This is a genomic window from Escherichia sp. WS547 (assembly GCF_046486065.1).
GTDB classification, from domain to species: Bacteria; Pseudomonadota; Gammaproteobacteria; order Enterobacterales; family Enterobacteriaceae; genus Escherichia; species Escherichia coli.
Genome location: NZ_JBJQMA010000018.1, coordinates 57,672 through 108,905 on the forward strand (window position 1 = coordinate 57,672; position 51,234 = coordinate 108,905).

Sequence of the window (51,234 nt, forward strand, 5' to 3'; positions counted from 1 at the left end):
TACCCAAGGGCAGGCAGGAAAAGCGGAGCACATTTTAATGCCGGGTGATATTCCGGTGATTCAGAGCGATCGCGGTGGGCAGGTGACTTATCACGGGCCGGGGCAACAGGTGATGTATGTGTTGCTTAACCTGAAACGCCGTAAACTCGGTGTGCGTGAACTGGTGACCTTGCTTGAGCAAACAGTGGTGAATACCCTGGCTGAACTGGGTATAGAAGCGCATCCTCGGGCTGACGCGCCTGGTGTCTATGTCGGGGAAAAGAAAATTTGCTCACTGGGTTTACGTATTCGACGCGGTTGTTCATTCCACGGTCTGGCATTAAACGTCAATATGGATCTTTCACCATTTTTACGTATTAATCCTTGTGGGTATGCCGGAATGGAAATGGCTAAAATATCACAATGGAAACCCGAAGCGACGACTAATAATATTGCACCGCGTTTACTGGAAAATATTTTAGCGCTACTAAACAATCCTGACTTCGAATATATTACCGCTTAATTGCATACATCAATGGCCCAATTTACACTGGGTCATTACTCATAATACCTGCTAATGCTTTACATCTCCTTCGCGTTTGTATATTTTCTTTATCACTTGCAGAAATGCGATGCTACGCCTTGCTCCGTAACTCACCCCATTGATTAACTTATTGAAATAGTTGATTATGGTGAGCAAAAGCGTTCCGTTCCAATTAGACATAAGATTATTGTAATTTTTTTTAATATTATTTTTCCATGAATAAAATTGGAGTAAGTGCGTGGATAGTAATAATCAAATTGAAACCTGTTTAAGCAGAAAGTCGTCAGAAGATAAACCACAAATATTTACAACCTTACGAAATATTGATCTTAACCTTCTGACTATTTTTGAAGCTGTATATGTACATAAAGGGATCGTTAATGCAGCGAAAGTGCTTAATCTGACACCCTCGGCAATCAGTCAGTCTATTCAGAAACTGCGCGTTATATTCCCTGACCCATTGTTTATTCGCAAAGGCCAGGGTGTCACTCCTACCGCATTTGCGATGCATCTACATGAGTATATCAGTCAGGGCCTTGAGTCCATTCTTGGCGCGCTGGATATCGAAGGAAGCTATGATAAGCAACGAACGATAACCATTGCGACCACCCCCTCGGTCGGAGCCCTGGTCCTTCCTGTCATCTATCGGGCGATTAAATCTCACTATCCGCAGCTTTTACTGCGCAACCCCCCCATCAGCGACGCGGAAAACCAACTCAGTCAGTTTCAAACCGATCTCATCATCGATAACATGTTTTGCACCAATCGTACGGTGCAACATCATGTTCTGTTCACCGACAATATGGTGTTAATTTGCCGCGAGGGAAATCCACTACTCTCTTTAGAAGATGACAGGGAGACTATCGACAACGCTGCGCATATACTCCTGTTACCGGAAGGGCAAAATTTCAGCGGTCTGCGGCAGAGAGTTCAAGAGATGTTTCCGGACCGGCAAATCAGTTTCACCAGCTACAACATTTTGACAATCGCTGCACTGGTTGCCAACAGTGACATGTTAGCGATTATTCCCAGCCGTTTTTATAACCTGTTTAGCCGTTGCTGGCCGCTGGAAAAACTGCCTTTTCCGTCCTTAAATGAGGAGCAAATAGATTTCTCTATCCACTACAACAAATTCAGCCTGCGTGATCCCATCCTGCACGGGGTAATAGATGTTATCCGTAATGCATTTTGAAAAAGTATTGTTACAGCCAGATCACAGCGAAGAACGAAAAAATGGCACAATCCAACAACAATTTTACATTTTCGCGACCGCTTTGGCTGCTTTCAGGTCCGTTTCAATGATATACTGCCAGTCGTTAATTCAAAAATAGTTGATAATTACAACAATCTATTGAATTGAAACGCTTTCCTTCGTAATTCGCAACTGGAACACGCACGCTATGAGTAAACCCATTGTGATGGAACGCGGTGTTAAATACCGCGATGCCGATAAGATGGCCCTTATCCCGGTTAAAAACGTGGCAACAGAGCGCGAAGCCCTGCTGCGCAAGCCGGAATGGATGAAAATCAAGCTTCCAGCGGACTCTACACGTATCCAGGGCATCAAAGCCGCAATGCGCAAAAATGGCCTGCATTCTGTCTGCGAGGAAGCCTCCTGCCCTAACCTGGCGGAATGCTTCAACCACGGCACAGCAACGTTTATGATCCTCGGCGCTATTTGTACCCGCCGTTGTCCGTTCTGTGACGTTGCCCACGGTCGCCCGGTAGCTCCGGATGCCAATGAACCAGTGAAACTGGCGCAGACCATTGCCGATATGGCGCTGCGTTATGTGGTTATCACCTCCGTTGACCGTGATGACCTGCGCGATGGCGGTGCCCAGCACTTTGCGGATTGCATTACTGCCATTCGGGAAAAAAGCCCGCAAATCAAAATTGAAACTCTGGTGCCGGATTTCCGCGGTCGTATGGATCGTGCTCTGGATATTCTGACCGCCACACCACCAGATGTGTTCAACCATAACCTGGAAAACGTACCGCGTATTTACCGTCAGGTACGGCCTGGTGCAGATTACAACTGGTCGCTGAAGCTGCTGGAACGCTTTAAAGAAGCGCATCCGGAAATCCCGACCAAGTCTGGTCTGATGGTGGGTCTGGGTGAAACCAATGAAGAAATTATTGAGGTAATGCGCGACCTGCGCCGTCATGGTGTGACGATGTTAACGCTGGGGCAATATTTGCAGCCAAGCCGCCATCACCTGCCGGTTCAACGTTACGTTAGCCCGGATGAGTTCGACGAAATGAAAGCCGAAGCGCTGGCGATGGGCTTTACCCATGCTGCATGCGGTCCGTTTGTCCGCTCGTCTTACCACGCCGATTTGCAGGCGAAAGGGATGGAAGTTAAGTAATCCTGTAATAATTACTTACATCTGTCTGATAAAAAACCCGCTTTTTGAAGCGGGTTTTTTGTATCGAACAAGATATTGAGGGAGCGTCCTGCTCGCCACGTCACTCTTTATGAGAGAGCTTTTCAGCCTGAAGATCAACGTCTGCGCCTTTTTTCGCCGCAGCATCGTCATCATTCATCGCCTTCTTGAACCCTTTAATGGCCGCTCCAAGGTCTCCGCCCAGCGTACGTAACTTCTTAGTCCCAAACAGCAGAACGACCAGCGCCGCAACTACCAGCAGTTTGGTAATACTAATCTCACCCATAGATACCTTCTTGACATATAACCGGCAACAGAACGCGCCTTAAAAACCAGAGAATATTAACGGTCATTCGACGCGCGCACACAATAGCAATCTGTAACAAGGTGAATCAAGCGCCGAGTAAAAAAACATCATAATAATTGCGGCGGCGCAAAGCGACGGTTGTTTAAAACGGGAAGTTGCGCGCGCACCTGACGCACACGTTCGGGCGTCACTTCCGCCATAATGAGTGCAGGCATTTCTGACGCTGCCGCAATGGTGACGCCAAAGGGATCTATAATCCGGCTTTGCCCGATATTTTTGTTCCCGCACTCCCCCGCCGCCACCATATAACAGGTGGTATCCAGCGCACGAGCGGCAAGCAACGTTGACCAGTGATGCTCTTTGAGCGGCCCACGAACCCAGGCGGCAGGAAGTACCAGGATTTCAGCTCCCTGTAATGCCTGTGCCAGCGCCAGCTCTGGAAAGCGTAAGTCATAACAGGTCATCAGACCGACCTTCATCCCTTCCACCTCCAGTAACGGAGCTATTTCATTACCAGCATCAACATGGCGTGATTCCTGAATGGCAAATGCATCATAGAGATGCAGTTTGGCATAACGGGCGACGATGTTTCCTGCCTGTAGCGCCACCAGCATATTCCATGCGCGCCCCGGCGTTGAAGGAACATGAATCGTCAGAATTGTCGTCATCATGTTACGTTTACTTTCTCGCCGTAAACGTCCGAGGAATTCGCCTTCCAGCAGCTGTGCTGATTTAACCGATAGATCTGCATCATGATCATCGCGCGCCAGCAATGCTTCCGGCAGGACAAACAGCGATACGTCGTTTTCCGCCGCCTGCGCCATCAACGAGGCACAAATCTCAGCGTTCTTTTCCCACACAGATGTAACAGCAAACTGTCCTGCGGCAACCAGCATTGCCACCTCCTCCTGTCAGAGTCGTAAAATTCGCCAACGGCGATTATTCGGCGTTACACTTATCACTCATACAAATCAAATAGCAGGATTTTGCAGTGTTACAACTTCTTTTAGCAGTTTTTATTGGCGGTGGTACGGGAAGCGTGGCGAGATGGCTGTTAAGTATGCGATTTAACCCGCTGCATCAAGCGATTCCGTTGGGGACGCTGGCTGCAAACCTGATTGGGGCATTCATCATAGGAATGGGATTCGCCTGGTTTAGCAGGATGACGAACATTGATCCAGTGTGGAAAGTATTAATCACCACCGGATTTTGTGGCGGTCTAACAACCTTCTCAACATTTTCGGCAGAAGTGGTGTTTTTGTTACAAGAGGGCCGCTTTGGCTGGGCGTTACTGAACGTTTTCGTCAACCTTTTGGGGTCTTTTGCCATGACCGCACTGGCTTTCTGGCTGTTTTCCGCCTCAACCGCACACTAAAGACCAAAAAAAACCCGCTGATTAAGCGGGTTTTGAATTCTTGCTGACGTATCTTACAGAGCGATTACGTTTGCAGCAGAAGGGCCTTTGGCACCGTTAGTGATTTCGAACTCTACGCGCTGACCTTCAGCAAGAGTTTTAAAACCATTAGTCTGGATTGCAGAGAAGTGTACGAACACGTCTTTGCTGCCGTCTTCCGGAGTAATGAAACCGAATCCTTTGGACTCATTAAACCACTTAACGTTACCTTTAATCTTAGACATCAAAATTACCTTTACATGAAAAATAGACACAAATGCTGTGTCGGTTACCAGTACACCAATTGTGGTACGCTTTGTCCAGTGCAACTTTACTAAAAAGTGATAAAAGTCGCGTTATTTTTGATGTTAATTATTTTACCCATTGATTTTAAAGAGTTTACTAAAATTTCATTTGTCTCAAAACTGAAAGCGCATCCAGGCAAAGTACACATTGCCATTGTTATAGGTACCCGGAATGTAGGTCATCTGAAAAGTCACTGGACCATAACCCACAGAGGCCAATGGCAGTAGAACCGGGAGAGGGATGTAATTCCAGTTATCGCGTGCCGTTACGCCAGCGGTGAATCCCAGACCTAAATGAAAATTTTCATCCGCCAGCGGTCGCCAGGTACTTTCCCATCCGTATCCGGCAATCGGTTCCCATTTGTTCCACGAGTCCTTAAATGCCATGGCATACAGGCCATGCCAGTTTCCTTTTTCATCCCAACGCGACAGGCCAAAACCGCCACCCCACGGTCGCTCGTTATAGCGATCGGTTTTTTCTTTGTCGTAAGCGAAACGAGCATGCCAGGTGATGGCAGGAATATATAAATCATAATGTTCTGGCTGTTGCCAGGTTTGTGTAATATTTTCTCCAAACGTTGTCATCCACTCATCTGCGTTAGCAAAAACTTTACCAACGCTGATTAACTGAATAAAAACAAAGGAAAAGATAGCGACATATTTACTCACGATCATTTGTGACCATAAAACATTTATCAAAAATCTACTACTAGCATAGCAAAGCTACAATTAACATAACCTTAATAGCCCCAACATAAAGAACAATCTGAATAGCTGCTCTATTTATTTCCGCTTGTTTAAGTTAAATATTTCCGCGCATCGATTAAAGATGATGTATCGTTTTCTGCGATGGGAATAGTCATAAAAAAACCAAGTCTTTTTTGATGACAAAATACAACCAAGAAAAAATTACTTTATTTTTTAATAGGATACAAAAAAAACCTCTTAACGAAGAATATATTATATATCGTCAACCTATGCTCATGTTAGATTATTTTTTGAGCGCACAGCCGCAGCTAACACCATTGCAATTAACAAATTTGCATCAATCCACCATCAATTTACACACATTATTATGTGATAATTGCCAACCGCTAAATATGCGTTTTGTTATCTATGTATAAAAACAGCAAATTCAATGTCTTAATGGCAGTTTTTCTTGATTTTAATCAGCATTCATCGCCAATTTATTGGGCATATTTTTTCCTTAAGCTTTAGGAATTTTTTATTATTTACTTTGGGGCCTGGAGACAGGAAAAATTATGCTGACATTCATTGAACTCCTTATTGGGGTTGTGGTTATTGTGGGTGTAGCTCGCTACATCATTAAAGGGTATTCCGCCACTGGCGTGTTATTTGTCGGTGGCCTGTTATTGCTGATTATCAGTGCCATTATGGGGCACAAAGTGTTACCGTCCAGCCAGGCTTCAACAGGCTACAGCGCCACGGATATCGTTGAATACGTTAAAATATTGCTAATGAGCCGCGGCGGCGACCTCGGCATGATGATTATGATGCTGTGTGGCTTTGCCGCTTACATGACCCATATCGGCGCGAATGATATGGTGGTCAAGCTGGCGTCAAAACCATTGCAGTATATTAACTCCCCTTACCTGCTGATGATTGCCGCCTATTTTGTCGCCTGTCTGATGTCTCTGGCCGTCTCTTCCGCGACCGGTCTGGGTGTTTTGCTGATGGCAACCCTGTTTCCGGTGATGGTAAACGTTGGTATCAGCCGTGGTGCAGCTGCTGCTATTTGTGCCTCCCCGGCGGCGATTATTCTCGCACCGACTTCAGGGGATGTGGTGCTGGCGGCGCAGGCTTCCGAAATGTCGCTGATTGACTTCGCCTTCAAAACGACGCTGCCTATCTCAATTGCTGCAATTATCGGCATGGCGATCGCCCACTTCTTCTGGCAACGTTATCTGGATAAAAAAGAGCACATCTCTCATGAAATGTTAGATGTCAGTGAAATCACCACCACTGCTCCTGCGTTTTATGCCATTTTGCCGTTCACGCCGATCATCGGAGTGCTGATTTTTGACGGCAAATGGGGTCCGCAATTACACATCATCACTATTCTGGTGATTTGTATGCTGATTGCCTCCATTCTGGAGTTCATCCGCAGCTTTAATACCCAGAAAGTTTTCTCTGGTCTGGAAGTGGCTTATCGCGGGATGGCCGATGCGTTTGCTAACGTGGTGATGCTGCTGGTTGCCGCTGGGGTATTCGCTCAGGGGCTTAGCACCATCGGCTTTATTCAAAGTCTGATTTCTATCGCCACCTCGTTTGGTTCGGCGAGTATCATCCTGATGCTGGTATTAGTGATCCTGACAATGCTGGCGGCAGTCACGACCGGTTCAGGCAATGCGCCGTTTTATGCGTTTGTTGAGATGATCCCGAAACTGGCGCACTCTTCCGGCATTAACCCGGCGTATTTGACTATCCCAATGCTGCAGGCGTCAAACCTCGGTCGTACCCTGTCACCCGTTTCTGGCGTAGTCGTTGCGGTTGCCGGGATGGCGAAAATCTCACCATTTGAAGTCGTAAAACGCACCTCGGTGCCGGTGCTTGTTGGGCTGGTGATTGTTATCGTTGCTACAGAGCTGATGGTGCCAGGAACGGCAGCCGCGGTCACAGGCAAGTAAATAGTCATGCCGGAGGCAAGTTTCCTCCGGCTTTATCATGTCACCCACTGTGGTATATGCGTTGCGGTCTGCCAACTTTGCCGTGAACAATTTCAGCAATAATCAGATGGCGGCTGGCGCAATATTCAAGATAACGTCTGGCAGTGGTGCGGCTGATAGTCAGTGCCTGCGCCACCGTTTCTGCCGTATGTTGCACACCAGGCTCTTTAAACAGTTTTCGCACCGCGTTTAGCGTCAAGGGGTCAATGCCGGTCGGCAGTTCGTCTTTGGGTTCACCGCGAGCATAGGCATTAAACATCTCATCAATTTGCTTCTGGCTGGCGCTATCAATACTTTCCAGCATATGTTTACGCTGGCGGAAACGGGTTAGCGTTTGCCCCAGCCGTTCATAGGCAATTGGCTTAATGAGATAATCAAATACACCACAACGTACGGCTTCAGACACCGTTTCCATATCGCTGGCTGCAGTGGTAAACACCACGTCGCCGGGATAATGCGCCTGCACCAGTTCATGCAGTAAATTAATCCCTCTACCGTCAGGAAGATAGTTATCGAGCAAGATTAGCCCCGGCTTAAAACGCTCGATCATCATTCGGGCCTGCGCCAGGTTTCCCGCCAGTAATATCTGACTGAATCCGGGAATGTGACGAATATATTCCGCATGCATCTCTGCCAGCGGCGTTTCGTCCTCAACGATCAATAGGGTTAATGGAGCTGTCATTAGGTTTCACTTTCGGAATATAGATTGAAAATAAGGTACCGCAGGGATCATTATCTTCGAGAGTGATAACACCACCGCAGCGCGTTACGTAGCTGGCAATCAAGTACAACCCAATGCCATGTTCACCGGGCTCGTCAGCACGCGTACTGACACCCTGCTCAAATATTTTGTCTCGTAGAGACTCTGGAACGCCGCAGCCCTGATCGGCGACTTCAATCACCACATCATCGCCTTCATCGCTGAGGAATAATTCAACGATCTTGTTTCCTTCATCGCTACGTAGGCTGGCTTCGAAGGCGTTATCAAGTAAATTGCCAACAATGGCTGCAAACTCGGTGCTGTCCAGTCCTGGCGGCAGTTGCGAAAGCTGACTTCCGGGGACGATGACCATTTTTAGCCCCAGTTCGCGGGCGCGCTGCACTTTACCAAAAAGCAGCCCCGCCACCTGGCGATCGGCAAACGCCTCGCGCAGGCTATCAATAAGCTGTTGCTGGGCCTGAGACTCCCCCTGCACCATCGCCAACACGCGATCATACTCTTTCATCTGCAACAGACCATTGAGCGTCGACATCCAATTGAGATGCTCGTGTCGCAATGTGCGCAGGCTCTCGACGTATTGTTTAATTTGCGTCAGTTGCGCATTGAGGGTGGATATTTCGTCTTTACTACGAAAGCTGATAATGGCCCCCAGCAAATCATCACCAGAACGAATAGCTTCCCGGTTGGCAATAACGCTCAGACCGTTAAAGTTCGCCACCACATCCTGACGTTTTTCATCAATCTGTTCGGTAAAGAAATCGGCGGGCCTGACCACTTCAGCAATGGGTTTACCCAACCATTGCCGTCCGGGGGAACTCAGCCCCAGCATCTTTCTTGCGTTACGATTGATGGCGGTAATGTAACCGTGCGGATCCACCGCAATGAGCCCTTCATAAACCGAACTAAACAGAGCCTCTTGCTGACGGACCACGCGTGCGATTTGCTTTGGCTCCATGCCCATCATCTGCCGACGGATATGCGCGGCCAGGAACCACGACAGCAACATCAGAATCCCTAACAGCACGACAAACACGCCAGCCATCGGTAATAAAAACTCAGCCCGCCAGCTATCAATTTTACTCACCAGGTAGCCAATCGACACCACGCCGATGACTTTTCCATCGTCATCAAAGATTGGCGTTTTGGCACGCATCGCCATGCCAATTGACCCTTTCCCGGTGATGAAGTAGCTCTCCCCTTTCTCCAGCGCGCCCGGTTTGGTGAACTGCATAGGATAACCAATTTTCTCCGGATTAGGATGGTAAAGACGAATCGAGTGCCGATCGCCAATCACCACATAATCGAAATCAGTATCTCTTTGTAATTTGTCAGCGATGGTCGCCAGCCTCTTGTAGTCACGCGTTTTCACTGCGCTGATGATACTGTCATTAGAAGCAATAATTTTTGCCTGATTCATTGCCATGTCGCGCACATGAAGCGTTAAATAGTCCTCAAAACTGGCCGTAAAATATTGCGCCAGGGCTGCAATGACAAATATTGAGAACACCAGAATCAGCAAAAAGATACGCAGCGGAAATGCCAGTCTTTGGAAAAATGCAAACTGTTTATTCTCGTTAAGCTGCAACATTGTTTTCCTTGCGGGTTGTCCCGAGCCTCTTTGACGGATGTAATTAAAATGTTGAATCAAAATACATAGATATTAAATATAATCGTGGCAAATTTTATTCATTAAATCAATTAAATCACTTAAACCTGCGGGTCATTTCGTAATTACATTAATTAAAAAACTTAAAACCATTAAATAAATAAAAAACCACTAACTCTATGTGAAATAAATCAAAATTTCACGCTGCAATACTCCTTAGGATGTATAGCGAAAGGAGAAAAAGATATACCTCGATCGCCCCCCTTTCTCCCAAGTGAAAATAAAAGGTTATCAGTTTGCAACATCGAACAACATTCGTTGCAAATCGATAACAACATGCACCTTCAGGATACTATTTATTATGTTCGGCAATGATATTTTCACCCGTGTAAAACGTTCAGAAAATAAAAAAATGGCGGAAATCGCCCAATTCCTGCATGAAAATGATTTGAGCGTTGACACCACAGTCGAAGTATTTATTACCGTAACCCGCGATGAAAAGCTTATCGCGTGCGGTGGAATTGCCGGAAATATTATTAAATGCGTTGCTATCAGTGAATCCGTTCGCGGTGAAGGACTGGCGCTGACATTAGCCACTGAATTGATAAACCTCGCCTATGAGCGGCACAGCACGCATCTGTTTATTTATACCAAAACCGAATACGAGGCGCTGTTCCGCCAGTGCGGTTTTTCCACGCTGACCAGTGTACCCGGCGTGATGGTGCTGATGGAAAACAGCGCCACGCGACTGAAACGCTATGCCGAATCGCTGAAAAAATTTCGTCATCCAGGGAACAAGATTGGCTGCATTGTGATGAACGCCAATCCCTTTACGAATGGTCACCGTTATCTGATTCAACAGGCTGCAGCACAGTGCGACTGGTTGCATCTGTTTTTAGTTAAAGAAGATTCTTCACGCTTTCCCTATGAAGACCGGCTGGATCTGGTGTTAAAAGGCACCGCCGATATTCCACGCCTGACTGTGCATCGCGGCTCCGAATACATCATCTCCCGCGCTACGTTCCCTTGCTACTTCATTAAAGAACAGAGCGTCATTAACCATTGTTACACCGAAATTGATCTGAAGATTTTCCGTCAGTACCTCGCTCCCGCGCTGGGTGTAACTCACCGCTTTGTCGGTACTGAACCCTTTTGTCGCGTTACCGCCCAGTACAACCAGGATATGCGCTACTGGCTGGAAACGCCGACTATCTCCGCACCGCCCATCGAACTGGTTGAAATTGAGCGGCTGCGTTACCAGGAGATGCCGATATCCGCTTCCCGGGTACGTCAACTGCTGGCGAAAAACGATCTCACGGCTATCGCGCCGCTGGTCCCTGCAGTCACGCTGCATTATTTGCAGAACCTGCTTGAGCACTCCCGCCAGGACGCGGCAGCTCGTCAAAAGACCCCCGCATGAGAAACAGGTGAAAAATGAAAATAAACCAGCCCGCCGTTGCAGGCACCCTTGAGTCTGGGGATGTGATGATACGCATCGCCCCACTCGATACGCAGGATATCGATCTGCAAATCAACAGCAGCGTTGAGAAACAGTTTGGCGATGCAATTCGCACCACCATTCTGGACGTTCTCGCCCGCTACAACGTGCGCGGCGTACAGCTGAATGTCGATGACAAAGGCGCACTGGACTGCATTTTACGTGCACGACTGGAAGCCCTGCTGGCACGCGCCAGCGGTATCCCGGCTCTGCCATGGGAGGATTGCCAATGATTTCCGCTTCGCTGCAACAACGTAAAACTCGCACCCGCCGCAGCATGTTGTTTGTGCCTGGTGCCAATGCCGCGATGGTCAGCAACTCCTTCATCTACCCGGCTGATGCCCTGATGTTTGACCTCGAAGACTCCGTGGCATTACGTGAAAAAGACACCGCCCGCCGCATGGTTTACCACGCGCTGCAACATCCGCTGTATCGCGATATTGAAACCATTGTGCGTGTAAACGCGCTGGATTCCGAATGGGGTGTTAACGACCTGGAAGCCGTCGTTCGCGGTGGTGCGGACGTTGTGCGTCTGCCGAAAACCGATACCGCTCAGGATGTTCTGGATATCGAAAAAGAGATCCTGCGTATCGAAAAAGCCTGTGGTCGTGAACCCGGCAGTACCGGCTTGCTGGCGGCGATTGAATCTCCGCTGGGCATTACCCGCGCAGTGGAAATCGCTCACGCTTCCGAGCGTTTGATCGGTATCGCCCTCGGTGCAGAAGACTATGTGCGCAACCTGCGTACAGAACGCTCCCCGGAAGGAATTGAACTGCTGTTCGCTCGCTGCTCCATTTTGCAGGCCGCGCGCTCTGCGGGTATTCAGGCGTTCGATACCGTCTATTCCGACGCTAACAACGAAGCCGGATTCCTGCAAGAAGCCGCCCACATCAAACAGCTGGGCTTTGACGGCAAATCGCTGATCAACCCGCGTCAGATTGATCTGCTGCATAACCTCTACGCACCGACCCAGAAAGAAGTGGATCACGCCCGCCGCGTCGTAGAAGCCGCTGAAGCCGCCGCTCGCGAAGGCCTCGGCGTGGTTTCCCTGAATGGCAAGATGGTGGACGGTCCGGTTATCGATCGCGCCCGTCTGGTGCTCTCCCGCGCAGAACTTTCCGGCATCCGCGAAGAATAAGGCAATCAAAATGACGCAGAAAATTGAACAATCTCAACGACAAGAACGGGTAGCGGCCTGGAATCGTCGCGCTGAATGCGATCTTGCCGCTTTCCAGAACTCGCCAAAGCAAACCTACCAGGCTGAAAAAGCGCGCGATCGCAAACTGTGCGCCAACCTGGAAGAAGCGATTCGTCGCTCGGGTTTACAGGACGGTATGACGGTTTCCTTCCATCACGCTTTCCGTGGCGGTGACCTGACCGTCAATATGGTGATGGACGTCATCGCGAAGATGGGCTTTAAAAACCTGACTCTGGCCTCCAGCTCCCTGAGTGATTGCCATGCGCCGCTGGTAGAACACATTCGCCAGGGCGTGGTTACCCGCATTTATACCTCTGGCCTGCGCGGTCCACTGGCGGAAGAAATCTCCCGTGGTCTGCTGGCGGAACCGGTGCAAATCCACTCTCACGGCGGACGTGTGCATCTGGTACAGAGCGGCGAACTGAATATAGACGTGGCTTTCCTCGGCGTCCCGTCCTGTGATGAATTCGGTAATGCCAACGGCTACACCGGTAAAGCCTGCTGCGGCTCCCTCGGCTATGCAATGGTTGATGCCGACAACGCGAAACAGGTTGTGATGCTCACTGAAGAACTGCTGCCTTATCCGCATAATCCGGCAAGCATTGAGCAAGATCAGGTTGATCTGATCGTCAAAGTTGATCGCGTTGGCGATGCCGCGAAAATCGGCGCTGGCGCGACCCGTATGACCACTAACCCGCGCGAACTGCTTATTGCCCGTAGCGCTGCGGATGTGATTGTCAACTCTGGCTACTTCAAAGAAGGTTTCTCCATGCAGACCGGCACCGGCGGCGCATCGCTGGCGGTAACCCGTTTCCTGGAAGACAAAATGCGTAGCCGCGATATTCGCGCCGACTTCGCCCTTGGCGGTATTACCGCAACGATGGTTGATCTGCACGAAAAAGGTCTGATCCGCAAACTGCTGGATGTACAGAGCTTTGACAGCCACGCTGCACAATCGCTGGCCCGTAACCCCAATCACATCGAAATCAGCGCCAACCAGTACGCTAACTGGGGTTCAAAAGGCGCATCGGTTGATCGTCTCGACGTGGTGGTACTGAGCGCGCTGGAAATTGACACCCAGTTCAACGTTAACGTGCTGACCGGCTCTGACGGCGTACTGCGTGGTGCTTCCGGTGGTCACTGCGATACCGCGATTGCCTCTGCGCTTTCCATCATCGTCGCGCCGCTGGTACGCGGCCGTATTCCGACTCTGGTGGATAACGTGCTGACCTGCATCACCCCGGGCTCCAGTGTCGATATTCTGGTCACAGACCACGGTATCGCAGTTAACCCGGCACGTCCGGAGCTGGCAGAACGTCTGCAGGAAGCGGGCATTAAAGTGGTTTCCATTGAGTGGCTGCGTGAACGTGCGCGTCTGCTGACCGGTGAACCACAGCCGATTGAATTCACCGACCGCGTCGTTGCCGTTGTGCGTTACCGCGATGGCTCGGTGATCGATGTTGTGCATCAGGTGAAGGAATAAGCCATGCACCTGCTTCCTGAACTCGCCAGCCACCATGCGGTGTCAATTCCCGAGCTGCTCGTCAGCCGGGATGAAAGGCAAGCACGGCAACACGCCTGGCTCAAGCGCCATCCTGTTCCACTGGTCTCCTTTACCGTGGTTGCGCCTGGGCCGATTAAAGACAGCGAGGTCACACGCCGAATTTTTAATCATGGCGTGACAGCCTTGCGTGCCTTAGCCGCAAAACAGGGCTGGCAAATTCAGGAGCAGGTTGCACTGGTTTCCGCCAGCGGGCCGGAGGGCATGTTGAGCATTGCCGCCCCGGCTCGCGACCTCAAGCTCGCCACCATTGAGCTTGAACATAGTCATCCTCTCGGGCGGTTATGGGATATCGATGTCCTGACACCCGAAGGCGAAATTCTCTCCCGCCGCGACTATTCACTGCCGCCTCGCCGCTGCCTGTTGTGCGAGCAAAGCGCAGCTGTTTGCGCGCGTGGAAAAACCCATCAACTGACCGATTTACTCAACCGCATGGAGGCGCTGCTGAACGATGTCGATGCCTGCAACGTCAACTAAAAACACAAAGCTTGCGACGTCATTAATCGATGAGTACGCCCTGCTGGGCTGGCGCGCCATGCTGACTGAAGTCAATCTGTCACCGAAACCAGGCCTCGTGGATCGGATTAACTGCGGTGCGCATAAAGATATGGCGCTGGAAGATTTCCACCGCAGCGCGCTGGCGATTCAGGGCTGGTTACCCCGTTTCATTGAATTTGGTGCCTGTAGTGCTGAAATGGCACCAGAAGAGGTACTCCACGGATTACGCCCAATAGGTATGGCTTGCGAAGGTGATATGTTCCGCGCCACTGCGGGCGTAAACACGCATAAAGGCAGCATTTTTTCTTTAGGGCTACTGTGTGCGGCAATTGGCCGTTTGCTTCAACTCAACCAGTCGATAACGCCAATAACAATTTGTGCGACGGCGGCAAGTTTCTGCCGTGGCCTGACCGATCGCGAACTGCGTACCAATAATTCACAACTGACGGCAGGTCAACGGTTGTACCAGCAGCTTGGCCTTACCGGCGCACGCGGTGAAGCCGAAGCGGGTTATCCACTGGTGATCAACCACGCCCTGCCGCATTACCTCACTCTGCTGGATCAGGGGTTAGATCCTGAACTGGCACTGCTCGATACCTTACTCCTACTGATGGCGATCAACGGCGATACCAACGTTGCATCGCGCGGTGGCGAGGGGGGCCTGCGCTGGCTACAGCGCGAGGCGCAAACATTATTGCAAAAAGGGGGCATCCGAACCCCCGCCGATCTCGATTATCTCCGGCAGTTCGACAGAGAGTGTATCGAACGAAATCTCAGTCCAGGCGGCAGTGCCGACCTGCTGATCCTTACTTGGTTTTTAGCACAGATTTAATTATTTAAGCACTTGATAAAATTGGAATATTAATTGTCGGAGAACCCGTATGTCTTTAGCAAAAGATAATATATGGAAATTATTGGCGCCCCTGGTGGTGATGGGTGTCATGTTTCTTATCCCTGTACCTGACGGTATGCCGCCGCAGGCGTGGCATTACTTTGCAGTGTTTGTGGCAATGATTGTCGGCATGATCCTCGAGCCAATTCCGGCAACGGCGATCAGTTTTATTGCGGTTACTATTTGCGTTATTGGCAGTAATTACCTGCTCTTTGATGCCAAAGAATTAGCTGACCCAGCGTTTAATGCGCAAAAACAGGCGCTGAAATGGGGTCTGGCTGGTTTTTCCAGCACCACGGTATGGCTGGTATTTGGCGCATTTATTTTTGCATTAGGGTATGAAGTTTCCGGGTTAGGTCGTCGCATTGCCCTTTTCCTGGTGAAATTCATGGGCAAACGCACGCTGACGTTGGGTTATGCGATTGTCATTATCGACATTCTGCTGGCACCGTTTACACCGTCCAACACCGCGCGTACCGGGGGTACGGTTTTTCCGGTCATTAAAAACCTGCCGCCGCTGTTTAAATCATTCCCGAACGATCCGTCCGCGCGTCGTATTGGCGGCTATTTGATGTGGATGATGGTCATTAGTACCAGTCTGAGTTCGTCCATGTTTGTCACCGGTGCGGCACCAAACGTACTGGGTCTGGAGTTCGTCAGCAAAATTGCCGGTATCCAGATTAGCTGGTTGCAGTGGTTCCTCTGCTTCCTGCCGGTTGGGGTTATCTTGCTTATCATTGCGCCGTGGCTTTCCTACGTGCTGTACAAACCGGAAATCACACACAGTGAAGAAGTGGCAACCTGGGCGGGTGATGAACTAAAAACCATGGGTGCGCTGACGCGCAGAGAGTGGACGCTGATTGGTCTTGTATTGCTCAGCTTAGGTTTGTGGGTATTTGGCAGTGAAGTCATTAATGCTACTGCGGTAGGTCTGCTGGCAGTTTCGCTAATGCTGGCCCTGCACGTTGTGCCGTGGAAAGACATTACCCGCTATAACAGCGCATGGAACACACTGGTCAACCTGGCAACTCTGGTTGTGATGGCTAATGGCCTGACTCGTTCTGGTTTTATTGACTGGTTCGCCGGTACCATGAGTACGCACCTGGAAGGATTCTCACCAAACGCAACGGTGATTGTACTGGTTCTGGTGTTCTACTTTGCACACTACCTGTTTGCTAGCCTGTCTGCGCACACCGCAACCATGCTGCCGGTTATTCTGGCCGTCGGTAAAGGTATTCCGGGCGTACCAATGGAACAACTGTGTATCCTGCTGGTGCTGTCTATCGGTATCATGGGCTGTCTGACGCCGTATGCAACCGGTCCTGGGGTGATTATTTACGGCTGTGGCTATGTGAAATCAAAAGATTACTGGCGACTTGGTGCAATCTTCGGGGTGATTTACATCTCTATGCTGCTGTTGGTTGGCTGGCCGATTCTCGCCATGTGGAACTAATACGTTCGCCAAACGCTGAATAAATCATCACGCCCGCCAGGTAAGCCCACCTGGCGGGCTTTTTTATGATTTAATAGATAGTATTCAGTATATGTATGAGTTCCACACCCATTATGAAAGCATTCTGGCGTAACGCCGCGTTGCTCGCGGTTTCTCTGCTTCCCTTCTCTTCTGCCAACGCCGTGGCGTTGCAGGCAAAACAGTATGGCGATTTTGATCGCTATGTCCTGGCCCTCTCCTGGCAAACCGGATTTTGCCAGAGTCAACACGATCGAAATCGTAACGAACGAGATGAATGTCGCCTGCAAACCGAAACGACCAACAAAGCTGATTTTCTGACCGTACATGGTCTGTGGCCAGGATTGCCTAAATCGGTTGCTGCCCGTGGTGTTGATGAACGCCGCTGGATGCGCTTCGGTTGCGCTACTCGCCCAATCCCGAATCTGCCAGAAGCACGTGCCAGCCGGATGTGTTCATCGCCGGAAACCGGGTTATCGCTGGAAACGGCAGCTAAACTAAGTGAAGTCATGCCAGGAGCTGGCGGACGTTCCTGCCTGGAACGCTACGAATATGCCAAACACGGTGCCTGCTTTGGTTTTGATCCAGACGCATACTTCGGCACGATGGTACGCCTGAATCAAGAAATTAAAGAGAGCGAAGCCGGAAAATTCCTTGCGGATAACTACGGTAACACAGTGAGCCGCCGTGACTTTGATGCCGCCTTTGCCAAAAGCTGGGGAAAAGAGAACGTGAAAGCAGTTAAGCTAACGTGCCAGGGTAACCCTGCGTATTTGACTGAAATTCAGATCTCGATCAAAGCTGACGCCATCAACGCTCCGCTTTCTGCCAACTCATTCTTGCCACAACCACACCCAGGCAACTGTGGCAAAATCTTTGTGATTGATAAAGCAGGTTATTAATCCTCTGATTTACAAAACACGCTAATTCGTCTTCCATAAACCATGACGATTAAGATTTATACATAATGCGCTACATTGAGGAATTCCCTGAATGTGACGCAAATCACTTCAAAGAGTGAGCAACAGTCAGTATCATCATGTGAGTTAAACCCTCGCCGCCTGACGGTGAGGGTTTTCTTTTGGGTATGTTTATCTGCGACACTCGCAGTACCGACGACATGGAGTAAAAATGTCCAGACCAACTATCATCATTAACGACCTGGATGCCGAACGCATCGATATTCTGCTGGAGCAACCCGCCTATGCTGGTTTGCCAATCGCCGACGCGTTAAACGCAGAGTTGGATCGCGCCCAAATGTGTTCGCCAGAAGAGATGCCACACGACGTGGTGACAATGAACAGCCGGGTTAAATTCCGCAATCTTAGCGATGGCGAAGTGCGTGTGCGCACGCTAGTGTATCCGGCAAAAATGACCGACAGCAATACTCAGCTTTCCGTTATGGCTCCGGTAGGTGCTGCACTGCTGGGGCTGCGCGTTGGCGATTCCATTCACTGGGAACTTCCGGGCGGCGTTGCAACTCACCTTGAAGTGCTGGAACTCGAATACCAGCCAGAAGCTGCTGGCGACTACCTGCTTTAATCCCATCTGCACAAGCGATAACTCGCTTTGCCCAGAGGATGCACTCGCATCCTCTTTCCGCTCAAATATCAACCAGATTTATCATTTTGCTCTTAAGCGCAGCATTCTAATCTGAACTGGTTATTCATCTGCGGAACCTCATATGAGCGAAGCTCTCGGTATCACTGCATTTTATATATTCATAGCAGCAATTATTGTTGCTGCAGTGCTATACCTTGAACAACGCTGGTAGCGCCTGGTTTTATTTATTTTCCAGCTCAATAGCAAATTCAGATCAAATCAGCCTCGCAAATCATAGATTCATAACCAATAATGTGCTGTTATGTATACATGCAAAAACAAGGAGAGAATGCTTATGTACAAAACAATCATCATGCCAGTGGATGTTTTCGAAATGGAATTGAGCGACAAAGCGGTTCGCCACGCTGAATTCCTCGCCCAGGATGACGGAGTTATTCATCTACTTCACGTACTACCGGGGTCAGCCAGCCTGAGCCTGCACCGTTTTGCCGCTGATGTGCGTCGTTTTGAAGAGCATCTGCAACATGAAGCAGAAGAACGTCTGCAAACGATGGTCAGCCACTTCACCATCGATCCTTCCCGCATTAAGCAACATGTCCGTTTTGGTAGCGTGCGGGATGAAGTCAATGAGTTGGCAGAAGAACTGGGGGCTGATGTTGTAGTTATCGGTTCTCGCAACCCATCGATTTCGACCCATCTGTTAGGTTCTAACGCCTCGAGCGTGATCCGCCACGCCAATCTGCCGGTGCTGGTTGTGCGTTAATTGCCAGAATAAATATCCCGCCCTGCCCGGAGCCATCCCGGCGGGGCTTTTTATTGCCATAAAAAAGCCGCCAGGTTTGACCCCGGCGGCTAAGCAATTGCAGGTGAATCTTACTTCTTCTTATGCTGTTTTGGTGCGAATCAGGTAGTCAAAAGCACTCAGAGAGGCTTTGGCACCTTCGCCAGTGGCGATGATGATCTGCTTGTACGGAACCGTTGTACAGTCACCCGCTGCGAACACGCCTTTCACGTTGGTTTCGCATTTCGCATCAATGATAATCTCACCCATGCGGTTACGTCCGACTGCGCCTTCCAGCCAGTTGGTGTTCGGCAGCAGACCAATCTGGACGAAAATACCGGCCAGTTCGATGTTGTGAATATCGCCGCTGACACGATCGCGATATTCCAGACCAACGACTTTGCTGCCGTCGCCTTTCACTTCCGTGGTTTGCGCATTCAGAATAATTTCGACGTTTTTCAGGCTGCGCAGTTTGTCCTGCAGAACCTGGTCGGCTTTCATTTCTGGCGCAAATTCCAGCAGCGTTACGTGCTCAACGATACCCGCCAGGTCGATTGCCGCTTCCACGCCGGAGTTACCGCCGCCGATAACCGCTACGCGTTTGCCTTTAAACAGCGGGCCGTCGCAGTGCGGGCAGTAGGTCACGCCTTTGGTGCGATACTGATCTTCGCCCGGAACGTTCATGTTGCGCCATTTTGCACCGGTCGCCACGATAATGCTGCGTGCTTTCAGTACCGCGCCAGAAGCTGTTTCAATCTGATGCAGGCCGCCTTCAACCGCTGCCGGGATCAGTTTGCTGGCGCTCTGGCTGTCGATCACATCAACGTCGTATTCATCAACGTGAACTTTCAGCGCACCTGCCAGTTTCTGGCCTTCGGTCTTCGGTACAGAAATGTAGTTTTCGATATCAACGGTATCGAGGATCTGACCACCAAAACGTTCGCCCATCAGACCGGTACGGATGCCTTTACGTGCGGAGTAAATTGCTGCCGCTGCGCCCGCCGGGCCGGAACCGACGATTAATACGTCATAAGCATCACGCTTGTTCAGCTCTTCTGCCGCACGTTTTTCCGCGCCAGTATCAATTTTGGCGACGATTTCAGTCAACGTCATGCGACCCTGACCAAACTCTTTCCCGTTTACGAACACTGCCGGAACGCCCATCACGTTGCGATCGGTGATTTCGTTCTGGAAGGTGCCGCCGTCAATTGCAGTGTGCTTGATGCGCGGGTTTAGTACGCTCATCAGGTTCAGCGCCTGCACCACATCCGGGCAGTTGTGGCAAGAGAGCGAGTAATAGGTTTCGAATTCAAAATCACCGTCAATATGGCGAATCTGCTCCAGCAGAGACTGCGCTTCTTTCGACGGATGACCACCTGTCCACAGCAACGCCAGTACCAGCGAGGTAAACTCGTGGCCCAGCGGGGAGCCTGCAAAACGTGGCCCCTGGTTGGAACCTGGGTTGGTGATCAGGAAAGACGGCTTACGCACTGGCAAGCTGTTATCTTCTTTAAAGGTGACTTTGTCTGACAGTTCTGCGATTTCAGCCAACAGTTCCTTGATTTCTGCCGATTTAGCGCTGTCATCCAGCGTGGCAATTAACTCAACAGGCTTGGTCAATTTCTCAAGGTAAGCCTTGAGTTGAGTTTTCATATTTGTGTCGAGCATGTTTATCTCCTGGGCTTTAAACATCATCATGCAAGCGGCCTCTGCGGCTACCTGGATGCAGCTTGCATCATGGTGCGGGGAAGAAAATCGGGTGCCGCAGCACCCGAAGAATTAGGTGAATTTCCGAAGTATTTCGCGCCGGAGTTGGTAGCGCGAAAGACGAAGGAAATTTAGATTTTACCAACCAGGTCCAGAGACGGAGCCAGAGTTGCTTCACCTTCTTTCCATTTAGCCGGGCAAACTTCACCTGGGTGAGAAGCTACGTACTGTGCTGCTTTGATTTTACGCAGCAGGTCAGACGCGTCACGGCCAATGCCTTCAGCGGTAACTTCGATTGCCTGGATGATACCCTGCGGGTCAACAACGAAGGTCGCACGGTCAGCCAGACCTTCATCTTCACGCATGTTGTCGAAGTTACGGGTCAGGGCGCCAGTCGGGTCGCCGATCATCGCATATTTGATTTTAGCGATGGTTTCAGAGCTGCTGTGCCATGCTTTGTGGGTGAAGTGAGTATCGGTAGATACTGCGTATACGTCTACGCCCAGTTTCTGCAGTTCTTCGTAGTGGTCAGCAACGTCACCCAGTTCGGTCGGGCATACGAAAGTAAAGTCAGCCGGGTAGAAGAAGAAGACGCTCCAGCGGCCTTCGGTATCTTTTTCGGTGATTTCGATGAATTCGCCGTTTTTGAATGCCTGGTTTTTAAAAGGTTTAATTTTGGTGTTAATCAAGGACATCTATACTTCCTCCGTGTTTTCGATGAGATGTAAGGTAACCAATTTTTGCCGATTCGGCTAATGCGTTTCCATTATCAAATCGATAAGTTTTACCTTACAACCTTCGTAAGACAACTTTGTGAACTTTGCACCGCCAGCGGCGATAAAAAGTAAAATGGCCCCCTTTCCAGGTGACCGTGTAATCTGAACTACCCTTTGGTATCTTCAGCGCCTGCCTGCAGGCTGAGGTGTTGCCCTTACAAATGCAACAACGACATGGATTACAACACCCTCATAAACAAAGGGCAATCACCTGATCTAAGCTCTTACCTATGACAGTGATAGGTTATGCCTTTTACCCGACTTTTGCACTGACTGAAAAGGACAAATTAATGTTAAAAAAGATACTTTTACTGGCTCTGCTTCCTGCAATCGCCTTCGCAGAGGAACTTCCTGATCCAGTAAAAGCGATTGAAAAACAGGGCATTACAATCATCAAAACGTTCGATGCTCCCGGAGGAATGAAAGGTTATCTCGGCAAGTATCAGGATATGGGCGTCACCATCTACCTGACTCCAGATGGTAAGCACGCTATCTCCGGTTACATGTACAACGAGAAAGGTGAAAACCTGAGTAACACACTTATCGAAAAAGAAATTTACGCACCAGCCGGGCGCGAAATGTGGCAACGGATGGAACAATCCCACTGGCTCCTCGACGGTAAAAAAGACGCGCCGGTCATTGTCTACGTCTTCGCCGATCCGTTCTGCCCATATTGTAAACAGTTCTGGCAGCAGGCTCGCCCGTGGGTTGATTCTGGCAAAGTGCAATTAAGAACATTGTTGGTTGGCGTTATCAAGCCAGAAAGCCCGGCGACAACAGCGGCAATTCTTGCCTCCAAAGATCCCGCAAAAACCTGGCAAGAATATGAAGCCTCTGGTGGCAAGCTTAAGCTAAACGTGCCTGCAAACGTAAGTACAGAGCAAATGAAAGTGTTAAGCGACAACGAGAAACTGATGGACGATCTGGGGGCAAATGTCACGCCAGCTATCTATTACATGAGTAAGGAAAATACACTGCAACAGGCCGTGGGGTTGCCCGATCAGAAAACGCTTAATATCATTATGGGGAATAAATAAAAGATAACTCATGGATGGTTGAAATATATCTCTGCTTTTCAACCATCCTAAAAAAGCATGAATTGCTCGCTCTGCCCTAAGTGGCTGTGCTATTTTAGAAAAACTTAATTCTGAGTTAAGCAAAAAAACATAATACAAATAAATACAACAGCAACATTATTGAACAAATGAATGATTTATAGAAGAGATAATATAACGGAGTATGTTATGGCGAATCTTTATGACCTAAAAAAATTTGATCTGAATTTACTGGTCATATTTGAGTGTATTTATCAACATCTCAGCATTAGTAAAGCGGCAGAATCATTATATATAACGCCCTCTGCTGTTAGTCAGTCGTTACAACGTTTACGTGCGCAATTTAATGACCCGTTATTCATTCGCTCAGGGAAAGGTATCGCGCCGACTACGACAGGGTTAAATCTGCATCATCATCTTGAGAAAAATCTCAGAGGCATTGAACAAACGATCAATATTGTTAATAAGTCTGAGCTAAAGAAAAATTTTATTATCTACGGTCCTCAGCTTATTTCTTGTACTAATAACAACATGCTAATCCGCTGTCTTAGACAAGATACTTCAATCGATATAGAATGCCATGACATACTGCTTTCAGCTGAAAATGCCGAAGAACTGTTGGTTCAACGCAAAACTGACCTGGCAATTACACTACAACCAGTAATTAGCCGCTCTGTCATCTGCATGCCGTTACATACTATTCGCAATTCTCTTATATGTAGCAACAAACATCCTCGTATTACCGATACCAGTAACTATGAACAAATTATCGCCGAAGAATTCACCTTGTTGATATCTAAATCAGCAGGGATTGACGAAATTCAAATGGACATAGATGAACGTTTTATGAACCGTAAAGTTTCATTTCGCAGTTCTTCTTTGTTGACGATAATTAATAGTATTTCTGTTACTGACTTATTGGGCATTGTGCCCACCGAACTGTACGATTTACATCGTGATTTTTTGAAGTTACAAGAGATAAAACTGGAACGACCACTTCCTGCGGTTAAACTTTATATTTCCTATAACAAGGCTTCGTTGAACAACCTTGTCTTCTCACGATTCATAGATCGTTTAAATGATAGCTTCTGATTTATTACCACGGATAAATGTTATATTACGCATCAATTAATTCATTGTGTGAATATAAAATAATGTGCTCTATCTTGCTTCGTTTACCCTATAATTAACGGATTCATCTCACGAGTCACCCCGTAACGTTCAGAGAGCGTTTTCAGATGTCTATTTATAAAATCCCGCTTCCACTGAATATTCTGGAAGCTGCAAAAGAACGTATTACCTGGACACTTAACACCCTACCCCGCGTCTGCGTTTCTTTTTCGGGTGGTAAAGATTCCGGATTAATGCTGCATCTGACCGCCGAACTTGCCCGACAAATGGGCAAAAAAATTTGTGTTTTATTTATCGACTGGGAAGCTCAGTTCTCTTGCACCATTAACTATGTTCAGTCTCTGCGCGAGTTGTACACCGATGTCATCGAAGAGTTTTACTGGATTGCGCTCCCGCTTACAACGCAAAATTCCCTATCACAATACCAACCCGAATGGCAGTGCTGGGAACCTGATGTCGAATGGGTACGTCAGCCCCCGCAAGATGCGATAACCGATCCTGACTTTTTCTCCTTTTACCAGCCTGGCATGACCTTCGAACAATTTGTGCGTGAGTTTGCCGAATGGTTTTCGCAAAAACGTCCGGCGGCGATGATGATCGGCATCCGTGCGGATGAGTCCTACAACCGTTTTGTCGCCATCGCCAGTTTAAATAAACAACGTTTTGCCGATGATAAGCCCTGGACTACTGCCGCACCAGGCGGTCATAGCTGGTACATTTACCCCATCTACGACTGGAAAGTCGCTGATATCTGGACCTGGTATGCTAGCCATCAACGCCTCTGTAACCCACTGTATAATATAATGTATCAGGCAGGCGTTCCTCTACGTCATATGCGAATTTGCGAACCTTTTGGTCCGGAACAACGGCAAGGATTATGGCTCTATCACGTTATCGAACCGGATCGCTGGGCTGCTATGTGCGCACGAGTCAGCGGGGTAAAAAGTGGCGGCATTTACGCCGGACATGACAACCATTTTTATGGTCATCGGAAAATCCTCAAGCCCGAACATTTAGACTGGCAGGAGTATGCATTATTGCTACTCAACAGCATGCCGGAGAAAACAGCTGAGCATTATCGCAATAAAATCGCCATTTATTTGCACTGGTATCAGAAAAAAGGCATCGAGGTTCCACAAACCCAGCAAGGGGACATTGGCGCGAAAGATATCCCCTCCTGGCGGCGAATATGCAAAGTTTTACTCAATAACGATTACTGGTGTCGGGCATTATCATTTAGCCCGACCAAAGCGAAGAACTATCAGCGTTATAACGAACGAATAAAAGGAAAACGTCAGGAATGGGGGATACTATGCAACAACGATTAACGCAGGATTTAACCCAATTTCTCGCCAGCTTGCCGGAAGACGATCGCATCAAAGCGATTAATGAAATCCGCATGGCGATCCATCAGGTTAGCCCCTTTCGAGAAGAGCCAGTGGATTGCGTTCTGTGGGTTAAAAACAGCCAACTTATGCCTAATGATTACAACCCAAACAACGTGGCACCACCCGAAAAAAAACTGCTGAAAAAATCCATTGAAATAGATGGTTTTACCCAACCCATTGTGGTCACGCATACGGATAAAAATGCCCTGGAAATCGTGGATGGTTTTCACCGCCATGAAATTGGTAAAGGCTCATCATCGTTAAAATTACGCTTAAAAGGTTATTTGCCGGTGACCTGTCTGGAAGGTACGCGTAATCAACGCATCGCCGCGACTATTCGTCATAACCGCGCTCGTGGACGTCACCAAATCACTGCCATGTCAGAAATCGTCCGTGAACTCAGCCAGTTGGGATGGGACGATAATAAAATTGGCAAAGAGCTGGGAATGGACAGCGACGAAGTGCTACGCCTGAAGCAAATTAACGGCCTGCAAGAGTTGTTTGCCGACCGTCAATATTCCCGCGCCTGGACGGTTAAATAGCTAAAGCTGGCGCAGGCGTTCAGCTGCTGCCAGCAACGTCGATTCCTTCTTGGCAAAACAGAGACGAATCAGTTTATGTGGGAAGGGATCGGCGCAAAACACCGATAGCGGAATCGCCGCTACGCCGTGCTCCTGCGTCAGCCACTGGCAAAACTCAACGTCATCCAGGGTAGATACGGCGCTGTAATCCACCAGCAAAAAGTATGTACCTTCGCACGGTAAAATCTCCAGCCGGCTTTCATTTAAGGCATTCACCAGAATATCGCGCTTCTGGCGATAAAAGTCCGGTAACGCAAGATAATGCTCAGGTTCTGCACGTAGCATATCGGCAAGCGCCAGCTGTGCCGGGGTATTCACCGAAAAGGTCAGATACTGATGTACCTTGCGAATTTCGGCACTGATGGGCGCTGGCGCAACGCAATAACCCACTTTCCAGCCGGTCATATGATAGGTCTTGCCAAACGATGACACCGCCACCGCCCGCTCACGCAACTGCGGATGCGCCTGCACGCTGGCATGGCCCTGTTGTGAAAAGTTGATGTGCTCGTAAACTTCATCGCTAATGACAAAAATCTCGTGCCCGGCAATTGCCTGCCACAAAGCGGCGAAATCAGCCTGCTGCCAGACAGTTGCACTGGGGTTATGCGGGGTGTTGAGGATCACCAGTCGGGTGCGCTCGCTTAACAATGCGGCAAATTCCTGCCAGTCCACGCGAAAATGCGGTGGTTGCAGTGCAATACGTTTCACTATTCCCCCCGAAAGCGCGATGGCGGGCGCGTAACTGTCATAGCTGGGATCAAAGCAGATCACTTCATCACCATTGCGCACCAATGCGGTAATCGCTGCATATAACGCTTCCGTCGCCCCTGCCGTTACGGTGATATCACTATCGGCATCCGGTTGATAGCCATACAGACGTTCCGTTTTCTGAGCAATCGCCTCGCGCAAGGCCTGCACGCCAGTCATAGGCGCGTATTGGTTTGCCCCCTGGTCAACATGGTACGCCAGCCGCTCCTGCAAATAGCGCGGACCATCAAAATCAGGAAAGCCTTGCGAAAGGTTAATCGCCTGGTGTTGCTGCGCCAGCGCGCTCATCTGGGTGAAAATAGTGGTGCCAAGTTGTGGAAGTTTGCTTTGTGGAATCAGAGGGTTATTTGTCATTTTTTATTGTGCCTGACGAAGTTGTGTTGAAGGCACTATAACACGATGCTAGTATTTGGCAATCAAGACGTTTAGATGTCTAAATAAAACAATAAGGACAACACAACATGCCTCACAATCCTATCCGCGTGGTCGTCGGCCCGGCTAACTACTTTTCACATCCCGGCAGTCTCAATCACCTGCACGATTTTTTCACTGATGAACAACTTTCTCGCGCGGTGTGGATCTACGGCGAACGCGCCATTGCTGCGGCGCAAACAAAACTTCCGCCAGCGTTTGAACTGCCAGGGGCAAAGCATATTTTGTTTCGCGGCCATTGCAGCGAAAGCGATGTACAACAACTGGCGGCTGAGTCCGGTGACGATCGCAGCGTGGTGATTGGCGTCGGCGGCGGCGCACTGCTCGACACCGCGAAAGCCCTCGCCCGCCGTCTCGGTCTGCCGTTTGTTGCCGTTCCGACGATCGCCGCCACCTGCGCCGCCTGGACACCGCTCTCCGTCTGGTATAACGATGCCGGACAGGCGCTGCATTATGAGATTTTCGACGACGCCAATTTTATGGTGCTGGTGGAGCCAGAGATTATCCTCAATGCGCCGCAAGAATATCTGCTGGCGGGGATCGGTGACACGCTGGCGAAATGGTATGAAGCGGTGGTGCTGGCCCCGCAACCAGAAACGTTGCCGCTAACCGTGCGACTGGGGATCAATAATGCGCAGGCCATTCGCGACGTCTTGTTAAACAGTAGCGAACAGGCGCTTGCCGATCAGCAAAATCACCAGTTAACGCAATCATTTTGCGATGTGGTGGATGCGATTATCGCCGGAGGTGGAATGGTCGGTGGTCTGGGCGATCGTTTTACGCGTGTGGCGGCGGCCCATGCCGTGCATAACGGTCTGACCGTGCTGCCGCAAACCGAGAAGTTTCTTCACGGCACCAAAGTCGCCTACGGAATTCTGGTGCAAAGCGCCTTGCTGGGTCAGGATGATGTGCTGGCGCAATTAACAGAGGCGTATCAGCGTTTTCATCTGCCGACTACGCTGGCGGAGCTGGAAGTGGATATCAATAATCAGGCGGAGATCGACAAAGTGATTGCCCACACCTTGCGCCCGGTGGAATCCATTCATTACCTGCCGGTCACGCTGACACCGGATACGTTGCGTGCAGCGTTCGAAAAAGTGGAATCGTTTAAAGCCTGACGTACACATTTAGCAGCAGCGCGCGCCGCCTTTTCCACCGTAGCGCGCGTCCTGCCGCTCACGGAAAAACTCCTCGTAGGTCATCGGCGTTTGATCGGGATGGTTAACCCGCATATGTTCGACATAGTTGTCGTAATCAGGCATACCAATCATCAGCTTCGCCGCCTGACCTAAATATTTTCCGGCTTTTGCCAGTGAATCAAACATCTAAACCTCCGGTAATACAAATGCCCTCCTGAATTAAGAGGGCTTAATTGCTATCAACACGCTCGGGCTGAGAGTAAGGGGAACGCTCAGCACATCCCCCCTCACTCTGACTTTAGTGCGCGCCTTTCGCCTGCGCCACGATCTCCTCGACATTTTCCGGCATTGGCTCATACGGCGTTTCTTTCGCCGTTGGCTTCGGCTCTTTCAATGCCGCCAGTGCCGTCTTAATCGAGAACAGCGCCAGAACCACCACGACCACCATAAAGAAGATGGTTAACCCGGCATCCAGACGGTTGTTGAATACCAGTTGCGCCAGTTGTGACTCAGTATACTGCGACGGAATATTGCCGCTGTCGATCATTGCCTGGAACTTGTTAGCAATCGCCAGGAAGCCGACTTTCGCATCCGGGCTAAACGCTTTCTGCCAGCCTGCGGTCAGAGTACAAATCAGCAGCCAGGCCGTTGGTACCAGCGCCACCCAGGCGTAACGTTGACGTTTCATTTTGAACAACACTACGGCACAGAGCATCAGCGCCATCCCTGCCAGCATCTGGTTGGCAATACCAAACAGCGGCCACAAGGTGTTAATACCGCCCAGCGGATCGACCACGCCCTGATGCAGGAAGTAGCCCCACGCCAGCACGCACAGCGCCGTTGCCAGCAGGTTAGCAGGCAGTGAATCGGTCCGTTTCAGGCCCGGAGACACCACGCCCAGCAGATCCTGCAACATAAAGCGCGCAGCACGCGTACCTGCATCCACCGCCGTCAGAATAAACAGTGCTTCAAACAAAATGGCGAAGTGATACCAGAACGCCACATCCATCATGCCGCCCAGCGCGCCGTGCAGAATGTAGGCCATCCCCACCGCCAGCGTCGGCGCACCGCCCGCACGGGAAATGATCGACTGTTCACCCACTTCGCTGGCAATCTGGTTGAGCGTATCTGGTGTAATGCTAAATCCCCAGCTACTCACCACTTGCGCTGCAGAAGCGACCACATCCGCCGTACCTGCCGGAGCCAGCACCGCCATCGGGCTGTTCATAGCGAAGTACACACCCGGATCGATGATACAGGCGGAAACCAGCGCCATAATCGCTACGAAGGATTCCATTAACATCCCGCCGTAGCCGATAAAACACGCCTGCCCTTCGTTCGCCAGCATCTTCGGCGTGGTACCGGAAGAGATCAGCGCATGGAAGCCAGACACCGCGCCACAAGCGATGGTGATAAACAGGAACGGGAACAGGTTACCGGTCCATACCGGGCCAGTGCCATCGACAAATTTAGTTAGCGCAGGCATGGTCAGCGTCGGGCGCATAATCAAAATGCCTACCGCCAGACCGACGATGGTCCCGATTTTCAGGAAGGTTGAGAGGTAGTCGCGCGGGGCCAGCAACAGCCACACCGGCAGCACCGCCGCCACAAAACCGTAACCCACCAGCATCCAGGTCAGCTGCACGCCGGTAAAGTCAAAGTACGGTGCCCAGGTCGGACTTTCTGCCACCCAGCCGCCAGAGATAATGGCGAAAATCAGGAACACCAGGCCGATGACCGACACTTCGCCAATACGCCCCGGACGCAGATAGCGCAGGTAGATCCCCATAAACAGCGCCAGCGGAATGGTGAACGCAACGGTATACGTTCCCCACGGGCTATGGGTCAGGGCTTTCACCACGATCATCGCCAGCACGGCAAGGATAATGACCATGATCATAAAGCAGGCCACCAGCGCAATCACCCCGGCGGTTGGCCCCATCTCCTCTTTGACCAGCTCACCCAGCGAGCGACCATCGCGGCGCGTGGAAACAAACAGCACCATGAAATCCTGCACCGCACCGGCAAGAACCACCCCGGCAAGCAGCCAGATCATCCCTGGCAGGTAACCCATTTGCGCCGCCAGTACCGGCCCCACCAGCGGGCCAGCTCCGGCAATGGCCGCAAAATGGTGACCGAACAGCACTTTCTTGTCCGTCGGCACATAGTCCAGCCCGTCGTTATGGCGCACAGCTGGCGTCATACGCGTCGGGTCAACTGCCAGCACATTTTTGGCGATATACAGGCCATAAAAACGGTAAGCGATCAGATAGATACAGACCGACGCCACCACAATCCACAGCGCGTTGATCTGTTCCCCACGATTTAAAGCAATGTATCCCAGAGCAAATGCTCCCATTACAGAGAGCACTGTCCAGACGAGGTATTTCCCTGATTTGTTCATAGTTGTTATCCGTGTGCGTGTCCATAGAGATGTTACATTTTGTTTCTATAACATCTTTGTGCAATTTAACAACACAGCAACCATGTAAATCGGAGTTGAAACCAATATTTAACTTAACAATGTTAACTCGATCACTCCGTTAACCGAGTTTTCCTGCAATCTCATTTAATTCTGTCGGGTTCATCCCAAAACTGCCGTACCCAGCCGACAGGTGCAGCAACGCCGCCCCTGTTCATCGAAAACGACGATTTCCCAGCTCTGATTTTGCCGCCCAAGATGCAGCGGCTGGCAGACACCGCGTACCTTTCCCTCAGACACCGGGCGATGGTGTGTTGCATTAAGTTCTGTGCCCACCACACACTGTCCGTCGCGAGTCATCATAAATCCGGCCATCGATCCCAGCGTTTCCGCCAGCGCCGCCGACGCGCCGCCATGCAGCAGGCCAAACGGCTGATGAGTACGGGTATCAACCGGCATTTCGGCTTCCAGCACATCATCGTCCAGACGGGTGTAAACGATTCCCAGATGCGCCACCATTGTGTTATCGCTGGTGGCGTTCAGCTCGTCGAGCGTTAAATGGCGTTTCCAGATCATGCTTATGCCCCCAGCGTTGAGCCGCCATCGACCACAATATCCTGTAGGGTGATATGGCTGGCGAGATCAGAGGCGAGGAACAAAATCGTATTGGCGATCTCCTGTGGACGGGCGATTTTCCCCAGCGGAATGCCGAGTTTAAACTGCTCGCCAAAGCCGCGAATACGCTGCTCTTCGGCGTCATCGCTTACCCACAGCGTGCGTTGCATATCGGTGTCGGTGGAGCCTGGCGAAACCACATTACAGCGCACCCCGCTACCCGCCAGTTCCAGCCCGACGCTCAATGCCAGGCTTTTCAGCGCCGCTTTCGACGCGCCATAAGCACTCATACCAATGCGCGGCGTGTGTGCGGCGTCGGACGCAACAGTAACAATCGCCCCGCCCCGCTGACGGCGAAACTGGTTCATGGTCTGCTGGAACAGGTTAAACGCACCGCCGACATTGACCGCAAAAGTCTGCTGCCAGTCCTCCTTACTGAGCTGATCGGTCGCGCCCATGCGCAAAATTCCCGCCGCATTGACCAGCACGTCCAGTCGCTCCGTTTCAGCTAACAGTCGCTGACATACCTGCGCCACCTGCGCAGCATCGGCAACATCCATCACTTCGGTCGCAAAGGGATATTGCTCCTGAGCGAACGCTTGATCAAAACCAGTGACTTTCGCTCCCGCCTCAACAAACGCCAGCGCCGTGGCGTAGCCGATACCTTTCCCTGCGCCAGTTACCCAGACATTTTTACCGCTGAAATCCATTATTTCACCTCGCGGGAAAGTAGCTTCCACCAGGCGTCGATGGTCGGGTTTTTCGCCAGCATGACAAAGTCGATATCGCCATGCACTTTGCGCCAGCGCGCCGCCAGCGCCATCATGCGCACCGAATCCAGACCGTAGTCGATCAGGTTGTCGTCATCGAACGGTTCATCGGACTCGTCCAGCAACGGCAGGATCACCTCACGCAGCGCCGCTTTGCTGGCGGGGATAGGTGCTGGCAGTAATTCTTCGGTCATCACCACCCGGCCAGAACGTCCGGCCACATATTTCAGCGACATCAAATGCTCGTCACGGCTGAAATCGGCCAGCGCATCTGCCACCATAAACGGTTTAATATCGCGCATAAATGCGTCGGTTGCGGTGGTCATACAGCCAATGTGGGCATATACCCCGGTAATAATCAGCTGGTTACGTCCACTCTCTTTCAGCATTTGCTCCAGCGGGGAACGATGAAACGCGCTGTAGCGCCACTTCACCAGCACCGTGTCGTCGGCATCTGGCGTCAGGCGATCCACCACCTTTTGCTGTTCCGGCGAACGGGTCAGGCCAGGCCCCCACATATCATTCAACAGCGCCCTATCTTCATCGCTTTGCTCTTTCGGCTGGGCGGTGTAATAAACCGGGATATTGTGCTGTTTGCAGTAGTCGCGTAGTGCCGCAATATTCGCGATCACCTGCTCCATCATCGGGCAGTTCTCGCCCCAGAAGCTGACAAAATAGTCCTGCATATCATGGATTAACAACGCGGCACGTTGCGGTTCAAAGGCCCAGTCGACTTTATTCTGCGGAATATCGTGAGACTCCGGCAGTGCGTAAGCCTGTAATTTTGGAATAGCCATCGTGTTCTCTCCTTCAGGCTGATGCGCGTGACGCCAGCCACTGACGTAATTGTTTTTTATCGACTTTCCCGACCGCCGTCAGCGGAAGTGAATCCACACACTCCACGCGATCCGGTAATTTAAATTCGGCAATACCCTGTTCACGCAGGAAACGACGCACCTGCACCGCGCGTAGAGGCTCTTTTACCACCAGATAAGCACAGCTTTTTTCGCCCATCAGCTCATCTTCCATGCTCACCAGTGCGGCGTAGATCACCGCCGGATGGCGCAGCAGCAGGTTTTCGATCTCTTCGGCAGCGATCTTCTCGCCGCCACGGTTGATCTGATCTTTCTCGCGCCCCTGCACGGTGATGTACCCCTCTGGATCAATAGAGATCAGATCGCCGGAACAGTAAAAACCGTTGGCATCAAAGGCGCTGGCATTGTGCTGCGGGCTTTTGTAATAGCCACGGAAGGTGTACGGACCGCGCGTCATCAGGCGTCCAACTTCTCCTTGCGGTAGTGGATTTCCTTCAGCATCGGCAACCCACACTTCATCGTCCGGACACATTGGATAGCCCTGGGTATGGATAATTTTCTCCGCGCTATCATCAAGACGGGTGTAGTTCACCAGCCCTTCCGCCATGCCAAACACCTGCTGCAACTGGCAGCCAATCTCAGCGGGAATACGCGCCGCAAGCGTGGCAGAAAGACGTGCGCCGCCGACCTGTAACAGTTTTAGCGAGGCAAGCTGCGCCTGGCTTTCGCCTTCGGTCAGCGCCTGTAACCACAGGCTGACTGCGGGTGGCACCAGCGCGGTGACGTTCACCTGATGTTTTTCAATCAATGGGAAACAGAGCGTGGCGCTGGGATCGGCCGCCAGAACGACCGTTCCTCCGGCAAGAAAGACGCCCAGCGATCCCGGCGAACTCATGGCGTAGTTGTGCGCCGCCGGAATCGCGCATAAATAGCGCGTCTGTTGTGTGAACTGACAAATCTCGACGCTACGACGCACGCTGTAGTAGTAGTCGTTATGAGTGCGCGGGATCAGCTTCGGTGTGCCGGTGGTGCCGCCGGAAAGCTGGAAATAGGCCACTTCATCAGCAGGTGACGGCGTGGCAGTAAAATCCTCAGCCGGATGGTTAATCGCATCCTGCAAGTTATGCTCACCGCTGTCGTTGTGCAGTTGCACCACGCGAATGGAGGAATGCTCTGCAACAAATGTATTGAGGAAATCATCTCCGCTAAACAGCGCATGCTGGCGATCGGCAATCAGTAACGCCGGTTCAATCTGGCTGGCATAGGCGTTCAGTTCACTACGCTGATGGCTGAACAGCGCCAGCACCGGCGCAACGCCCAGTTTCAGCAGCGCGAAAAAAGTAATGTAAAGTTCAGCGACGTTACCCAGTTGTACCAGCGCAGTTTCACCAGGTTTAATGCCCTGACGGCGCAAACTACACGCGAGGTTATCCGCCGCCTGATTCAGCTCCCGGTAACTCAACTGCCGCTCGCCGTCGATGACCGCGATGCTATCGCTTGCGGCATGACGGGTCAGAATGTCGGTCAGCGGCAAATCCTGCCAGTAGCCTTTTTCCCGATAGCGACGGGCAAACTCTTCCGGCCAGCGGGTGAATGGAATGCTCATCCTCACTCCTTAATGCAATCCAAAAACGTTCAACATGGTAGAAAGTTTGACGCCCGTTTCGCGCCACTCACCCAACGGTGACGACGCAGGCACAATCCCCGCTCCGGCAAACAGACGCACCTGATTTTCCCGCAGCTTCGCGCAGCGGATGGTCACCACCCACTCGCCGTTACCTTCGCTGTCACACCAACCCACAATGCCGCCAAACAGTTCGCGGTCGAACGGCTCCAGTTCAGCAATAACCTGGGTCGCGGCCTGATGCGGGAAACCGCTCAGCGCGGGGGTCGGATGCAGTAGACAGGCCAGAGTCAGTGCGTTTTCTTGCGAATTCGCTTTACCTTCAAAGGGAGTTGCGAGATGCCACAGCGTCGGCGTGGTGATCAGTTGTGGAGAAGAAGGAACGTGTAACTCACTACTGCGTTCGCGCAATACCTCTTTCATCGCCTGAGTCACCAGTTCATGTTCATGGCGATCTTTTTCTGACGCCAGCAGACGATTACCTGCTTCGCGATCGAGCACTTCATCCGGCTGACGACGCGCGGAACCGGCTAACGGAATGGAGCTAAAACGCTCGCCGTCTTTACGTAGCAGCAGTTCCGGGCTGGCCCCCAGCAGAACGCCACCATCAGCCAGCGGGACATGGAAGTTGTAACTAACCGGGTTTTGCGCAATCAACCGTTCCAGCAATACGCCACTATCAATGGCGGCGTCAGTGGTGATATCAATCAACCGTGACAACACCACTTTGTCGACCTGCGGCGTGGCGGTAAGTGCGGCGGCGCGAGCAACCATCTGTTCAAACGTGGTTTGATCCGGAATTGCCTGACGTTCCACCACGTTCAGCGACTGGCTGCGGGTGAAACGGCGTGCGGAAGCTTGTTTTTCCTGGCGGGAGAACGACTGCCAGGATTCAGGAATATACAGCGATGAAGGCTGACGTGGATCGAAGGGAATCGCCCCGACCATCACCGGATTTTTGATGCCCTGCGCTTTGGCATCGGCAAACAGCGCGGCGAGTTTTTGCTGGAAGGGACTGTCGGGCGAATCTCCGTTCACAGCGGGTTCATCGAAGCGGGCGAAACATCCTGACGTCGTAAAACTGCGGTACGGCGACATAAAGAAAAAGCGATTGGGCGCAAGTGTTGCCATGGTCTGCTGTACTTCCTCAGCCAGTGACGTATCCATATCATCCTCCACAAAATGATAAAGGCTTTAATAATGATTATCATTTATATTTTCGGTCGCTAACCTAAAAGCAAACGCGCACTATGTCAACTCTTGAGGTAACGCAATCTGCAACTCGGGGTTGCATCTGGTTGTGGTTACAATGAAAATGAGAAGCATTAACTTCATTAATAACAGGAAGCTGACTTGTGAGACTCGCCCCGCTCTACCGCAACGCCCTTCTATTAACAGGACTTTTGCTTTCAGGAATAGTCGCAGTTCAGGCCGCCGACTGGCCGCGTCAGATTACTGACAGCCGGGGCACTCATACCCTGGAAAGCCAGCCGCAGCGTATTGTTTCCACCAGCGTCACCCTGACCGGCTCACTGCTGGCGATTAATGCTCCGGTGATTGCCAGCGGCGCGACCACGCCGAATAACCGCGTCGCGGATGACCAGGGCTTTTTACGCCAGTGGAGCAAGGTGGCGAAAGAACGCAAACTGCAACGGCTCTATATCGGCGAACCGAGCGCCGAAGCCGTTGCCGCGCAAATGCCGGATCTGATTTTAATTAGCGCAACTGGCGGGGATTCGGCGCTGGCGCTGTACGATCAGCTTTCTACCATCGCCCCAACATTAATCATCAATTACGACGACAAAAGCTGGCAGGCGCTGTTAACGCAACTTGGCGAAATTACCGGGCATGAGAAACAAGCGGCAGAGCGGATTGCACAGTTTGATAAGCAACTGGCGGCGGCGAAAGAGCAAATCAAATTACCGCCGCAGCCGGTCACTGCCATTGTCTATACCGCCGCTGCACACAGTGCCAATCTCTGGACGCCTGAATCAGCACAAGGGCAGATGCTGGAACAACTCGGCTTTACGTTGGCGAAATTGCCCGCAGGGTTAAACGCCAGCCAAAGCCAGGGCAAACGTCATGATATCGTTCAGCTTGGTGGGGAAAATCTGGCTGCAGGGTTAAATGGCGAGTCACTATTCCTGTTCGCCGGTGATCAGAAAGATGCCGATGCTATTTATGCTAATCCGCTGCTCGCGCACCTGCCTGCAGTACAAAACAAGCAGGTTTATGCGCTGGGAACCGAGACGTTCCGTCTGGATTACTACAGCGCCATGCAAGTGCTGGAACGGCTTAAGGCGCTGTTTTAAGCATTAACTGTCGGACGCTGTCACCTGCGGCGGCGTCTGGCGAAAACGCCGCAACTCCACCAGCACCAGCAATAACAACACGCCGATAATCAACAAACCAAAACCGCTCGCGCTTGCGGAAGCAACCGGTGTCATCATCGCGCCCAAACCGCCCAGCAGCGCCGCGCCTATGGCATCGCCCGTCACGTTTTGTGCCGTCCACAAACCGTTAATCCGCCCTAACATCGCTTCCGGGGTTTGCGTTTGCAGCATTGTATATTGCAGCAACGAACTAACCGCGCTCAGCCAGCCGAACAGCGCCAGACAAACCACGCCTAAAATCCACATCGGCATCAGGCCAAACAAACCAATGGCGAGGAACGATCCCAGCGTGGAAAGCAGCATCAATAACCCTGGTCGCGCGCTATGTGCCAGCTTACCGCTGGTTAACGCGCCAATAGCCGCGCCGAGCGGGATCGCCGCATAGAGAAAACCAATCTGTGCCGCCGACATCTGCCAGTTGTCAGCCAGCGCCGGATACAGTACCCGCACCGCGCTCGCCATCGTCAATAAACCACCCAACAGCGCAATCCCTCCTACCAGCGGGCTGGCGAGCAGAAAACGAAATCCTGCCAGTAATGATTTCAACGGATGCTCACGCGGCTGCGGTGGCGGTGGCAACGCCGGAAGGCTTAATAACGGCAGCAAGGTAATAAACGTGCCCGCCGCCGCCAGCCCGTAGTTCCAGGCTACGCCGCCGGTCGCCAGCAATAAACCGCCAATCATAGGCGAAATCACCGACCCCAGACGCACGGTCAACATGGTGATCGCCCCGGCCTGCATTAAGTTTTCACGCCCAACCAGTGCAGGTGTCGCCGCCAGTAGCGCCGTAACGCCAAGCGATGCGAAAAAACCATCCCATAAACCGAGTAAATAGATTGCCAATAGAGATGGCTCCGGCAGCAGCGCGTTCAGGCACAGTCCAATGAAGCCAATGCCACAGGTGCCGCGCGCCAGCAAAATCACTTTTTTGCGCTCATAGCGATCCGCCAGCACACCGCCGACCATCAGGCCAACAAACATCGCGCCGCCGGTCAGCGTCACCGAAAGCCCCACCTGCCAGGTAGAATGCGTCATCATCTGGATCTGCACCGGTACCGCGACGCCGAGCAAACCCAGAGACACAATTGAGATAAAACGAGCGAGGAATACTGCGCGAAACGCCGGGTGCGTTTTCAACAGGCTGAGGTTAAGCAGCCAGGATTGTTTATTCATTACAATGCCTTGCCATCAAATATTTTAAATACCTATTCTTAGGCTGCACATGCTAACATATCCAAATAAGATCGATAACGATAATTAATTTCATTATCATGGAAGTTCGTATGTCTGGTTCTGTTGTCGTGACACGCGCCATTGCCGTGCCCGGATTGCTGTTATTACTGATTATCGCGACGGCATTAAGCCTGCTCATTGGGGCAAAATCACTCCCCGCTTCCGTAGTGCTGGAGGCCCTCTCCGGCACCTGCCAGAGCGCCGACTGCACCATCGTGCTCGACGCGCGACTGCCGCGCACCCTTGCCGGTATACTGGCAGGCGGTGCGCTTGGGCTTGCCGGGGCGTTAATGCAAACCCTCACCCGAAACCCACTTGCCGACCCCGGCTTGCTTGGCGTAAACGCCGGAGCCAGCTTTGCCATTGTGCTGGGTGCGGCGCTGTTTGGTTACTCATCCGCGCAGGAACAACTGGCGATGGCCTTCGCCGGGGCGCTGGTGGCCTCATTGATTGTTGCCTTTACCGGCAGCCAGGGCGGCGGGCAGTTAAGTCCGGTGCGTTTAACCCTGGCGGGCGTGGCACTGGCGGCGGTGCTGGAAGGGCTGACCAGCGGCATCGCCCTGCTTAATCCTGACGTCTACGATCAACTGCGTTTCTGGCAAGCCGGTTCGCTGGATATTCGTAATTTACACACCTTAAAAGTAGTGCTGATCCCGGTGCTGATCGCCGGAGTAACCGCGCTATTACTGAGCCGCGCACTGAACAGTTTAAGCCTTGGCAGTGACACCGCGACGGCGCTGGGCAGTCGCGTGGCGCGCACACAGTTGATTGGTCTGCTGGCGATTACCGTGCTTTGCGGTAGTGCAACGGCGGTAGTTGGCCCGATTGCCTTTATTGGCCTGATGATGCCGCATATGGCACGTTGGTTGGTGGGTGCCGATCATCGCTGGTCGCTGCCCGTCACACTGCTTGCTACCCCTGCCCTGCTGCTGTTTGCCGATATCATCGGGCGGGTGATTGTGCCCGGCGAACTGCGCGTTTCTGTAGTCAGTGCCTTTATTGGCGCACCGGTGCTGATCTTCCTCGTGCGACGTAAAACGCGAGGTGGCGCATGATTTACGTCTCTCGCCGATTAATCATCACCTGTTTGCTGCTAATTACCGCCTGTGTGGTTGCAGGTATCTGGGGATTACGCAGCGGTACCGTCACGCTGGAAACCTCGCAGATATTCGCCGCGTTGATGGGCGATGCGCCGCGCAGTATGACGATGGTGGTCACCGAATGGCGTTTACCACGCGTGCTGATGGCGCTGTTAATTGGCGCGGCTCTGGGCGTCAGCGGCGCGATTTTTCAGTCGCTGATGCGTAACCCACTCGGCAGTCCTGACGTAATGGGCTTTAACACCGGGGCGTGGAGCGGCGTGCTGGTGGCGATGGTGCTGTTTGGTCAGGACCTGACGGCTATCGCGCTGGCAGCAATGGCGGGCGGCATTGTCACCTCGCTGCTGGTCTGGCTGCTCGCATGGCGTAACGGCATCGACACCTTTAGGTTGATTATTATTGGTATCGGCGTTCGCGCCATGCTGGTGGCCTTTAATACCTGGCTGTTGCTGAAAGCGTCTTTAGAAACGGCGCTAACAGCAGGTTTGTGGAATGCCGGATCGCTCAACGGCCTGACGTGGGCAAAAACCTCGCCTTCCGCACCCATCATTATATTGATGCTCATTGCCGCCGCCTTACTGGTACGCCGGATGCGCTTGCTGGAAATGGGCGATGATACCGCGTGTGCGCTGGGCGTCAGCGTCGAACGTTCGCGGCTGTTAATGATGCTGGTTGCAGTGGTGCTTACCGCTGCGGCAACAGCGCTTGCCGGGCCGATTTCCTTTATTGCTTTAGTCGCGCCGCACATTGCCCGACGCATTAGCGGCACCGCTCGCTGGGGGCTGACCCAGGCGGCGCTGTGCGGGGCGTTGTTATTACTGGCGGCCGATCTCTGCGCCCAACAACTGTTTATGCCGTATCAACTTCCGGTTGGCGTCGTTACCGTCAGCCTCGGTGGTATTTACCTTATCGTCTTGTTAATTCAGGAGTCTCGCAAAAAATGACCGAATCAGTAGCCCGTTTGCGTGGCGAACAGTTAACCCTCGGATATGGCAAATATACCGTTGCGGAAAATCTGACTGTAGAAATTCCTGATGGTCACTTCACGGCAATTATCGGGCCAAATGGCTGCGGTAAATCCACGTTACTGCGTACCTTAAGCCGCCTGATGACGCCTGCTCACGGGCATGTCTGGCTGGATGGTGAGCACATTCAACATTACGCCAGTAAAGAGGTTGCACGCCGGATTGGCCTGTTGGCGCAAAACGCCACCACGCCGGGAGATATCACCGTGCAGGAGCTGGTGGCGCGTGGGCGTTACCCGCATCAACCGCTGTTTACCCGCTGGCGCAAAGAAGATGAAGAGGCCGTCACAAAAGCGATGCAGGCCACGGGAATCACCCATCTGGCGGATCAAAGCGTGGATACCCTCTCCGGTGGGCAACGCCAGCGAGCGTGGATCGCGATGGTGCTGGCCCAGGAAACGGCAATTATGCTGCTCGATGAACCAACGACCTGGCTGGATATCAGTCATCAGATTGATCTCCTGGAACTGTTAAGCGAACTGAACCGCGAGAAAGGCTATACCCTGGCGGCAGTGCTGCACGATCTTAATCAGGCCTGTCGTTACGCCAGCCATTTGATTGCATTGCGGGAAGGGAAAATTGTTGCTCAGGGAGCGCCGAAGGAGATTGTCACTGCTGAATTGATCGAGCGCATTTATGGTCTGCGCTGCATGATTATTGACGATCCGGTAGCCGGAACTCCGCTCGTGGTGCCGCTCGGACGAACGGCACCTTCAACCGCCAAGATTTAAACTAAGTGCTCTTCCATCACGGCATCCTGTTTTCTGGATGCCATCGCATGGCGCAACAGCACGCCACCACAAGCCACCATCCCGCCGATCATCGCAGAAAGGATCACAATAATCGCCTTACCCGGACCGTCTTTTTTCACTGGCAATGACGGGCTTAACTGATATTTAAACGGCGTAAAATTCACATCGTTGATATTTGCTTTTGTTAACTGCTCAACAAGATACTGACGATTACGTAATTCACCGTTCAGTTCCGCAACGTCAGTAACCGCTTTTTCAATTTCCAGTTTGCGTTCAATACCGTCTGCGCCGAGAGAAATAGAGAAATCGGGGTCATCTTTAACGGCCTGACCATTACTGTAAACGGGCTTTTTAATTCCTGCCGCGTTAGCAATGTCGAGTGAATAATTGAGGCGCTGAATGTTTGCATCAAGTTGATTTTTCGTTTTAATGCGGTCCTGAGCCAGTTTTTCTTTTTCAAACTGGGTTTTGATCTCCAGTTTATTACGGACGTTTTCTATCGACTCTTTCACCACCAACGCAGAGATATAATCGATATACCCTCTCAAAACGGTCTGCGCCTCTTCACTGGTTGGCGCGGTAAAACTTAGCGTCCAGGAGTTATACAGTGACGGTTCATCTTTTTTCTTACTGGCATTGTCATCAACCGCTTTCATTTTTTCGCTCAATGCGACAATTGCGCGATGCAAATCCAGCTCGTCGATTTTCGCCTCTTTTAATTGGTCCATCACATAAGGTGTTGAGCGCAGGTACTCTTCCAGCAAGCTAACCGACTGAAACTTCTTGATAAACAGGTTAAATGCTTCTGTACGATCAATTTTGATATCCAGATCCAGCACACGAAGCTTAGTGAATGTTTTCTCAAGCGCCTGCCACTGAACAGGTTCTGGAGGCGTGACAACCGCCGCGCTGGTCCATTTTTGCGGCAGGATGAAAGAGATCAGTAAACCTGCGCAGGCAAATGCAAAAATGACCGCCATGACCGTTTTTTTGGCCCGCCATAAAACTGCGATTAGATTAAGTAAATCAATTTCATTATTACTGGGCGACGCCAGAGGATACTCGAGAAAATGAGCGTCACTTCCCTGTTTAATATTCAGTGATGACATGGGGTATAACCTGAAAATGAGTCCAATAGGGGGAAATCTCCACGGCGCTCACTTTACCAGTTGGTGAGAATTATCCGAAGCTGAAGTTTGTAAATTCCTTCCACTGAATGCAACATTCACTCTATTTAAGAGAAATACCCACCAAACTTATAAATTAAATAAATGATAAACCCATAATCATTTCCTGTAATTATGGGTTTATGGATAATATTAATTTACCTGTTTAGCGTAGCGCGAATAATCGGCCCAATTTTTTCAAACGCCCCTGGAGAGATAATATCCACATGCGCACAATCCTGACGATAGATATCCAGCTCCGCAATCCACGGCGACCAGGCGCGTTCGGGATTCATACCTTCCTGAAGTGTGCGTTCAGCAACAAACAGCGTCGCTTTACCTTCAAACGGTACGCTATGAGCTGTCGTCAGCAGGCGCACAGCATCAGCGTAGTTGCCTTCAATGGTGGTAAACAAATCCGTTGAAGTACTTCCCTGTTGTGCCGCCAGGAAGGCCTCGCGCTCGCGGTTAATCTCCGCCAGCACTTCCGGGTCCAGACCATTAGCCTCTTTTTCCTGCCAGTTTTGCGTTTCTGGCGGCCAGGTATCCAGCAAGCCAAGAAATGCCACCTGTTCGCCACGGGCACGCAGTCGCGCCGCAATACCCTGCGCCAGCGTACCGCCCAGCGAATACCCCAGCAGGTAATAAGGGCCGTGCGGTTGTTGTTCAAGTAACGTTGCCAGATGCGCTTCGCAGACTTCATCCAGGTTTGCCGCGGTCTGCATGGGGCCATGAGGGCGCGGCGACTGAATGCCAATAATCGACCATTGTGGATCGAGATAACGCGAAAGCACGCTAAACTGCCAGGCAAAACCGGAGGCCGGATGGAAACAAAACAGCGTCGGGCCATTACCTTCACGCAACGGCAGAATGGTTTCGAATCCCATGCGCCGGGAGCTGTCTTCTTCACCATCAATAATCGTTGCCAGTTTGGCGACAGTTGACGCGACCATCACCTGCCCCGGCGTCACCTGGCGGGTAAACTGCCGACTTAACTGCGCAGCCAGTTTCATTGCCAGTAGCGAATGACCGCCAAGCGCAAAGAAATCAGCATCGGCATCCTGCACGTCACAACCCAGCAACGACGAGAATGCCGCGGCGATAATCGTTTCACTGCCCGCTTTCGGCGCACGCCCCGGCGCTTGTGCCTTCAGTTCAGGCAACGGTAAGGCTTTGCGATCCAGCTTGCCGTTGGCGCTAAGCGGCAACTGCGGAAGTTGCAGCAGAACCACGGGCACCATATGCGGTGGCAATGTTTCGCGCAACTGCGCCTGCAATGCAGTGGTATCCAGCGGCAGGCCTGATTGCGACACCAGATACCCAACCAACTGACGCGCATCGCCTCCCGTTGCGGCAGCCTGGTTAATGACGCAGGCGTGGGTAACGGCCTGTTCGACATCCGGCAGTGCCTGCATCACGCGATCGATTTCGCCCAGTTCGATACGCTGCCCGCGAATTTTTAGCTGATCGTCACTGCGCCCGAGGTACTCCACCGCGCCGTTATCCAGCCAGCGGGCAACGTCTCCGGTACGGTACATCCGTTCGCCAGGGGCAAAAGGATCGGCAATAAAGCGGCTGGCGGTCAGATCGGGTCGTCCAAGATACCCCTGCGCCAGTTGAATACCGGTGAGATAGAGATCTCCCGCCACACCCGGCGGCACCGGATGCATTATCGCATCAAGAATACGTAGGCCCGTATTCCACACCGGATAACCAATCGGCACACTGCTGCCGCGCACCTGTGCCAGTTCCTCGCCAAAAGCCGGATACCAGCTGACATCTACCGCCGCTTCCGTCGGGCCATATAAATTATGCAACGCCGCGCTGGTTAACTGTTGCCATTCGCGGCATAAATCAGCCGGTAAGGCCTCACCACTACAGAAAACCTGTTTTAACGTCGCGCAATTCTGGCGAGCGGTTTGCGGAGTCAGCGATGCAACAAATGCCGCCAGCATCGACGGCACAAAGTGCGTGGTCGTTACGCCATATTCGGCAAAGAATTGCTGCATAGCGAGCGGGTCGCGGTGCGCTTCCGGTTCAGCCATCACCAGTTTAGCCCCGGCAATAAACGGCCAGAAAAACTCCCACACCGAGACATCAAAACTGCACGGCGTTTTTTGGGCAACGACATCTTCGCCTGTAAGCGGGTAGTGGTTTTGCATCCAAAGCAGGCGGTTAACGATAGCCGTCTGCCCGACCATTACCCCTTTCGGCCTGCCGGTGGAGCCAGAGGTAAAGATGATATAAGCCGTGTGGTGCGGTTGTGAAAGTTGCAGCGGCGCACTGCCCTGCGGTGTAAGCGGGGCGTTATAGCAAAGGCTGGTTAAATCTGGAACATCGGCAAAGCGCGGCAGTTGATCGTCGGTGGTGATTAACAGCGACGGACGCGCATCTTCCAGCATCATTTTCAGGCGATCGTCCGGATAGCCGGTATCCAGCGGTAACCAGGCCGCACCTGTTTCAACAATCGCATGTAGCGCCAGAGTCAAAAATACCGAGCGCGGTAGCGCCACCGCCACGCTGTCGCCTGGTTTAACGCCGCGCTCACGCAGCAGATTCGCCAGCGCCACCACCTGCTCGCGCATTTCCAGATAGCTGAACTGGTAACGCGCATCTGCCAGCGCCGGAGCATCCGGTGTTTTTGCCGCCTGTTCCGCCACCAGCGCGCTCAGCGTGGTTTCTGGAATCTCAACCTGAGTGGCGTTGATCTGCGCCAGCTGCACATATTCACCTGGCAGCATAATATCGACATCGCCGCACAACAGCGCCGGATCCGCGGCGAACTGGGCAATCAGCATTTTCAGGCGTTCAGCGTGTTGAATTAACGTTGGCTCATCGTAACGCTGTTTATTGGCGAGGATCTCAATACTCAAATCACCGTGTTCATCCGGGAACAGTGCCAGTTCAAGGTCATTAACCGGACCGGTTGCCAGGGTATGGGTTTGCGCCTGAACACCAGGAATATCCAGTTGGTAATCAAATACCTTGATATTGAGTACCGGACCAAACAGCGGTTCATCACCTGCCGCTCGCCCGCTGTCACGGACAATTTGTTCGGCATCGTAACGTTGATGACGACGCATTTTTTTCAGTTGTGCTGCCAGTCGGGTTGCCAGTTGCGGCAGCGTTTCTTGCGCCTCAATATGAATACCCAACGGCAAAACGTTGAGCACGGGTCCGGTAGCCGTCAGCGCCGCCGAGCCCAGTCGACGCATAAAGATAAATCCGGCGGCGTAGTCCATGCGATTGCACAATCGCCCCAGCCATAAGGCCACCAGCGCAAGGGCTAAATCGGTACGCTGCACACCTGAAAGTTGCGTAGCCAGCTGGCGGAATTCCCCGTCAGTAAATTCCAGTTTCAGGCGAAGAATATCTGCCGAAGCGCTGCGCCCCGGTAAAGGTGCCGGAGAAAGTGACGCGGGCGGCGGCAATTGACGACGCTGTTCCGCCCAGAATGCCGCATCACGCTGCCAGGCTTCGCTTTCGCGGTATTGCTGGTACTCTTCCACTACATCAGCGAAAGGCGTAAACGGCGAAGCAGGCGTTGGTTCGCCACGCAGCCATGCGCAGTAAATATTGGCGATCTGGCGGGTAATGGCCGGGAAACTGAAGCCATCGACCAGCAAATGGTGATAACGCTGATACCAGTACCAGCGGTTATCCGCCACCTGTATCAACTGATGAAAGACCAGTGGTTTACCGCTATCGACGCGCAAATCTTGTTGCAAATCCGCCTGCATTAATGCCCGCGCAGTACCGTGCGGATCAATGTTGGTTCGCAGGTCGATAATTTCTGGCAATTCGAACGTCTGCGCATCATCGACCCACTGCCAGACTTCGCCGTTATCTTCCGTAAAACGCATCCGCAGCGTATCTGCTTGCGCTAATCCGGCAACCACCGCGCGGGCCAGTAATGGCGCATCAACCTCTCCGGTTAACTCAACGTAATGCGCCACGCTCCAGGCGGAGGGTAAATCCGACAGTTTTTCTGCCATCCAGATGCCGGGCTGTGCGGCGACCAAAGGTAAATGCTGGCTCATTGTGCCTCCTGCAACTGGGTGAAATTCGTCGGTGTCAGAGTACGCCAGTGGGCTTCCAGCCACTGCTGGCAGGACGCCTGTGACTGCGGCTGACACACAACGTCCCAGCCTGCCGGTAAGGCGCATTGTTGCGGCCACAGACTGAATTGCCCCTGCGCATTGCGCAAAATGTAAAACGCTCCCTGCGGATCATCGAAGGGATTACTGAATGCCATATTCAACTCCTGTCATGGAAAAGTGGTTGCCAGAGGTCGATTAGCCCCTGCATCAAGCCACCGCGCCAACAAAGCGCATCATGTCCGCCGTCAACCTGACGCCAGAAAATGGATTCTTTTATGGGGTGTAATTGCGCATACAGCGCCTGATTGGCCCGCATGATCATCGGCTCGCGAATACCCGCTTCCAGCACAATGCGCAGACCTTCGGCGCTAACTTCACCAGCTTTAAGTTGCTCAAGTAAAACACCTTCTTGCTGCCCGCCCCGATGCGGCCACCAGTACGATCCTGACTGGCTTAATACACAGCCAAAGCGTTCAGGCCAGTGCAGTCCGGCATACAGCGCGGAAAGCCCACCAAAACTCTGCCCGGCGACTACGGTGCGATCGGCGCGATCGCTAAAAGGGGCAATAGCTTTCACCAGGGGTAATAACTCTTGCTGTACTGCCAGCCAGAAATCCGCATTACACGGCAGTTCGTGGGCGCGGTGCGTGGTGTCAATAGCGTCGATCAACACATACACGGCGGGAGGAAGTTGCTGACGATGGGTCAACGAAGTCAGCACAGGCCAGACAGGCATACTCTGCGCCCAAAATTCGCCATCGAGCAAAACTGCCAGCGGGCGTTCTCCTGCTGTTGCATCGCCGGTGGTAAAAATCCATACACGGCGTGAATTTTTCAACCGCTCACTTTTCCAGATAATTTCTTTGGCAGGCGTTTCTGGCGCTTGCGGACAATCCCATCCCGGTTGTAGGGGCGCTTGCGGCATTTCGAGTGCAGAAACAGCGTGCCCTCGCCCGCCTTTCCAGCTTTGTGGATTCAGCGGATCGGCTATCGCCTGGGGCAATAGTTTTCGCCAGCCTTCACGTAATTCGAGGCGATCGGGGGATGGTGCAGAAAAAATGTCATCGCGTTCGGTGGGAATAAAACAGTAGCTGCCGCGCCAGTTGGCATTAAGTTGTGTCGTCCACTGCCAGACGTTGGTACCTGCAATTCGCTGCATCGACTGGGGCTGGCTGTTCTGATGGTGATCGGTCACACCAGTGATGTAGACCCATACGCGCTTTATCGTCGAGTATTCTTCAGAACCCTGGGGATCACGCCACCAGAAAGTGATCTCAAACATTTCGTCATTCAGACGCTGCCATTCCGGGCCATGTTTCGACTGCCACCAGCTCTCACTTCCTACTTTTAACGCCGTCACACCATAACCCCATGTTTACTGTGCAATTTTTTATTGATTGCAGAAATATATTGATAATATTATTGATAACTATTTGCATTTGCAATAGCGTAATGGCGCGCCGTGGGAAGCGCGGACATTAATTAACCAACTGCACTGCGTGTCTTTCAGGATCAAAGGTTTTCGCGGTAGCGGGATGCGTCGTGTTGATGACGACCATGCCCGACAGTTGCAATTCGTGGCAAAAATGCAGGAATAAAACAATGAACAAGAAGATTCATTCCCTGGCCTTGTTGGTCAATCTGGGGATTTATGGGGTAGCGCAGGCACAAGAGCCGACCGATACTCCTGTTTCACATGACGATACCATTGTCGTTACCGCCGCCGAGCAGAACTTGCAGGCACCTGGCGTTTCGACCATCACCGCAGATGAAATCCGCAAAAACCCGGTTGCCCGCGATGTGTCGGAGATCATCCGTACCATGCCAGGCGTTAACCTGACCGGCAACTCCACCAGTGGTCAGCGTGGTAATAACCGCCAGATTGATATTCGCGGCATGGGTCCGGAAAACACGCTGATTTTGATTGACGGCAAACCGGTAAGCAGCCGTAACTCGGTGCGTCAGGGCTGGCGTGGCGAGCGCGATACCCGTGGTGATACCTCCTGGGTGCCACCTGAAATGATTGAACGTATTGAAGTTCTGCGTGGTCCGGCAGCTGCGCGTTATGGCAACGGCGCGGCGGGCGGCGTGGTTAACATCATTACCAAAAAAGGCAGTGGTGAGTGGCACGGCTCGTGGGACGCATATTTCAATGCGCCAGAACATAAAGAGGAAGGTGCCACCAAACGCACTAACTTTAGCCTCACCGGTCCGCTGGGCGACGAATTCAGCTTCCGCTTGTATGGCAACCTCGACAAAACTCAGGCTGACGCGTGGGATATCAACCAGGGCCATCAGTCCGCGCGTGCCGGAACGTATGCCACGACGTTACCAGCCGGGCGCGAAGGGGTGATCAATAAAGATATTAACGGCGTGGTGCGCTGGGACTTCGCACCATTACAATCGCTGGAACTGGAAGCAGGTTACAGCCGCCAGGGTAACCTGTATGCGGGCGATACCCAGAACACCAACTCTGACTCCTATACCCGCTCGAAATATGGCGATGAAACCAACCGTCTGTATCGCCAGAACTACTCGCTGACCTGGAACGGCGGCTGGGATAACGGCGTGACCACCAGCAACTGGGTGCAGTACGAACACACCCGTAACTCGCGTATTCCGGAAGGTCTGGCGGGCGGTACCGAAGGGAAATTTAACGAAAAAGCGACACAGGATTTCGTCGATATCGATCTCGATGACGTGATGCTGCACAGCGAAGTTAACCTGCCGATTGATTTCCTCGTTAACCAGACGCTGACGCTGGGTACGGAGTGGAATCAGCAGCGGATGAAGGACTTGAGTTCCAACACCCAGGCGCTCACCGGGACGAATACCGGCGGCGCTATTGATGGCGTGAGTGCCACCGACCGTAGCCCGTATTCAAAAGCAGAAATTTTCTCGCTGTTTGCCGAAAACAATATGGAGCTGACTGACAGCACCATCGTAACGCCGGGGCTGCGTTTCGATCATCACAGCATTGTTGGCAATAACTGGAGTCCGGCTCTAAACATATCGCAAGGTTTAGGCGATGACTTCACGCTGAAAATGGGCATTGCCCGTGCTTATAAAGCGCCGAGTCTGTACCAGACTAACCCAAACTACATTCTCTACAGTAAAGGTCAGGGCTGCTATGCCAGCGCGGGCGGCTGCTATCTGCAAGGTAATGATGACCTGAAAGCGGAAACCAGCATCAACAAAGAGATTGGTCTGGAGTTCAAACGCGACGGCTGGCTGGCGGGTGTGACCTGGTTCCGTAACGATTATCGCAATAAGATTGAAGCGGGCTATGTGGCTGTAGGGCAAAACGCAGTCGGCACCGATCTCTATCAGTGGGATAACGTACCGAAAGCGGTGGTTGAAGGTCTGGAAGGATCGTTAAACGTACCGGTTAGCGAAACGGTGATGTGGACCAATAACATCACTTATATGCTGAAGAGTGAAAACAAAACCACGGGCGACCGTTTGTCGATCATCCCGGAGTATACGTTGAACTCAACGCTGAGCTGGCAGGCACGGGAAGATTTGTCGATGCAAACAACCTTCACCTGGTACGGCAAGCAGCAGCCGAAGAAGTACAACTATAAAGGTCAGCCAGCGGTTGGACCGGAAACCAAAGAAATCAGTCCGTACAGCATTGTGGGTCTGAGCGCGACCTGGGATGTGACGAAGAATGTCAGTCTGACCGGCGGCGTGGACAACCTGTTCGACAAACGTTTGTGGCGTGCAGGTAATGCCCAGACCACGGGCGATCTGGCAGGAGCCAACTATATCGCCGGTGCCGGGGCGTATACCTATAACGAGCCGGGACGTACGTGGTATATGAGCATTAATACTCACTTCTGATGCTAACGTCAGATTGTTGACAAAGTGCGCGTAGTTCATGCCGGATGCGGCGTGAACGCCTTATCCGGCCTACAAAAATCTTGCCAATTCAATATATTGCAGGACCACGTAGGCCTGATAAGCGTAGCGCATCAGGCAGTTTTGCGTTTGTCATCAGTCTCTAATATGGTCGACATGAAAACTACGCATACCGCCCTCCCCTTTGCCGGAAATACGCTGCATTTTGTTAAGTTCGATCCGGCGAGTTTTTGTGAGCAGGATTTACTCTGGCTGCCACACTACGCGCAACTGCAACACGCTGGACGTAAACGTAAAACAGAGCATTTAGCCGGACGGATCGCTGCAGTTTATGCGCTGCGGGAATATGGCTATAAATGTGTGCCCGCAATCGGCGAGCTACGCCAACCTGTGTGGCCTGCGGGGGTATACGGCAGTATTAGCCACTGTGGGGCTACGGCATTAGCCGTGGTATCTCGTCAACCGATTGGCATTGATATTGAAGAAATTTTTTCTGCGCAAACAGCGGCAGAATTGACAGACAACATTATTACACCAGCAGAACACGAGCGACTCGCAGAATGCGGTTTAACCTTTTCTCTGGCGCTGACACTGGCATTTTCCGCCAAAGAGAGCGCATTTAAGGCAAGCAAGATACAGGCCGCTCAAGGTTTTCTGGATTATCAGATAATTAGCTGGAATAAACAGCAGATCATCATTCGACTAGAGGATGAGCAGTTTGCTGTGCACTGGCAGATAAAAGAAAAAATAGTCATAACGCTGTGCCAACACGATTAATTGACAACATCTGGTACGATTCGCCGCAGCCATTACTGACCGCGGGCGAAAGTGTAAAGCAGGTGCCTTACCATCCTGACCTGACAACCGGATATGCGGGGATTGCTCCCATAAGCGCTAACTTAAGGGTTGAACCATCTGAAGAATGCGACGCCTCGGTGCCTCGTTAAGACGATGCCTCGCGTTCTTCAATTGCGTTTTGTAGGCTGTCAGGGA

At 51.8% G+C, this 51,234-nt stretch carries 48 protein-coding genes (1 of these 48 cut by a window edge); 27 read left to right on the plus strand and 21 right to left on the minus strand.

Annotation, left to right across the window (positions count from 1 at the left end):
- From lipB to lipA, 3 genes are all read left to right on the plus strand, one after another.
- A protein-coding gene (lipB, locus tag ACJHWK_RS16285) for a lipoyl(octanoyl) transferase LipB (protein WP_000284040.1) crosses the window boundary here: on the plus strand, positions 1-502 show its 3' portion. Its footprint begins 140 nt before the window's first position; 502 of the gene's 642 nt are visible here — the last part of the coding sequence; its start codon lies beyond the left edge, outside the window; it ends in the stop codon at positions 500-502.
- 259 nt (positions 503-761) lie between these two features.
- Positions 762-1,715 (plus strand): YbeF family transcriptional regulator, encoded by a 954-nt coding sequence (locus ACJHWK_RS16290; protein WP_000378057.1) that lies wholly within the window; start codon positions 762-764, stop codon positions 1,713-1,715.
- Between the two features lie 208 nt (positions 1,716-1,923).
- Positions 1,924-2,889 (plus strand): lipoyl synthase, encoded by a 966-nt coding sequence (lipA, locus tag ACJHWK_RS16295; RefSeq protein ID WP_000042632.1) that lies wholly within the window; start codon positions 1,924-1,926, stop codon positions 2,887-2,889.
- 100 nt (positions 2,890-2,989) lie between these two features.
- Here lipA and tatE read toward each other — a convergent pair whose 3' ends face one another.
- Both tatE and ACJHWK_RS16305 read right to left on the minus strand, forming a co-directional pair.
- The gene (gene tatE / locus ACJHWK_RS16300) at positions 2,990-3,193 is read right to left on the minus strand and encodes a twin-arginine translocase subunit TatE (RefSeq protein WP_000503931.1); all 204 of its coding nucleotides are present in this window, start codon (positions 3,191-3,193) and stop codon (positions 2,990-2,992) included.
- A gap of 128 nt (positions 3,194-3,321) precedes the next feature.
- Positions 3,322-4,110, minus strand: coding sequence for a deaminated glutathione amidase (locus ACJHWK_RS16305; RefSeq protein ID WP_001305561.1), 789 nt, complete (start codon positions 4,108-4,110; stop codon positions 3,322-3,324).
- Positions 4,111-4,205: 95 nt separating this feature from the next.
- On the opposite strand from ACJHWK_RS16305, the gene crcB reads away from it, so the two are divergent.
- Entirely contained in the window at positions 4,206-4,589 is a 384-nt protein-coding gene (gene crcB / locus ACJHWK_RS16310; protein WP_000939738.1) for a fluoride efflux transporter CrcB, read from the plus strand.
- A 53-nt stretch (positions 4,590-4,642) separates the two neighbouring features.
- Here the strand turns inward: crcB and cspE are convergent, their stop codons facing one another.
- Both cspE and pagP read right to left on the minus strand, forming a co-directional pair.
- Positions 4,643-4,852 carry a transcription antiterminator/RNA stability regulator CspE gene (gene cspE, locus ACJHWK_RS16315; RefSeq protein ID WP_000034825.1) on the minus strand — a complete coding sequence of 70 codons (210 nt, stop codon included), beginning with the start codon at positions 4,850-4,852 and terminating at the stop codon, positions 4,643-4,645.
- Between the two features lie 174 nt (positions 4,853-5,026).
- On the minus strand, positions 5,027-5,587 hold the full coding sequence (pagP, locus tag ACJHWK_RS16320) for a lipid IV(A) palmitoyltransferase PagP (RefSeq protein ID WP_021523041.1): 561 nt from the start codon (positions 5,585-5,587) through the stop codon (positions 5,027-5,029).
- 587 nt (positions 5,588-6,174) lie between these two features.
- On the opposite strand from pagP, the gene dcuC reads away from it, so the two are divergent.
- Positions 6,175-7,560 (plus strand): anaerobic C4-dicarboxylate transporter DcuC, encoded by a 1,386-nt coding sequence (dcuC, locus tag ACJHWK_RS16325; protein ID WP_000955057.1) that lies wholly within the window; start codon positions 6,175-6,177, stop codon positions 7,558-7,560.
- Between the two features lie 40 nt (positions 7,561-7,600).
- Here the strand turns inward: dcuC and dpiA are convergent, their stop codons facing one another.
- Together dpiA and dpiB are read right to left on the minus strand one after the other, a co-directional pair.
- Positions 7,601-8,281 carry a two-component response regulator DpiA gene (gene dpiA / locus ACJHWK_RS16330; protein WP_000126500.1) on the minus strand — a complete coding sequence of 227 codons (681 nt, stop codon included), beginning with the start codon at positions 8,279-8,281 and terminating at the stop codon, positions 7,601-7,603.
- Positions 8,250-9,908, minus strand: coding sequence for a sensor histidine kinase DpiB (gene dpiB, locus ACJHWK_RS16335; RefSeq protein ID WP_001305557.1), 1,659 nt, complete (start codon positions 9,906-9,908; stop codon positions 8,250-8,252). Before dpiB ends, dpiA begins: the two co-directional genes overlap by 32 nt.
- Before the next feature lie 379 nt (positions 9,909-10,287).
- On the opposite strand from dpiB, the gene citC reads away from it, so the two are divergent.
- From citC to uspG, 11 genes are all read left to right on the plus strand, one after another.
- Positions 10,288-11,346 (plus strand): [citrate (pro-3S)-lyase] ligase, encoded by a 1,059-nt coding sequence (gene citC / locus ACJHWK_RS16340; protein ID WP_000467705.1) that lies wholly within the window; start codon positions 10,288-10,290, stop codon positions 11,344-11,346.
- Between the two features lie 14 nt (positions 11,347-11,360).
- Positions 11,361-11,657, plus strand: a complete 297-nt coding sequence (citD, locus tag ACJHWK_RS16345) for a citrate lyase acyl carrier protein (RefSeq protein ID WP_000700703.1) — start codon at positions 11,361-11,363, stop codon at positions 11,655-11,657.
- The gene (gene citE, locus ACJHWK_RS16350) at positions 11,654-12,562 is read left to right on the plus strand and encodes a citrate (pro-3S)-lyase subunit beta (protein WP_001309339.1); all 909 of its coding nucleotides are present in this window, start codon (positions 11,654-11,656) and stop codon (positions 12,560-12,562) included. Before citD ends, citE begins: the two co-directional genes overlap by 4 nt.
- A gap of 10 nt (positions 12,563-12,572) precedes the next feature.
- Positions 12,573-14,105 carry a citrate lyase subunit alpha gene (citF, locus tag ACJHWK_RS16355; RefSeq protein ID WP_000192245.1) on the plus strand — a complete coding sequence of 511 codons (1,533 nt, stop codon included), beginning with the start codon at positions 12,573-12,575 and terminating at the stop codon, positions 14,103-14,105.
- A 3-nt stretch (positions 14,106-14,108) separates the two neighbouring features.
- Positions 14,109-14,660 carry a citrate lyase holo-[acyl-carrier protein] synthase gene (gene citX, locus ACJHWK_RS16360; RefSeq protein WP_000550409.1) on the plus strand — a complete coding sequence of 184 codons (552 nt, stop codon included), beginning with the start codon at positions 14,109-14,111 and terminating at the stop codon, positions 14,658-14,660.
- Entirely contained in the window at positions 14,635-15,513 is an 879-nt protein-coding gene (citG, locus tag ACJHWK_RS16365) for a triphosphoribosyl-dephospho-CoA synthase CitG (protein ID WP_001522532.1), read from the plus strand. Before citX ends, citG begins: the two co-directional genes overlap by 26 nt.
- Positions 15,514-15,562: 49 nt before the next feature.
- Complete coding sequence (gene citT / locus ACJHWK_RS16370; RefSeq protein ID WP_000050323.1) at positions 15,563-17,026, plus strand: citrate/succinate antiporter CitT; 1,464 nt, start codon at positions 15,563-15,565, stop codon at positions 17,024-17,026.
- Positions 17,027-17,139: 113 nt separating this feature from the next.
- Positions 17,140-17,946, plus strand: a complete 807-nt coding sequence (gene rna / locus ACJHWK_RS16375; RefSeq protein WP_170886111.1) for a ribonuclease I — start codon at positions 17,140-17,142, stop codon at positions 17,944-17,946.
- A 229-nt stretch (positions 17,947-18,175) separates the two neighbouring features.
- Positions 18,176-18,586 (plus strand): nucleoside diphosphate kinase regulator, encoded by a 411-nt coding sequence (rnk, locus tag ACJHWK_RS16380; RefSeq protein WP_000089731.1) that lies wholly within the window; start codon positions 18,176-18,178, stop codon positions 18,584-18,586.
- A gap of 142 nt (positions 18,587-18,728) precedes the next feature.
- Entirely contained in the window at positions 18,729-18,818 is a 90-nt protein-coding gene (gene yldA, locus ACJHWK_RS16385) for a small membrane protein YldA (RefSeq protein ID WP_001287361.1), read from the plus strand.
- 123 nt (positions 18,819-18,941) lie between these two features.
- Entirely contained in the window at positions 18,942-19,370 is a 429-nt protein-coding gene (uspG, locus tag ACJHWK_RS16390) for a universal stress protein UspG (protein ID WP_000278505.1), read from the plus strand.
- A 120-nt stretch (positions 19,371-19,490) separates the two neighbouring features.
- On the opposite strand, the gene ahpF is transcribed toward uspG, so the two are convergent.
- A complete protein-coding gene (gene ahpF, locus ACJHWK_RS16395) occupies positions 19,491-21,056 on the minus strand; it encodes an alkyl hydroperoxide reductase subunit F (protein ID WP_032142912.1) in 1,566 nt (521 codons plus the stop codon).
- Positions 21,057-21,226: 170 nt separating this feature from the next.
- Positions 21,227-21,790, minus strand: a complete 564-nt coding sequence (gene ahpC, locus ACJHWK_RS16400) for an alkyl hydroperoxide reductase subunit C (protein WP_000052796.1) — start codon at positions 21,788-21,790, stop codon at positions 21,227-21,229.
- Positions 21,791-22,161: 371 nt separating this feature from the next.
- Here ahpC and dsbG point away from each other — a divergent pair, with 371 nt between their 5' ends.
- From dsbG to ACJHWK_RS16420, 4 genes are all read left to right on the plus strand, one after another.
- Positions 22,162-22,908: a thiol:disulfide interchange protein DsbG gene (gene dsbG, locus ACJHWK_RS16405; RefSeq protein WP_001522530.1), complete on the plus strand. Its 747-nt coding sequence runs from the start codon at positions 22,162-22,164 to the stop codon at positions 22,906-22,908.
- A 207-nt stretch (positions 22,909-23,115) separates the two neighbouring features.
- Positions 23,116-24,018, plus strand: a complete 903-nt coding sequence (gene citR, locus ACJHWK_RS16410) for a DNA-binding transcriptional repressor CitR (RefSeq protein WP_001366450.1) — start codon at positions 23,116-23,118, stop codon at positions 24,016-24,018.
- Positions 24,019-24,164: 146 nt separating this feature from the next.
- A complete protein-coding gene (locus tag ACJHWK_RS16415; RefSeq protein WP_000029780.1) occupies positions 24,165-25,385 on the plus strand; it encodes a phosphoadenosine phosphosulfate reductase in 1,221 nt (406 codons plus the stop codon).
- Positions 25,358-25,987 (plus strand): IbrB-like domain-containing protein, encoded by a 630-nt coding sequence (locus ACJHWK_RS16420; protein ID WP_000502941.1) that lies wholly within the window; start codon positions 25,358-25,360, stop codon positions 25,985-25,987. Before ACJHWK_RS16415 ends, ACJHWK_RS16420 begins: the two co-directional genes overlap by 28 nt.
- Here ACJHWK_RS16420 and ybdL read toward each other — a convergent pair whose 3' ends face one another.
- Positions 25,988-27,148: a methionine-oxo-acid transaminase gene (gene ybdL / locus ACJHWK_RS16425; RefSeq protein WP_000183951.1), complete on the minus strand. Its 1,161-nt coding sequence runs from the start codon at positions 27,146-27,148 to the stop codon at positions 25,988-25,990.
- A gap of 107 nt (positions 27,149-27,255) precedes the next feature.
- Here ybdL and hcxA point away from each other — a divergent pair, with 107 nt between their 5' ends.
- Entirely contained in the window at positions 27,256-28,344 is a 1,089-nt protein-coding gene (hcxA, locus tag ACJHWK_RS16430) for a hydroxycarboxylate dehydrogenase HcxA (RefSeq protein WP_001120473.1), read from the plus strand.
- 9 nt (positions 28,345-28,353) lie between these two features.
- On the opposite strand, the gene ACJHWK_RS16435 is transcribed toward hcxA, so the two are convergent.
- The 7 genes from ACJHWK_RS16435 to entC all read right to left on the minus strand — a co-directional run bounded on the left by ACJHWK_RS16435 (position 28,354) and on the right by entC (position 35,778).
- Positions 28,354-28,551 carry a YbdD/YjiX family protein gene (locus ACJHWK_RS16435; RefSeq protein ID WP_000460431.1) on the minus strand — a complete coding sequence of 66 codons (198 nt, stop codon included), beginning with the start codon at positions 28,549-28,551 and terminating at the stop codon, positions 28,354-28,356.
- Between the two features lie 112 nt (positions 28,552-28,663).
- Positions 28,664-30,769: a pyruvate/proton symporter CstA gene (cstA, locus tag ACJHWK_RS16440; RefSeq protein WP_001043157.1), complete on the minus strand. Its 2,106-nt coding sequence runs from the start codon at positions 30,767-30,769 to the stop codon at positions 28,664-28,666.
- A 180-nt stretch (positions 30,770-30,949) separates the two neighbouring features.
- Entirely contained in the window at positions 30,950-31,363 is a 414-nt protein-coding gene (entH, locus tag ACJHWK_RS16445) for a proofreading thioesterase EntH (protein ID WP_000637936.1), read from the minus strand.
- 2 nt (positions 31,364-31,365) lie between these two features.
- Positions 31,366-32,112, minus strand: coding sequence for a 2,3-dihydro-2,3-dihydroxybenzoate dehydrogenase EntA (entA, locus tag ACJHWK_RS16450; RefSeq protein ID WP_000347633.1), 747 nt, complete (start codon positions 32,110-32,112; stop codon positions 31,366-31,368).
- A complete protein-coding gene (entB, locus tag ACJHWK_RS16455) occupies positions 32,112-32,969 on the minus strand; it encodes an enterobactin biosynthesis bifunctional isochorismatase/aryl carrier protein EntB (RefSeq protein ID WP_001007138.1) in 858 nt (285 codons plus the stop codon). Before entB ends, entA begins: the two co-directional genes overlap by 1 nt.
- Before the next feature lie 13 nt (positions 32,970-32,982).
- Positions 32,983-34,593 (minus strand): (2,3-dihydroxybenzoyl)adenylate synthase EntE, encoded by a 1,611-nt coding sequence (gene entE / locus ACJHWK_RS16460; RefSeq protein WP_001522526.1) that lies wholly within the window; start codon positions 34,591-34,593, stop codon positions 32,983-32,985.
- Between the two features lie 9 nt (positions 34,594-34,602).
- Complete coding sequence (gene entC, locus ACJHWK_RS16465; protein ID WP_001522524.1) at positions 34,603-35,778, minus strand: isochorismate synthase EntC; 1,176 nt, start codon at positions 35,776-35,778, stop codon at positions 34,603-34,605.
- Positions 35,779-35,966: 188 nt separating this feature from the next.
- Between entC and fepB the strand changes: the two genes are divergently transcribed.
- Positions 35,967-36,923 carry a Fe2+-enterobactin ABC transporter substrate-binding protein gene (fepB, locus tag ACJHWK_RS16470; protein ID WP_021517013.1) on the plus strand — a complete coding sequence of 319 codons (957 nt, stop codon included), beginning with the start codon at positions 35,967-35,969 and terminating at the stop codon, positions 36,921-36,923.
- A gap of 3 nt (positions 36,924-36,926) precedes the next feature.
- Here the strand turns inward: fepB and entS are convergent, their stop codons facing one another.
- Positions 36,927-38,177 (minus strand): enterobactin transporter EntS, encoded by a 1,251-nt coding sequence (entS, locus tag ACJHWK_RS16475; RefSeq protein WP_001041789.1) that lies wholly within the window; start codon positions 38,175-38,177, stop codon positions 36,927-36,929.
- 110 nt (positions 38,178-38,287) lie between these two features.
- Between entS and fepD the strand changes: the two genes are divergently transcribed.
- The 3 genes from fepD to fepC are packed head-to-tail and all read left to right on the plus strand — an operon-like array spanning position 38,288 to position 41,093.
- Positions 38,288-39,292, plus strand: a complete 1,005-nt coding sequence (fepD, locus tag ACJHWK_RS16480; RefSeq protein ID WP_170886109.1) for a Fe(3+)-siderophore ABC transporter permease — start codon at positions 38,288-38,290, stop codon at positions 39,290-39,292.
- The gene (gene fepG / locus ACJHWK_RS16485; RefSeq protein WP_000640924.1) at positions 39,289-40,281 is read left to right on the plus strand and encodes an iron-enterobactin ABC transporter permease; all 993 of its coding nucleotides are present in this window, start codon (positions 39,289-39,291) and stop codon (positions 40,279-40,281) included. The genes fepD and fepG overlap by 4 nt, the downstream gene beginning before the upstream one ends.
- On the plus strand, positions 40,278-41,093 hold the full coding sequence (fepC, locus tag ACJHWK_RS16490) for an iron-enterobactin ABC transporter ATP-binding protein (RefSeq protein ID WP_000140646.1): 816 nt from the start codon (positions 40,278-40,280) through the stop codon (positions 41,091-41,093). Before fepG ends, fepC begins: the two co-directional genes overlap by 4 nt.
- Here fepC and wzz(fepE) read toward each other — a convergent pair.
- From wzz(fepE) to fes, 4 genes are all read right to left on the minus strand, one after another.
- Positions 41,090-42,223, minus strand: a complete 1,134-nt coding sequence (gene wzz(fepE), locus ACJHWK_RS16495; protein WP_170886110.1) for an LPS O-antigen length regulator Wzz(fepE) — start codon at positions 42,221-42,223, stop codon at positions 41,090-41,092. The genes fepC and wzz(fepE) overlap by 4 nt on opposite strands.
- Before the next feature lie 215 nt (positions 42,224-42,438).
- Positions 42,439-46,320 carry an enterobactin non-ribosomal peptide synthetase EntF gene (entF, locus tag ACJHWK_RS16500; RefSeq protein WP_001522519.1) on the minus strand — a complete coding sequence of 1,294 codons (3,882 nt, stop codon included), beginning with the start codon at positions 46,318-46,320 and terminating at the stop codon, positions 42,439-42,441.
- The gene (gene ybdZ / locus ACJHWK_RS16505; RefSeq protein WP_000885789.1) at positions 46,317-46,535 is read right to left on the minus strand and encodes an enterobactin biosynthesis protein YbdZ; all 219 of its coding nucleotides are present in this window, start codon (positions 46,533-46,535) and stop codon (positions 46,317-46,319) included. Before ybdZ ends, entF begins: the two co-directional genes overlap by 4 nt.
- A 2-nt stretch (positions 46,536-46,537) precedes the next feature.
- Positions 46,538-47,740 carry an enterochelin esterase gene (fes, locus tag ACJHWK_RS16510; protein WP_001522517.1) on the minus strand — a complete coding sequence of 401 codons (1,203 nt, stop codon included), beginning with the start codon at positions 47,738-47,740 and terminating at the stop codon, positions 46,538-46,540.
- Between the two features lie 242 nt (positions 47,741-47,982).
- Here fes and fepA point away from each other — a divergent pair, with 242 nt between their 5' ends.
- Positions 47,983-50,223: a siderophore enterobactin receptor FepA gene (fepA, locus tag ACJHWK_RS16515; protein WP_001034923.1), complete on the plus strand. Its 2,241-nt coding sequence runs from the start codon at positions 47,983-47,985 to the stop codon at positions 50,221-50,223.
- Positions 50,224-50,397: 174 nt separating this feature from the next.
- The gene (gene entD / locus ACJHWK_RS16520; protein ID WP_023063555.1) at positions 50,398-51,018 is read left to right on the plus strand and encodes an enterobactin synthase subunit EntD; all 621 of its coding nucleotides are present in this window, start codon (positions 50,398-50,400) and stop codon (positions 51,016-51,018) included.
- Positions 51,019-51,234: the final 216 nt, after the last annotated feature.

Coding starts and splice junctions, on each gene's coding strand:
- lipA (WP_000042632.1), top strand. CDS start 1,924: ATGAGTAAACCCATTGTGATGGAACGCGGTGTTAAATACCGCGATGCC.
- tatE (WP_000503931.1), bottom strand. CDS start 3,193: ATGGGTGAGATTAGTATTACCAAACTGCTGGTAGTTGCGGCGCTGGTC.
- ACJHWK_RS16305 (WP_001305561.1), bottom strand. CDS start 4,110: ATGCTGGTTGCCGCAGGACAGTTTGCTGTTACATCTGTGTGGGAAAAG.
- cspE (WP_000034825.1), bottom strand. CDS start 4,852: ATGTCTAAGATTAAAGGTAACGTTAAGTGGTTTAATGAGTCCAAAGGA.
- pagP (WP_021523041.1), bottom strand. CDS start 5,587: ATGATCGTGAGTAAATATGTCGCTATCTTTTCCTTTGTTTTTATTCAG.
- dcuC (WP_000955057.1), top strand. CDS start 6,175: ATGCTGACATTCATTGAACTCCTTATTGGGGTTGTGGTTATTGTGGGT.
- dpiA (WP_000126500.1), bottom strand. CDS start 8,281: ATGACAGCTCCATTAACCCTATTGATCGTTGAGGACGAAACGCCGCTG.
- dpiB (WP_001305557.1), bottom strand. CDS start 9,908: ATGTTGCAGCTTAACGAGAATAAACAGTTTGCATTTTTCCAAAGACTG.
- citC (WP_000467705.1), top strand. CDS start 10,288: ATGTTCGGCAATGATATTTTCACCCGTGTAAAACGTTCAGAAAATAAA.
- citD (WP_000700703.1), top strand. CDS start 11,361: ATGAAAATAAACCAGCCCGCCGTTGCAGGCACCCTTGAGTCTGGGGAT.
- citE (WP_001309339.1), top strand. CDS start 11,654: ATGATTTCCGCTTCGCTGCAACAACGTAAAACTCGCACCCGCCGCAGC.
- citF (WP_000192245.1), top strand. CDS start 12,573: ATGACGCAGAAAATTGAACAATCTCAACGACAAGAACGGGTAGCGGCC.
- citX (WP_000550409.1), top strand. CDS start 14,109: ATGCACCTGCTTCCTGAACTCGCCAGCCACCATGCGGTGTCAATTCCC.
- citG (WP_001522532.1), top strand. CDS start 14,635: ATGTCGATGCCTGCAACGTCAACTAAAAACACAAAGCTTGCGACGTCA.
- citT (WP_000050323.1), top strand. CDS start 15,563: ATGTCTTTAGCAAAAGATAATATATGGAAATTATTGGCGCCCCTGGTG.
- rna (WP_170886111.1), top strand. CDS start 17,140: ATGAAAGCATTCTGGCGTAACGCCGCGTTGCTCGCGGTTTCTCTGCTT.
- rnk (WP_000089731.1), top strand. CDS start 18,176: ATGTCCAGACCAACTATCATCATTAACGACCTGGATGCCGAACGCATC.
- yldA (WP_001287361.1), top strand. CDS start 18,729: ATGAGCGAAGCTCTCGGTATCACTGCATTTTATATATTCATAGCAGCA.
- uspG (WP_000278505.1), top strand. CDS start 18,942: ATGTACAAAACAATCATCATGCCAGTGGATGTTTTCGAAATGGAATTG.
- ahpF (WP_032142912.1), bottom strand. CDS start 21,056: ATGCTCGACACAAATATGAAAACTCAACTCAAGGCTTACCTTGAGAAA.
- ahpC (WP_000052796.1), bottom strand. CDS start 21,790: ATGTCCTTGATTAACACCAAAATTAAACCTTTTAAAAACCAGGCATTC.
- dsbG (WP_001522530.1), top strand. CDS start 22,162: ATGTTAAAAAAGATACTTTTACTGGCTCTGCTTCCTGCAATCGCCTTC.
- citR (WP_001366450.1), top strand. CDS start 23,116: ATGGCGAATCTTTATGACCTAAAAAAATTTGATCTGAATTTACTGGTC.
- ACJHWK_RS16415 (WP_000029780.1), top strand. CDS start 24,165: ATGTCTATTTATAAAATCCCGCTTCCACTGAATATTCTGGAAGCTGCA.
- ACJHWK_RS16420 (WP_000502941.1), top strand. CDS start 25,358: ATGGGGGATACTATGCAACAACGATTAACGCAGGATTTAACCCAATTT.
- ybdL (WP_000183951.1), bottom strand. CDS start 27,148: ATGACAAATAACCCTCTGATTCCACAAAGCAAACTTCCACAACTTGGC.
- hcxA (WP_001120473.1), top strand. CDS start 27,256: ATGCCTCACAATCCTATCCGCGTGGTCGTCGGCCCGGCTAACTACTTT.
- ACJHWK_RS16435 (WP_000460431.1), bottom strand. CDS start 28,551: ATGTTTGATTCACTGGCAAAAGCCGGAAAATATTTAGGTCAGGCGGCG.
- cstA (WP_001043157.1), bottom strand. CDS start 30,769: ATGAACAAATCAGGGAAATACCTCGTCTGGACAGTGCTCTCTGTAATG.
- entH (WP_000637936.1), bottom strand. CDS start 31,363: ATGATCTGGAAACGCCATTTAACGCTCGACGAGCTGAACGCCACCAGC.
- entA (WP_000347633.1), bottom strand. CDS start 32,112: ATGGATTTCAGCGGTAAAAATGTCTGGGTAACTGGCGCAGGGAAAGGT.
- entB (WP_001007138.1), bottom strand. CDS start 32,969: ATGGCTATTCCAAAATTACAGGCTTACGCACTGCCGGAGTCTCACGAT.
- entE (WP_001522526.1), bottom strand. CDS start 34,593: ATGAGCATTCCATTCACCCGCTGGCCGGAAGAGTTTGCCCGTCGCTAT.
- entC (WP_001522524.1), bottom strand. CDS start 35,778: ATGGATACGTCACTGGCTGAGGAAGTACAGCAGACCATGGCAACACTT.
- entS (WP_001041789.1), bottom strand. CDS start 38,177: ATGAATAAACAATCCTGGCTGCTTAACCTCAGCCTGTTGAAAACGCAC.
- fepD (WP_170886109.1), top strand. CDS start 38,288: ATGTCTGGTTCTGTTGTCGTGACACGCGCCATTGCCGTGCCCGGATTG.
- fepG (WP_000640924.1), top strand. CDS start 39,289: ATGATTTACGTCTCTCGCCGATTAATCATCACCTGTTTGCTGCTAATT.
- fepC (WP_000140646.1), top strand. CDS start 40,278: ATGACCGAATCAGTAGCCCGTTTGCGTGGCGAACAGTTAACCCTCGGA.
- entF (WP_001522519.1), bottom strand. CDS start 46,320: ATGAGCCAGCATTTACCTTTGGTCGCCGCACAGCCCGGCATCTGGATG.
- ybdZ (WP_000885789.1), bottom strand. CDS start 46,535: ATGGCATTCAGTAATCCCTTCGATGATCCGCAGGGAGCGTTTTACATT.
- fepA (WP_001034923.1), top strand. CDS start 47,983: ATGAACAAGAAGATTCATTCCCTGGCCTTGTTGGTCAATCTGGGGATT.
- entD (WP_023063555.1), top strand. CDS start 50,398: ATGAAAACTACGCATACCGCCCTCCCCTTTGCCGGAAATACGCTGCAT.